This window comes from Pseudomonas batumici, from assembly GCF_000820515.1.
Taxonomy (GTDB): Bacteria; Pseudomonadota; Gammaproteobacteria; order Pseudomonadales; family Pseudomonadaceae; genus Aquipseudomonas; species Aquipseudomonas batumici.
The window spans coordinates 57,672-115,342 of sequence record NZ_JXDG01000037.1; the positions used below are offsets into that span (position 1 = coordinate 57,672).

A 57,671-nucleotide genomic window follows, 5' to 3' on the forward strand; every position below is an offset into this window, starting at 1 on the left:
ATAGGTCAGCAGCTCATCGCCGCAGATCAGGGCCAGCTTGGCGCCGGAAAACAACGCTTCGGACATCGGTCATTCCTCCAGGCGATCAAGGTCGATAAAGATGGGCGTGGCCGGCGCGATACAGCGAAGACTCGCTGAAGTGGTCGCTGGCCAGCACGCGTCCCACCAGGATCAGGGCCGTGCGGCGGAAACCCTTGGCCTCGACCTTGGCCAGGATATCCGCAAGCGTCCCCTGTACCCAGTCCTGGTCGGGCCAGGTGGCGCGATGAATCACCGCGATCGGGCAGTCCGCGCCGTAATGGGGAAGCAGTTCGTCGATGATTCTTGCCAGGTGATTGACCCCCAGGTGAATCGCCATGGTCGCCTGGTGCCGAGCCAGGCTGCCCAGTTCTTCGCTGGCCGGCATCGCGGTTTTGTCGGCGTAGCGGGTGAGGATCACGCTCTGGGAAATATCCGGCAACGTCAGCTCGGCGCCGAGCAAGGCGGCGCAGGCGGCGGTCGCGGTCACGCCGGGGACGATTTCATAGGCAATGCCCAGTTCGCGCAGATGGCGGATCTGTTCGCCGATGGCGCCGTAGAGGGATGGATCACCCGAATGCACCCGTGCCACGTCCTGGCCCAGGGCATCGGCCGCCTTGATCAGGTCGATGATCTGCTCCAGGTGCAGCTCGGCGCTGTTGACCACCTGAGTGGCGCAGTGGCCCTGCAGGACGGCTTCAGGCACCAGGGAACCGGCGTAGATGATCACCGGGCAGCTACGGATCAGGCGCTGGCCCTTGACGGTGATGAGTTCCGGATCGCCGGGGCCGGCGCCGATGAAATAGACGGTCATGACATTCCCTGAATGTGTCTGCACAAGGTTGCACATGAACAACGTTCATGTAACAGGCGGGGATTATCGGGGGTTTTGCCCGGTCCAGGCCAGTGCAAAGGTCGCTTGCGGGTGCTTCTGGCGTGAAATCAGAAGCGTCGCACGACCTTGCCCGAGCTGTTCGGCCAAGGCCAGCGCGGCGCTTTCGGCGACACCATGGCAACCGGTCTGTTCAAAGGCCAAACGGGAGCGATGGCTGAGTCGTGTCTCGTAGGCAGCCAACTCAGCCGCGCTGAAGAATACCAGGGGCAGGTTCAGCCGCTGGGCGAGTTCGAGCAGTCCCGGTTCATCCTTTTTCCCCTCGATGCTCGCTAACCCCTTGATTGCTCCAAGGTCGATCCGCTGGACCCGCAGCGATTGCTCCAGCAAGGCCTGCAAGGTCGCAGCGTCGCACCCGCGCCGACAGCCGAAGCCCACCGCGAGGGTTGCTGCCGCCGGCGTTTTGTTCATGCCGAGTAGTGATCGTCGGTCTGGCGGCGGAACAGCCAGGCACTGATCAGGCCCAGGGCCAGCCAGAACGCGGCATTGGTCAACTGCGAGGCGATCTTGAACTGTGCCGCCAGGGCTTGCGGCGCCTGGCTGGAATGCACCTCCGGCTGCGGTGCGCCGATCACATGGGGCACCACGACAATGGCTACGCCCAGTACCTTGAGTGCCCAATGCTGGCCGAATACCACCAGGGCAATGGCGACCGCCGTGGACGCGGCGGTGCCGACCCACCAGATCTGCCGTTGCAGCAAGTCCGCCGCCGCGGTACCCGGCAGTTCCGGCGGCAAACCCAGGGTCGGCGCCAGGCAGAAGGTCGCGTAACCGGCCAGTCCCCAGAGCAGGCCCTGGGCGGTGCGGTTCGGTGCGCGCAGGGTATAGAGGCCGGCCAGCATCAGGGCGAAACCAACGGCCACCACCAGGTTGCCCCCGGTGGTGGACAGTACACGCTGCCAGCCATCTTCCGGCTCCCAGGCTTCTTCGTCGTGTTCGTGCCCGGCCATGGCGGCGTGCTCGTGTTCGTGAGCCTCGGCTGCCGGTGCTTTCTCATAGGTTTCCGCCTGGAGAATCAACGGCGCGACCCAGAAGCTTTGCAGGAGGGTCAGCAGCAAGGCGGCCAGCAAACCGGTGAACCCTGCCGTTTGCGCAATACGCTTGATCATGGCTGGCGTCTCAATGGCACGGGAAGGCGGAGCTGTGACGGGTATCGTGCGCGGCATTGTGCACGGCGGCGATATGGGAGAAACCGGCGAAATAGACCAGGGCCGCGCCCAATACCAGGGCACCGATGGCGGCGGCGAGGCGTTGGCTCTGGGTGGTGATGGCGGTCGAATGGCGGGCGGTCGTGGTTGACATGGCGCTTCCCTTTGAAATGTCATCAGGCGGAAAGGCGCGAAGAACCTCGGCGCACGGGTGCCCGGAGGTTACAACAGCGCCTGCCCACCGCAGGTTTGTCATTGATTTTTTCTGGGCCGGTCTCCGGGCTTGCGAGGGATTCGGGCAAGGCCCGGACCTTCAAGCGTCGCCTTCCCATGCCGCTGTCGGCACAGTGGATCTGACGCTTCTCTCGCTTACCGTTGCGGGGGCAGCACCGGACTGATCAGGCATGGATACATGCAGACTGACGCACCGGTTTCCCGTTTCACCCTGTGAAGGGCACCCAAAACAAGGCCGATAGGAGAACACGCTGAGCCTGGAGGCGTCAATGCGCCGGCAGGCAGGAAGGTGAAGTTAAAGTGAATTCTAGAATAATAATCCTATAAAAATTAATAAGTTAGATTGTATTTGTGATGTTTTGTCTAAGGTTGTCGATGGAAAATGGCTTGCCGATGGCCTGCATCGGTCAGCCATCAGACCAGACAAGTGCCTGTGCCTGTACAAAAAGATCCGACTGTACAAGAGGATAGGCTAAGGTTGGCTCAACACATCACGGCAGTGCGCTCTGCCAGATTGCCTTCTAAGCTGTGAGAAAAAAGGTGAGGCTTTGAGTCGGACTCACGGCGGACTCCTTGAAAATCAACGACTTTAATAAGCCAGGCCCAGAAATGAATTCTTCGTCTTCGGTGGATGAACAAAGTTTTCGCAAGTTGTTGAGTCGTAATATCAGCCTACCCTTGGGCGTTGGGGTCCTCAGCGCGGTGTTTTTCGTCGCGCTGATCACCTATTTGCTGTCGGTGATCCAGTGGGTCGAGCATACCGACCGGGTCATCAATAACACCAACGAAGCGATGAAGCTCTCGGTCGATCTTGAAACCAGCATGCGCGGTTTCCAGATTACCGGTGATGAGCATTTCCTTGACGCCTATGATGTCTCCAAACCGAAGATCGTTGCCGAACTGCGCGGCTTGCAGGAACTGGTCGCGGATAACCCGCAACAGGTCGATCGCTTCAAGCGCATCGAAGCCTTGCAGGGCGCCTGGGCCGAGTACGCTCAAGCGATGATCAATTTGCAGCGTACCGGCGGCGACTACCGGGCGGTGGTCAAGACGGGGCACGGCAAACGCCTGAACGACGAGATTCGTGGCGAGTTCGAAAGCGCCATCGACATGGAGCAGCAATTGCGTCTCGCGCGTAACGAAGCCGTGAGCCGTACCACGATCTGGAGCATCGTCCTCTACCTCATCTTTGTATTGGGGCTGAGCGCCTTGCTGGCTTTTGTTGGTCGACGTGATTTGTTATCACTTTCAAGTAGTTATGCAAAAAACCTCGAGTCACAGCTCAAGAGTTCGGAGCGCCTGGAGCAGCAAGCCTGGCTGCGCAGTGGCCAGACCGAACTGGCCGAGCAGGTGCTGGGCCAACTGACCCTCCAGCTGCTGGGGCACAATATCCTGCAATTCTGTGCGCAATACCTGGGCAGTGCCGTGGCGGCGTTGTATGTCCGCGAGGAGCAGGGTGCCCTGACCCGCGTGGCCAGCTATGGCTTCTCCCGCGAGCAGGAGAGCCAGGAGCAATCGATCCTTAGCGATGAAGGCCTGGTCGGCCAAGCCGCGGGCCAGAGGCGGCTGATTCGCCTGGACGATGTGCCGGTGGACTACTTCAAGGTCAGTTCGGGGTTGGGCGACGGTTCGCCACGCAGCGTGCTGGTGGTACCGACCCGCAACGACGAGCGGGTCAATGGGGTGATCGAGCTGGGTTTCCTGCGTCCCCTGGACGACCGTGACGTCGAGTTGCTGGAACTGATCGCCGGCAACATCGGCACCTCCATCGAGGCTGCGCGCTACCGCCAGCGCTTGCAGGAGGTCCTGGCCGAGACCCAGCAGCTCAACGAAGAGCTGCAGGTCCAGCAGGAAGAACTGAAGACCGCCAACGAAGAGCTGGAAGAACAGTCCCAGGTGCTCAAGGAGTCTCAGGCCCACCTGGAAACCCAGCAGAGCGAACTCGAACAGACCAACGAACAGTTGGCCGAACAGGCGCAGGCCCTGGCCGAACAGCGCGACGCGGTGGACATCAAGAACAACGAGTTGAACCTGGCCCAGGTACAACTCGAGGAGCGCGCCCAGGAGCTGCAACGGTCGAGCAAGTACAAGTCCGAATTCCTGGCCAACATGTCCCATGAGTTGCGTACGCCGCTCAACAGCTCGTTGATCCTGGCCAAGCTGCTGTCGGAGAACGCCCAGGGCAATCTCAGCGACGAACAGGTCAAGTTCGCCGAATCGATCTATAGCGCCGGCAACGACCTGTTGAACCTGATCAACGATATCCTCGACATCTCCAAGGTCGAGGCCGGCAGGCTGGAGGTGCGTCCGGAAAATGCCAGCGTCGAGCGCCTGGTGGCGGCGCTGCAGGATACGTTCCTGCCCCTGGCCTACGAAAAACAGCTGGGTTTCGAGGTCGAAGTGCGCGCCGACGCCCCGCTGACGCTGTTCACCGACCGTCAGCGACTGGAACAGGTGTTGAAGAACCTGCTGTCCAACGCCATCAAGTTCACCGAGACCGGTCGGGTCAGCCTGAGCGTTTCCCGCCAGCCCGGTGTCGGTATTGCCTTTGCCGTACGCGACTCCGGCATTGGTATCGCCGCCGACCAGCACCAGAGCATTTTCGAAGCGTTTCGCCAGGCGGACGGTACCACCAATCGGCGCTATGGCGGCACCGGGCTGGGACTGTCGATTTCCCGCGATCTGGCGGCGCTGCTCGGCGGTTCCATCAGCGTTGCCAGCCAGCCCGGGCATGGCAGCGTGTTTACCCTGGTGTTGCCGGAGCAGTATGTGGAACACCGGGCCGGCGAGGCCCCGGCGCCGGTGGTGGCGCCCCCAGCGCGGCTGGAACCCCTGGATGAGCCGCGCAACCCGCCGTCGGTGGCCGTGGAAGTGCCGATCCAGCGCTTTGCCGACGACCGTGAAAAAGCACCGTTCAGCACACGCTGTATCCTGGTGATCGAAGATGAGTCGAAATTTGCCCAGATTCTCTACGACCTGGCCCATGAGCTGGGCTACCAGTGCCTGGTGGCCCATGGCGCGGACGAGGGCTGTGCGCTCGCCGCCCAGTTCATCCCCGATGCGATCCTGCTGGACATGCGCCTGCCGGATCACTCCGGCCTGATGGTGTTGCAGCGCCTCAAGGAGCAGGCTCCGACCCGGCACATCCCGGTGCATGTGATTTCCGTGGAGGACCGTATCGAGGCCGCCATGCACATGGGCGCCATGGGCTATGCGGTCAAGCCGACCACCCGCGAAGAGCTCAAGGAGATCTTCTCGCGCCTGGAGGCCAAGCTGACCCAGAAGGTCAAGCGTGTGCTGCTGGTGGAGGACGACGACCTGCAGCGCGACAGCATCGCCCGGCTGATCGGCGACGACGATATCGAGATCACCGCCGTGGGCCTGGCGCAGAACGCCCTGGACCTGCTGCGCGACACCATCTACGACTGCATGATCATCGACCTCAAGTTGCCGGACATGCTCGGTAACGAGCTGCTCAGGCGCATGTCCACCGACGGCATCCGTGCCTTCCCGCCGGTGATCGTCTATACCGGGCGCAACCTGACCCGCGACGAAGAGGCCGAGCTGCACAAATATTCACGCTCGATCATCATCAAGGGCGCCCGCTCGCCGGAGCGCCTGCTCGATGAAGTGACACTCTTCCTGCACAAAGTCGAATCCCAGTTGTCCAACGAGCGGCAACGCATGCTCAAGACCGCCCGCAGCCGCGACAAGGTGTTCGAAGGGCGCAAGATCCTGCTGGTGGACGATGACGTGCGCAACATCTTCGCCCTGACCAGTGCACTGGAGCACAAGGGCGCCATTGTCGAAATCGGTCGCAATGGCCTCGAAGCGATTGAACGACTCAACGAGGTGGAGGACATCGATCTGGTGTTGATGGATGTGATGATGCCGGAGATGGATGGCTATGAAGCCACCCTGGAAATCCGCAAGGACCCGCGCTGGCGCAAGCTGCCGATCATTGCGGTAACGGCCAAGGCCATGAAGGATGACCAGGAGCGCTGCCTGCAGGCCGGTTCCAACGACTACCTGGCCAAACCCATTGACCTGGACCGCCTGTTCTCGTTGATCCGCGTATGGCTACCGAAAATGGAAAGGATCTAGTGGAGCGAAGTAGCGATATAGAGTTGCGGTTGTTGATCGAGGCCATCTACCTCAAGTACAGCTATGATTTTCGCGATTATTCCGGCGCTTCGATCAAGCGCCGGGTCCAGCATGCGCTGACCCAGCTTGATTGCGCGACCATCTCGGCCCTGCAGGAGCGGGTGCTGCACGACCCGGCGGCGTTCCTGCAACTGCTGCAGTTCCTGACCATTCCGGTCAGCGAGATGTTCCGCGATCCCAGCCATTTCCTGGAGATTCGCCGGGAGGTGGTGCCGTTGCTCAGGACCTATCCGTCGATCAAGATCTGGATTGCCGGATGCAGCACCGGGGAGGAGGTGTACTCCATGGCGATCCTGCTGCGTGAAGAGGGGTTGCTGGAGCGCACGATCATCTATGCGACCGATATCAACCCGCATTCGCTGGAAAAGGCCAAGCAAGGCATCTTTACCCTTGACAGCGTGCGCAGCTATGCCGGCAACTACCTGGCGTCCGGCGGCAAGCGGGACCTTGCCGAGTACTACCACTCGGCCTACGGCTACGCGATTTTCGACAAGACCCTACGGGAAAACGTGACCTTTGCCGACCACAGCCTGGCGACGGATAGTGTATTCTCCGAAACACAATTAATTTCGTGTCGTAACGTATTGATCTACTTCAATAAAAAACTTCAGGATCGAGCCTTCGGCTTGTTCCATGAATCGTTGTGCCATCGTGGTTTCCTGGTGCTGGGCAGCAAGGAGACGCTGGACTTTTCATCCTATGGCAAGCGGTTCGAGGCGTTGGTCAAGCAGGAGCGGATCTACCGTAAGTCATGAGCGGCCTGGCATTTGAAATCACCGATCGCAAGCGGGTCGAGGCGGTTGTCGTGGGCGCTTCGGCGGGTGGGGTCGAAGCCCTGCTGAGTCTGTTCGCGGAACTGCCGGCGGGGTTCGGCTTGCCGATCGTGACCGTCCTGCATATGCCGGAAGGGCGCCGCAGCCAGTTGGCCGAAGTCTTTGCGCGGCGCCTGCCGCTGCCGGTGAAAGAGGCGAGCGACAAGGAGAGCATCGTGCCGGGGACCCTGTACTTCGCGGCCCCAGGCTATCACCTGTCGATCGAGCAGGACCGCAGCTTTTCTTTCAGTTGCGAAGAACGAGAGCATTATTCGCGGCCTTCGATCGATTATCTCTTCGAATCGGCGGCGGACACTTATGGGGCGCGCCTGGTGGGCGTACTCTTGACCGGAGCCAATCAGGACGGCGCCCGGGGCCTGGCGCAGATCCAGCGCGAGGGCGGCCTGACCGTGGTGCAGGACCCGCGCGAAGCCCGGGTGGCAACCATGCCCGAAGCCGCGTTGGCGTTGCTCCAACCGGACTATCTCCTTTCCTTGCAGGGCATTGGCCGTTTGCTGGTCGAGCTGGAACGAACCCCATGTTGAGTACTATCCGGGCCAAACTGCTGATCGTCGATGATCTGCCGGAGAATCTGCTGGCGCTGGAAGCGCTGATCAAGGGACGGGACCGTGTGGTCTACAAGGCGCTCTCGGCCGATGAAGCGCTGTCGCTGCTGCTGCAGCACGAATTCGCCATGGCCATACTCGATGTGCAGATGCCGGGCATGGATGGTTTCGAACTGGCCGAGTTGATGCGCAGCACCGAGAGAACCAGGAATATTCCCATCGTCTTCGTCAGTGCCGCCGACCGCGAGCTCAATTACGCCTTCAAGGGCTACGAGAGCGGGGCGGTGGATTTCCTGTACAAACCCCTGGACCCCCATGCGGTGAAGAGCAAGGTCGGCGTTTTCGTCGACCTCTATCGCCAGGGCAAGGCGATGCAAGCGCAAGTCGAGGCCCTGAAACAAAGCCGCCTCGAGCAGGAAGTCCTGCTGCGCAAATTGCAGGCGACCCAGGAAGAGTTGGAGCGCGCGGTGCGCATGCGCGACGATTTCATGTCGATCATGTCCCATGAGGTGCGCACGCCGCTCAACGGCCTGAGTCTGGAAAACCAGTTGCGCAAGATGCACCTGGCCCAGGGCAATGCCGACGCCTTCACCCTGGACAAGATGCGCGCCATGGTCGAGCGGGACGAGCGGCAGATCCAGAGCCTGATTCGCCTGATCGAAGACATGCTCGATGTCTCGCGGATCCGCACCGGCAAGTTGTCGATCCGTCCCGCACGCGTGGACCTGGTGCAACTGGTGACCCGGTTGTTGGAGCGCTTCGCGCCGCAGGTGGCGGCGGCCGGGTCGGTGATCAGCTATTCGGGCGATGCGTCGCTGTCGGGCAACTGGGATGGCTTTCGCATCGAGCAGGTGGTCTCCAATCTGCTGACCAACGCCTTGCGCTACGGTGCCAAGAGTCCGATCGAGGTGCGTGTCTATCGCCACGACGGCGAAGCGCGGATCGAAGTGCGTGACCGGGGCATCGGTATCGGCGAAGATGATCAGGCGCGGATCTTCCAACAGTTCGAGCGGGTTTCCGGCAGTCAGGTCGCCGCGGGACTGGGGCTGGGGTTGTATATTTCCGAGCAGATCGTCGTCGCCCATGGTGGTCGCATCACTGTCGAGAGTACCCTTGGCAAAGGGGCCTTGTTCCGCGTTTGCCTGCCTCTGTAGGAAAAGCCGAGATCAGACGCAACCTCTGGGTGACCTGGCGGTCGTATTGGCAGCAATTTTGATAATAAAGGCTTCCCATGAGTGAAGATGCACAAGACGTGGTACTGATCGTCGAGGACGATGCCTCGATCCTGATGATCCTTTCGGATTATCTCTCCGGCGAAGGGTATCGGGTGTTACGGGCGGAAAACGGCGAGCAGGCGTTCGAAATCCTCGCGACCAAACCCAACCTGGACCTGATGGTCACCGATTTTCGCTTGCCCGGCGGCATTTCCGGGGTGGACATCGCGGAGCCGGCGATCAGGTTGCGTCCGGATCTCAAGGTGATCTTCATCAGTGGTTACCCGGCGGAAATCCGCGAATCCAACAGCCCCATCGCCCACAGCGCGCCGATCCTGGCCAAGCCGTTCGACCTGGATATCCTCCAGGAACAGATCCGCAAGCTGCTGGCCTGACGGCTACAGCCCCTGCTGCAACGCCGGGTCATCCGGATTCTGCTGTTCCAGCTGGGCGAGTAGAATCTGCACGTTCTGCAACTGTCCGGTTTCCTTCCAGTAGCTGATCAGCAGCACACGTGCCTTGCGGTTCGACGGTTGGCGCTGGACGATTTCCTCCAGCTGGCGCTGGGCCGCCTCGACCTGCTGCAAGTCATGCAAGGTGGTGGCGAGCTTGTAGCGGTAATCGGCGTTATCCGGCTCCAGCTCCACCGCCTTGGCCAGCCCCAGCAAGGCGTACTCGGTCTGGCCGTGGTGCGCCAGCCAGACGCCCAGGGCATGTTGCAGGTAGGCCGATTGCGGCTGCACCTGCAACTGCTTGGCCAGCAGCTGCCGGGCCTGGTCCGGCTGGCCGCGCTTGTCCAGCAGTTCGACCTGGGCCACCAGGGCCTTGAGGTTGTCCGGCTCCAGCCGCGAGACATGCTCCAGCGCGGCCTGCGCCTTGTCCAGCAGCCCCTCATGCAGATACAGCCGCGCCAGCTGGAACTGGGCCTCGGCACTTTCCGGCTGGGCGGCCAGGGCCCGCTCGTACTCGTCCACCACCTGTTGCAGCGGGCCGTAGTACAAGCCCTGGTCGTCCGGTGACAAACCGAGCATGGCGTTGGCGGCGGCGAAGCGCACGGATTGCTCGTGGTCTTCGAGCACCGGGCCGAGCAACAGGCTGCGCTGGGCGCCGGGAACCAGGCCGACAATGCTCTGGATCGCCGCTTCGCGGACCATCGGCGCGGGGTTCTGCAAGTCCGCGTCGGCCAGTTTCAGGGCCTGGGGACTGGGGTAGTTGGGCAGCTCCGCGTGCAAGGCGGCCCGGCGCACATCCGACAGGTCGGTCCGTGCCAGCTGCTGGTAGAGCACCCGTGCGGCGCCGGGCAGACCGTTATGGGCCTGCTTGAGCGCCTGGCCGTAATTGATGTGCGGGGCCTGGGGGCTGGCGAGCTTGCCGGGCATCCAGTGCCAGACAAGGCCGAGGGCAAGCAGGAGCAACAGGCTGATAAGCAGGTAGCGGTGGGGCTTCGTCATGCAGGGTCCGTGGGCGGGCGAGCGTTTCCTGAATGCACCAGCTTCGGTCAGCTGCGCTCAGGAGTCAAACCCGCGCCTCAAGTCAGCACATAGTCCACCGGCTCCAGCGCCGGCGGCAGATCGCTGTGCCCCAGGCAGGCGAGGACTTCCCGTTCCACGGTGCGCAGGATGGCGTTGCACGGCAGGTCGTTTTCATCGAAGCCGAACGGGTCTTCCAGATCGTCGCCGATCTCGTCCAGCCCGAGGAAGGTGTAGCCGACGATGGCGGTGAACACCGGCGTCAGCCAGCCCAGCGGCCCGGCCAGGGCGAAGGGCAGGAGGATGCAGAACAGGTAGATGGTGCGGTGCAGCAGCAAGTTGTAGGGGAAGGGCAGCGGCGTGTGCTTGATGCGCTCGCAACTGGCCTGCACCTGGCTGAGGCTGGCCAGCAGCGCCGCGAACACCGTATAGCGCCACTCGCTGATCAGCCCTTGTTCGGCGAGGCTGGAGCAGCGCGCGCCGATCCGTTGCAGCAACTGGTCGGTGACGTTCGGGTGGCCGGCGGTGGGCGCATCCTGTTGCCAGGGCTGGATGGCCTGGCGTTCGTCTTCAAGGCGCAGGCGGGCGATCAGTCCGTGGGCAAAGCCGCAGAGCTCGCGCAGCAGCGCGGTGCGCTGCGGGCCATCGCCCAGCACCTGGCTTTCGCGAATCAGCGAGCGTACGTCGATGATCAGTTGCCCCAGCTGCTTGCGGCCTTCCCACCAGCGGTCATAGCAGGCGTTGTTGCGAAAACTCATGAAGATCGACAGGGACAGGCCGAGCAAGGTGAAGGGCGTGGCGTTGACCTTGGCGAAATAGTCCGGATGCCAGGTTTCCGCCAGCACGATGAGCGAGGCCAGTACGGTCAGCAGCAGGCAGCGCAGGGCAATGCGCTTGGCAATCGAGCCCTTGAGGGAAAACAGGATGGCGATCAGGTTCGGCTTGGAGCGGACAATCATGGCGAGGGTCTTGGGGCTGGGAAAAATGACGGGACTCCACCTTAAGCGCCCGCGCCCCGCGCTGTCCAATCACCCTGGCCGACGAGGTGATCGAAGGGCTCTATGGGGCCGTCAAGCCACAGGTCTCTTGCGCCAGTGTCTGCCGCTGGCGCACGAACTCCGGCATCCGCTCGCCGGGGATCGCCTTGCTGAAGTACCAGCCCTGGATCACCAGCTCCGTGGACGAGTGCAGGGCATCGTACTGTTCCTGGGTTTCCACACCCTCGACAATGATCCCCAGGTTCAGGGTTTCGCACAGCCGCAGCATGCCGTTCAGGACCCGGGCCCCCTCCGGATGGCAGTGCGCGACGACAAAACTGCGATCGATCTTGATGCAGTCGATCTTGAACTGGTGCAGGTAGCTCAGCGCCGAATAACCGGTGCCGAAGTCATCGATATACAGCCGGGCGCCGAAACCGTGCAGGCGCTCGATCAGGCGGTTGATCACCTGGACATCGCCGACCAGGGCGTCTTCGGTCAGCTCGACGGAAATCATTCCGCGGGCCTGGGACAGGATGTCCAGCAAGCGCTCGCCATACTCCGGCACGCTCAGGGTGGCACCGGTCACGTTGATGGTCATCGGCAGCTCGAAGCCGGCTTTGCGCCAGCGCCGATATTGCTCCAGCGCCTGGGCGGCGACCCACAGATCGACATCCGGCATCAGCTTGGCCTGGGCCAGCCACTTGAGAAACTCCCAGGGCGGCTGGGGGTTGCCGTCCTTGTCGCGGGCGCGCATCAGCGCCTCGCAACCGGTGCACAGGCCGGTGGTCTTGGAGACCTGCGGTTGGAACTCCAGGTAGAACTCGTATTCGCTGATCTGGCGGATGCGCTCCAGCTCCCGCGAGCGACGGGCGTCGTTCTTGTACGAGGTCGCCACCGGGTCCAGCTCGAAGAGCCGGCCCTTTTCCTCCAGGCTGCGGAAGGTGGTGTCGAAGGACTTGATATAGACGCCGTCGTCGGCGTCCTGGTGACGGTGCAGGCCTATCACGTAGGGCGCGTAGACCAGGCTGCCGAGACCGAGCAGCAGCAGTTGCAGGACCACCGCGGCCCAGTCGCCGTTGCTGCTCAGGTAGGCGTTGAACAGCACCGGCGAGTTCAGCGGCATACCGGTGACCATCGGTGCGACCCAGCCGGCCTGGACCGCCGCCACCGCCAGCAGCGCGTTGAGCATCGGGGCAATCAGAAAGGGCACGAACAGCCGCGGGTTGAGAATGATCGGCAAGCCGAACAGCAGGATCTCGTTGACGTTGAACAAGGACAGCGGCACGGCGGCCAGGGCCAGCAGGCGTAGCGAGCGGTCACGGGTGAACAGCAGCACGGCGACGATCAGCGACAGCGAGGCACCGGAGCCGCCGATAAAGGCGAAACAGCCCAGCAGGCCGCTGTTGAGGATGTAGCGGTGCGGCTCCCCGGCGGCGAGGTTGAGCTGATTGACGGTCACCGCCTCGTCGAGGACGCTGAATACCGGCTGCATGGCGTGCAGGCCATGGATGCCGAAGAACCACAGGACCGAGTTGCTGGCGCTGATCAGGGCGCCGTAGCGGTAGGGATGGTCCAGCGCTGTCCGGTCGAAGGGCACCTGCATCTGGGCGACCAGGGGCGTCTTCAGCAGCAGCGACAGTACGGTGACCAGCAGGGCGGTGGCGATCAGGCCGGGGATCACCATGTTGATGCTGTCGCGGACATTGAAACCGACCAGGTTTTCCCGCACCAGCCGCGTCCAGGCCTGGCGGTACAACCAGTCCATGATCGGCACGTTGATCAGCGGCGAGGCGATGGCGATGAACAGCACCAGGGTTGCGGCGGCCCGGGGAAAGTCGCTGAGCAGGTAAATGGCGATTTCCACGTGGGCCAGGCACAGGAAGGCCACCGGCACCTGGGGCAGGCGATAGCGGATGGCAAGCATATAGCCGATGGAGGCGGCCACCAGCAGGGGCAGGATGGCGCTGATCTTCTCGTGGAGCCCGGCGAGGAAATTGACCCAGTCGTCGGGCAGCCCCGCCAGGCGGGCGCAGGCCGAGAGCATCAGGAATGCCGTCGACACCAGCAGGCACGGCAACAACCACAACAACCCTTCGCGGATGGCCCGCAACGAGTCGGCACCGGCCAGCGCGGCCAGGCGGTGGGTCAGGAACAACTGGAAGACTGACTGCGACATTGGCCAACCCCTTGTAGACCTTCAGTCCTGTCAGGGCCCATCCGGCCCTCAAGAAGGCGAGCATATCCCGAGATGGCAGAAAAAGGTCAAATTGCCAGCATCCAAAGCCCGAGGCCAAAGGTTCCTCGCCGCACTCTCTCCAGGGCTCATTCGCAAAAAAAATAGCCCCGCGACCAGGCGGGCGCGGGGCTGAAGCGGATTGGAGGGCATCCAACCCCAGGGAGGATGTGAATCAGTTGCTGCTGGCGACTGCCTGCGGCTCGTAGCCGCCACCCAGCGACTTGTAGATCGCCACGATGCCGCGATACAGGTCGGTTTCGGCCTGGGCCTGGCTGTCTTCGGCGGCCAGGCGTTCGCGCTGGGCGTCGAGCAGCACCAGGAAATCGGCGGTGCCTTCGCGGTAGCGGATCGCAGCCAGGTCGGCGGCGGCGCGGCTCGATTCGCTCTGGCGAATCAGCGAGATCAGGCGTTGCTGGCGCTTGCCGTAATCGCTGAAAGCGTTCTGCGATTCCTCCAGGGCCAGCAGCACTTGTTGCTCGTAGTTGGCCAGGGCGCCTTCGGCCTCGGCGTCGGCACCGCGTATCTGGGCCTTGACCCTACCGAGGTTGAACGCCGGCCAGGTGATGCTCGGACCGAGGGACCAGGCATTGGCGGCGGACGAGCCGATCTGCGAACCACGCCCGGCGATAAAGCCGAGGAAGCCGCTCAGACCCACCCGGGGGAACAGGTCGGCCTTGGCCACGCCGATCCGCGCGGTGGCGGCGGCCAGCTTGCGTTCGGCACTGACGATATCCGGACGGCGTTGCAGCAGGTCGCCCGGATCGCCAATGGCCAGGGCCTTGGAAATCGCCGGCAGGTCCTTCGGTCCCAGGTCCACCGACAGCTTGTCCGGACGCTCACCCAGCAAGGTCGCGATACGGTTGCGCTCGCGGGCCTGCTCGGCCTGCAATTGCGGTACCGAGGCCTCGACCGCGGCCAGGCGCGCATCGGCGCGGACCACGTCGAGCTGATCGCCGACACCCACGTCACGCAGGCTTTCGGTGATGCCCTTGGATTCCTGCTGGTTCTTCAGGTTGGCCAGGGCGATCTTTTCCCGCAGTTGCGCGCCGCGTAATTGACCGTAGGCATCCACCAGTTCGGCAATCATGGTGACTTGCAGTTGGTAGAGGTCGGCTTCGGCCGCCTGCTGGTCGGCATCGGCGGCTTCCAGGTTGCGCTGGATACGCCCGAACAGGTCGATTTCCCAAGCCATGTCCAGCCCCAGGTCGTAGCGTTCGCTGTTGACCCGCTGCTCGGTGGTGCCGGGAATCTGGCCCTTGCCGATCTCGCTGCTGGCGCGGCTGGTGATGGTCGGCATTCTGTCGTAGCTGACGTTATCGCGGATCGCCCGCGACGCTTTCAGGTGGGCGAAGGCTACGCGCAACTCACGGTTGCCGGCCAGCGACTGGGTCACCAGCTGATTCAGGGTCGGATCGTCGAACTGCTGCCACCAGGTCCCCTGGAAGCGCGCGCGGTCATAGTTCTTCTGACCGGCGCTGCCATCGGTGGCGGCGGTGATGTTCGCCTTCTCGGTGACCGGGGTCTTGTAGTCCGGGCCCACGGCACAGGCGCTCAGCGCCAGTACCAGCAAGCTCGGCAGAAAGGCCTTCAGACTGCTCATTGTTGCGCCTCCAGCTTGTGCGCCCGGGCGGCTTTGCGAGCGTCACTGCGCTCGACAAAGCGGCGGATCAATACATAGAACACCGGCGTCAGCAGCAGACCGAAGAAGGTCACCCCGAGCATCCCGGAGAACACCGCCACACCCATGGCATGACGCATTTCGGCACCGGCACCGCTGGAGAACACCAGGGGTACCACACCCATGATGAAGGCCACGGACGTCATCAGGATCGGCCGCAGACGCAGGCGGCAGGCTTCCAGCACCGCGCTCAGCGGATCGAGGCCTTCTTCCTGCTTATCCTTGGCGAACTCGACGATCAGGATCGCGTTCTTGCATGCCAGGCCCACCAGTACGATCAGGCCGATCTGGGTGAAGATGTTGTTGTCGCCACCGGAGGCAATCACCCCGGCAATCGCCGACAGCAGGGTCATCGGCACGATCAGGATCACCGCCATCGGCAGGCTCCAGCTTTCATACAGGGCCGCCAGTACCAGGAACGCCAGCAGTACGCAGAGCGGGAACACCAGCAAGGCGGTATTGCCCGAGAGGATCTGCTGATAGGTCAGGTCGGTCCACTCGTAGGTCATGCCGTTGGGCAGTTCGTCCTTGAGCAGCTTCTCGATCGCGGCCTGGGCCTGGCCGGAGCTGTAGCCCGGGGCGGCGGCACCGTTGATCTCGGCGGTGATGAAGCCGTTGTAGTGCATCACGCGGTCCGGTCCCGAGGTATCGCTGACCTTGATGAAGGTTGCCAGCGGGATCATCTCGCCCTTGTTGTTACGCACTTTCAACTGGCCGATCTGGTCGGATTCGAGGCGGAACTGCTGTTCGGCCTGGACGTTGACCTGATAGGTGCGACCGAAGCGGTTGAAGTCGTTGGCATACAGCGAACCCAGGTAGACCTGCAGGGTGTCGAAGATGTCGCTGACAGCCACGCCGTGGGTCTTGGCCTTCTCGCGGTCGATGGCGGCATCGACCTGCGGCACGTTGACGGTATAGCTGGTGAACAACCCGGCCAACTCCGGCACGCTGCGGCTCTTGCCGATGATGTTCATGGTTTCCTTGTACAGCTCGTTGTAACCGAGGTTGCCGCGGTCTTCGATCTGCAGGCGGAACCCGCCGATGGTGCCCAGGCCTTGTACCGGCGGTGGCGGGAAGATCGCCATGTAGGCTTCCTGGATCCCGGCGAACTTGCCGTTCAGGGCGCCGGCGATGGCACCGGCCGATTCACTGGCGGCCTTGCGCTCCTCGAACGGCTTGAGGGTCACGAACACGATGCCGGCATTCGGGCTGTTGGTGAAACCGTTGATCGACAGGCCAGGGAAGGCCACCGCGCTTTCCACGCCGGGCTGTTTCAGAGCCAGGTCGGACATGCGCTTGATCACGTCTTCGGTACGGTCCAGGCTCGCCGCATCCGGCAGTTGGGCAAAGGCCACCAGGTACTGCTTGTCCTGGCCGGGCACGAAGCCGGTCGGGGTGCTGGCGAAACCGAGCCAGGTCAGGGCCATCAGGCCGGCATACAGGACCAGGGCCACGCCGCTGACCCGGATGACGCGGGTCACGGTACCGACATAACCATGGCTGGCGCGATCGAAGAAGCGATTGAACGGACGGAACAACCAGCCGCCCAGCAGCACATCGAGGACCTTGGAGAAACGGTCTTTCGGCGCGTGGTGGTCCTTGAGCAACACCGCCGCCAGGGCCGGGGACAGGGTCAGGGAGTTGAATGCCGAGATCACCGTCGAGATGGCGATGGTCAGGGCGAACTGCTTGTAGAACTGACCGGTCAGGCCGGAGATGAACGCTGCCGGGATAAACACCGCGCAGAGCACCAGCGCCGTGGCAATGATCGGGCCGGTTACTTCACGCATGGCGCGCTTGGTGGCTTCTATCGGGCTGAGTCCCAGGCCGATGTTCCGTTCGACGTTCTCCACCACCACGATGGCGTCGTCCACCACGATACCGATGGCCAATACCAGGCCGAACAGCGACAGGGCGTTGAGCGAGAAACCGAACAGGTGCATGACCGCAAAGGTACCGATCAGCGACACTGGCACGGCCACCAGTGGAATGATCGAGGCACGCCAGGTCTGCAGGAACAGGATCACCACCAGGACCACGAGGATCAGGGCTTCGAACAGGGTGTGGACCACCGCTTCGATGGAGCCGCGGACGAAGATCGTCGGGTCATAGACGATGCTGAAGTCCATGCCTTCGGGGAAGTCCTTCTTCAACTCGGTCATCTTGGCGCGGACTTCGTTGGAGATCTCGATGGCGTTGGAACCCGGACGCTGGAAGATCGGGATCGCCACCGCCGGCTGGTTGTTCAGCAGCGAGCGCAGGGCGTACTGGCTGGAGCCGAGCTCGACCCGGGCGATATCTTTCAGGCGGGTGATCTCGCCGTCGTCGCCGGCGCGAATGACGATGTTCTCGAACTCTTCCTCGGTGACCAGGCGCCCCTGGGCGTTGATCGACAGCTGGAAGCTGGTGGCGTTGGGGGCGGGCGGTGCGCCCAGCTGACCGGCCGCGACCTGGCGGTTCTGCTCGCGAATGGCATTGACCACGTCGGTGGCGGTCAGGTTGCGCGAAGCGGTCTTGTTCGGATCCAGCCATACCCGCAGGGAGTAGTCGCCCATGCCGAACAGTTGCACGTCACCCACGCCGCCCAGGCGCGCCAGTTCGTCCTTGATATTGAGCAAGGCGTAGTTGGACAGGTAGAGCATGTCGTAGCGTTTGTCCGGCGAGGTCAAGTGCACGACCATGGTCAGGTCAGGCGAGGCCTTGTCGACGGTGATACCGATACGGGTCACTTCCACCGGCAGCTTGGGCTCGGTACGGGTCACCCGGTTCTGTACCTGGACCTGCGCGTTATCCAGGTCGGTGCCCAGGGCGAAGGTGATGGTCAGGGTCAGCTTGCCGTCGGCGGTGGATTGCGAGGACATGTACAGCATGTTCTCGACACCGGTGATGGCCTGCTCCAACGGCGCGGCCACGGTTTCGCCGATGACCTTGGGGTTGGCGCCGGGGAAGTTGGCGCGCACGACCACGGTCGGCGGTACCACTTCCGGGTATTCGCTGATGGGCAACTGGAACAGCGAGATGGCGCCCGCGATCAGGATCAGCAGCGACAGTACCGCCGCGAAGATCGGTCTTGAGATGAAGAACTGGGAAAAATTCATCGTGTGTATCCCTTAATCGCGTGGAGTCGCCGCGGCCAGCTTGTTAGCCTGGACCGTTGCACTCTTGGCGGGCGTGACTGGGGGCAGGTTGCTGGCTTCCAGGGCTTGGCGTTGTTGCGCCAGGGCCGCGAGGGTTTCCTTGGAAGCCATCGGGATCACTTCCGGATCCACCGGTGAGCCGGGGCGAACGCGTTGCAGGCCCTTGACAATGATCGTGTCATCCTTGTTCAGGGCCAGTGCGCACGATCCGCAACCCTTCGATTTTCGGACCCAGTTCGACCGCGCGATAGGCGGTCTTCTTGTCGGCGTCCATCACCAGCACGAACTTCTTGCCGAGGTCGGTGCCCACCGCTTCGTCGTTGATCAGCACGGCGGCGTAGGTGCCGCTGCCGACCAGCTTCAGGCGCGCATACAGGCCTGGGGTGAAGCTGCCGTCGTTGTTGTCGAACACCGCGCGACCGCGAATGGTGCCGGTCTTGGGGTTGACCTGGTTGTCGACGAAGTTCATCTGGCCCAGGTGCGGGTTGCCGGTTTCGTTGGACAGGCCGAGGTAGACCGGGGTGGTCTGGCCACGTTTGCCCTGGCGCGCCAGTTGGGTGTACTTGAGGTAGACCCGCTCGTCGGCGTCGAAGTAGGCGTAGACCTTGTCGGTGGAGACCACGCTGGTCAGCGGCGTGACATCGGCGGTGACGATGTTGCCGGCGGTGATTTCGGCACGGCTGACGCGGCCGCTGATCGGTGCGGTGACGCGGGTGAAGCTCAGGTTCAACCGGGCCAGGTCCAACTGCGCCTGGGTGGCGTCGACCGCGGCCTTGGCTTCCTGGGCGGAGCTGCTGCGGGTGTCGGCCAGTTCGGCGGAAATCGCGTTGCTGCTCAGCAGGCGCTTGCCGCGTTCGGCTTCGTTGGCGCTGCGGTTGGCGGTGGCGCGGGCTTGTTGCAGTTGGGCTTCGAGGCGATGGACTTCAGCCTGGTAAGGGCGCGGGTCGATCTGGAACAGCAGGTCGCCTTTCTTGACCAGTGCGCCTTCGGTGAAGGCCACCTGGTCGATCTGGCCGGAGACACGCGGACGGATTTCGACGGTTTCCGGGGCCTCAAGGCGGCCGGTGAACTCGTCCCATTCATTGACCGGTTGCTCGATGACCTTGGCCACGCTGACCTTGGCGGCCGGCATCGCACCGGCTGCCGCCCCCGGCGCTTTACCACAGGCGCTCATCACCACGACTGCCAGGGCAGCCAAAGGAAAGCGCAAAAGTTTAAGTGACTGTTCCATGGGGGCACTCCGCCAATCTATTGAGATGGGCGGATCATGCTGCGGGGGGCGGTTTCAAACGAATCGAATGAAGCGAAGGTAACTATCATTCGGAATGATATCAATCCGACCCCAGCCCTCTAGCATGCACCTTTTATTAGGAGGCTATCTATTCGCGAAATGGCAAATGACTGTTGCCTGGAATGCAAAGGACCGCGCAAAAGGCTCAGGCGCTGAGCAGGGAGCCTGAACGCAGTGGTGCGTGCCCGGCGACAAACGTCAGCTCGGTATCGGTTTGGCTGAAACGCTCGATCACCCGCGCATAGAAAACCCCGCTGATGCGGCTGCAAAGCGTGCTGACCTGGCCGCTGAGGGGGTCGATCACATCGGCCAGCGCGGTGCCTGGCGCGACCCGGCTGCCAAGGGGCGCGCGGTAGGCGACGACCCCCGGGTGTGGCGCATGGAGTATCTCCACCCCGGCCAAAGGCGTCGGTTCACACAAAGGCGACGGCACCTGGACCTCTGCATCGGCGATCACCCCCAGATGCCCGAGGTAGGCCAACAGGGCATCCGCATCGTGCGTCGCCAACTCATGGCTGACATCGTACAGGCCACGCAACTCCAAAGTGGCGGAGAAGGTCGCCAGCGGAATCGGCAGATTGGGGAAACGCTGTTGCAGCTTGTACCAGATGGCCGTGAAGCACTCGTCGAAACTGTGGGTCCTGGCGTCGGGGCCACCCTGCTCGAGGGCATGCAGAACGGCATGGGCACCGGTAAAACCGGCCAGTACTCGCGCCTGCTCCAGCTGTTCGCTGTGTACATAGAGATGCACCATGGCCTCACTGTCGCAGTGCACATCGAGCACGTAGTCGGCAGCACTGGCCAGGCGCATCAGTGTCAGTCGCAAGGCGTCCAGCTCGGTGCGCGGGTGCTGGGCTTCGAGGCGCTCCTGAAGGCAGCGCCGGATCAGCGCGACGTTGGCCGCCGGATCGTTGCCCAGGGCAGGGGCCACCTGTTCGCAGACGAGTTCGGCAAGGTCCAGGTAGTTTCGGTTGAAGTTCTCACGGCTGGACAGATCGAAGCGCCCCAGCTGGCGCCCGAATACATAATTGCCCAGACCGATGGGGTTGGCGATCGGCACCAGTACCACCTCGCCCGTCAGGCGGCCAGCGGCTTCCAGCGCCAGCAGGGCGTTTTTCAGATGATGCAGGACCAGCATGCCGGGATGCTCATCAGCATGCAGACCCGCCTGCAGGTAGACCTTTTTACCTTGTCCCGGGCGCCCGAAATGCAGGCTGATGACTTCACGCTGCGCGCCAAGGGTTTGCGTTAGTAGCGCATGTCGATGTTCTTGCATGGGAATCTCCAAAGCAGATATGTCAGCTAATCTTTACTTAAGATTACAGCGCCTTGACCGCCGTGAGTCCGACGCCCGGTTAAGCTAGTCTCGACAGCGCCGAGTGCGCATCGAGGTGATCATGAAAAACAAAATACGAGCCGTCGATCCTCTATTTCCCTTTTTTACTGCTGAGCGCTGGGCCGAAGAAACGCCCATCGACATCCAGGACGCCTTGCAGGACCAGTTACGCAGCTACCTGGGACGCGGGTTTACCACGGTATTGCTGGGCAGCGGCGGGCAGTCGGGTTCGCTTCGCTACTCCTTGCAGATCTATCACGACAAGAGCGGCCAACACCTTGAACTTCACGGTGCCTTCGATCGGCAGTGCGTGCAGGACATCTTCAAGGTTGCGCAGTTGATGAAGACGCGGTTTCAGTCTCCTGCCCAGGGAGACACCAAGGTGCGGCTGCTCGAAGTGCCCAGGACCGAGGCGCCGGATCCTTTGCGCTATCCGCGGCAAGCGTGACCTTGCGTCTTCTCCGAGCTCCATGGCCCCATCTGGCGCAAGGTGGGGCCTGACGCTGTGAGCGTGTGTCGTCCGGGAATGACGGCGATTGATTTCAGAGGCTGTCCGGATCGCCACAGAACATCTGGATCCGCGAACGCAGCCAGCGCTCGCCCGGGTCGTTGTCCTGGGAGCCGCGCCAGGCCATGTGCAGTTCGAAGGTCTGGGTCTCCAGTGGCGGATCCTCGGCCCGTACCCCACCGGCCGCCGTCAACGCATCGGCGGTGTAGTCCGGCACGGTGGCAATGATATCGGTGCCGGCGATCAGGGTGCTCAGGCCGTTGAACTGCGGCACCGCGAGCACGACATGGCGCTTGCGTCCCAGCTTCTCCAGTTCGGTATCGATAAAACCACTCAGGTCGCCGGCGAAGGACACCAGCGCATGGGGGCGCGCGCAGAAATCATCCAGCGACATCGGGCCGGGCATGCTGTCGGCCCGCAGCAATTTGGGTGAACTGCGCCGCAGGACCTTGCGCTTGGCGTTGGCGGGCAGGTCGCTGGTGTAGCACACGCCAATGGAAATCTCGCCGGAGCTCAGCTTGGCCGGGATCAGCAGATAGTTGACGCGGCGGACCACCAGCACAATGCCGGGCGCCTCGGCCCGCAGGCGCTTGAGCAACTGCGGCAGCAAGGCGAACTCGACGTCATCGGACAGGCCGATGCGGAACACCGAGGTACTGGTCGCCGGGTCGAACTCCGAGGCGCGGCTGACCGCGGTGGAAATCGAGTCCAGGGCCGGGGAGAGCAGGGCGAAGATTTCCACGGCCCGGGCCGAAGGCTCCATGCTGCGGCCGGTACGCACGAACAACGGGTCATCGAACAGGCTGCGCAGGCGCGACAACGCCGCGCTGATCGCCGGCTGGCCGAGGAACAGCTTCTCCGCGGCCCGGGTGACGCTTCGTTCATGCATCAGGGTTTCGAACACGATCAGCAGGTTCAGATCGACGCGACGCAAGTCGTTACGGTTCATCGGGTTCGCTTCACAAGACGTTCACTGACGAGGAAGGTGAATCTTACGGGCAAAGGTGGTTGATTCGCACGGAAAATTGAACTGTGTACAATGGCCGCCAATCAATGACAGGCATGTCGACTATTAATAGCCACTGATGGTCTTGCGAGAAGAGCCCGGCTAGAGTTCGAGGCATTAGAGGTTCATTTGACGAGGTTTGCGATGTCGCGCACGATCCGTTTTCACAAGTTTGGTCCGGCCGAGGTGCTCAAGTGCGAAGAGCATACGGCCTCGCTGCCCGCGCCGGGCGAAGTGCAGGTGCGCGTCGAGGCCATTGGCATCAGTTGGCACGACGTGCTCTGGCGTCAGAACCTGGCTTCGTCCCAGGCCCGTCTGCCGGCCGGCATCGGCCATGAAATGGCCGGTGTGGTCACCGTGGTGGGCGAGGGTGTCGAGGACCTGGCCGTCGGCGACAAGGTCGCCAGCTTCCCAGCCCAGAGCGCCAACGATTATCCGGTCTATGGCGAACTGATCGTCCTGCCACGTTCGGCCCTGACCCGTTATCCGGATGTATTGACGCCGGTCCAGGCCAGCGTGCACTACACGCCGCTGTTGGTGGCCTATTTCGCCTATGTGGACCTGGCACGGCTCAAGCCGGGGCAGTTCGCCCTGGTCACCGATGCCAGCCACTGTGCCGGGCCGTCCTTCGTGCAACTGGGCAAGGCCCTGGGTGCCAGGGTCATTGCCGCCACCAAGATTCCGGAAGAGCGCGAGTACCTGTTGGGCCTGGGCGCCGAGAAAGTGATTGTCACCGAGGAGCAGGACCTGCTGATGCAGGTCAACAAGTACACCGACGGGCGCGGCGTCGACATGGTCTTCGACGGCCTCGGCGGTCCGCAGATGTCGATGCTCGGCGACGTCCTGGCGCCGCGCGGCAGCCTGGTGCTCTACGGCCTGCAGGGCGGCAACCAGACACCGTTCCCGGCGTGCGCGGCGTTCCAGAAGAACATCCAGTTCTTCGTGCACTGTATCGGCAACTTCACCGGCAAGCCGGAACTGGGCATCCTCCAGGACCAGGCGGCGCTGCAAAGGGCCTTGCGCGACATCAACCAGTTGACGGCCGATCGCGTGTTGCCGCCGCTGGAAATTCGCACCTTTGCCTTCGACGACTTTGTCGAGGCCCATCGATACATGGACGGCTGCCCTTGTCGCGGGCGGGTGGCGCTGCAAGTCGAGCCCAGCTGAACCGACTCCGTTGGTCTGAGTCCACACAACCCCGTATCGTCCCGCGATACGGGGTTTTTTATTGGTCCCCAGAAACATGGTTTAACAACTTTTCCGGATTTTTCCGTACGCCGGAACATGTCATCAACTGAACCGGTTTTTCGCCGGATTCTGTATCTGTTAATCGCCGGGCAAGTGCTGATAATTGAACGGTCACTTACCGCTCAAGGAATGAGTTATGGTTCAGTATCATCCGCTTTATCGGAGTCCTGCTGTTCTTCGAAGTTTCAGCTTGGGCCCGCCTGGAGCCACTGCGTGGAATATCTTGTTTTCAGGGAAACGGGTGAAGACAGGTTTTTTATGTCGTTAATCGCTTGCGGGTAGTTATTAGTTGTAGGTCGCCGTAAGAATATTCCTAGGATGTTTTTATTGGCACGCAGACTCCCAACGCTAACTGGCAATCAGTGACGTCGGTCATGCTCGAAAGCTCTTGCCGTGGGTGTTTCAGACCTGTGCAATACTTCGGGTGTTGCCTGTCCGCATTCAGGGTTATATCGGGTAGGTGATCTTCCGCCTGACCCGGCAACTGCCGGTAATGACGAGCGCTGTTTGCCCGACACTGAACTCAATCCAGGTGTATAAAGGCTATGAGCTCCATTCATGAGCAGGCAATGAATTATGTTTACCAGCAGGTGTTGCAGCGTCTGATGAGTTACTTCACGCGCGCTGAACGTATTGCCCTGCAGTTGTTGATTCAACGCCTGATCGTAGCGGCGGGCGGTATCGAGCGTATTGGTGAATTCAAAGTCATGGTGGCCCACGGTGGCGGCAAGGACAGCAGTTATACACTGGCGTTCCTGCGGGCGGCGCAACTCAGTATTGCCGGACGTTCACCGGCCACGTTCAGCCTGCGCGTCGCCACCTTGCGTCATCCCGGGGTGACCGCCAGGGTCATGCACAATATCCATCGCAGCTACAGTGCCCTGTTCGTCTACGACGATCCCCGGGTCGAGCTGTTGATGGTGGACAACAAGCATGTCCGTCCCTTCAATCATCGCCTGCCGATGTCCGAACTCAATCGTGATCTCAACCGCCGCAACCTGCTCATGAGCGGCCACCTGACGGCGGGCGACGGGCGAGCGACATTCTGCAACGGTTGCTATCTGTCCATGGCCGACTTCTACGAACGCTCCAGTGCCTGGGACAAAGGCGTCGATGCCCTGGTCAGCGGCGATTCGCCCCGGGAGCAGAAGCAGTACATGACCTGGCTGTTGCGGGCGACCGAGAAGCCGGAGCGGGCAGGGCGGGCGCTGGAGTTCGACGAGGCGGTGAAAGCCTGCCACGACCTGAGCCAGGATTACTCCCGCGAGTTGTATGGCGAGGCCCTGGTGGAGCCCGAGGGCCCGGCCATCAGTCGCTCCAGCCGGACCTCGGCGCCCATGTTGGTGAGTGTCTACGACCTGGTCGGCCGTGATCTGGAGGAGCGCTGGCCGCTGTTGACGGAGTTTCTTGGCTTCCAGTTCGATGACCTGGCCTTTCACTTCAGCGAGTCCGATTGTGCCAATCCCTTGCTGATGGCGCATATGCGCGGTTTGCAGGCGCAGTACGTCAGGGGCTTGAGCTACGAGGCCGGTATTGGCGAGTACCTGCAATTGGCCGAAACCCTGATGCGTCGCAAGCGTATGCCGGCACGGCTGGTGGAGCACGCCATGGCCGCCTATGACAGCAGCGAGAAGGTGCTGGATCGACGAGCACTGGCCAGTGCCTACGCGCAAGAGGCCTTTGGCCTGAGCGAAGCCCAGCTGACCTGTTTGTTGTTCGCCCCCTTTGTCAACCGCGGCAACGGGCTCGAGCCATTCCTGCGCAGTTGCCATCCCGGCATGCTCGTGGCCCTGCCGGATCTGCACAAGGCACTGGCGGGGCAAGTCGTGCCCGAGCAGATCTGGCAATGGCTGAACGAAGTCAGCGGCCTGACACCGGCGTTGCTGGGCGATCTCTACACCAAGGCCCAGGTGGATTTCTCCGGCGTCAATTCGCTGATTGCCCGGGTCCGCGCCAGCGATCCGGACAAGCACCGCATCGACATCGTCAATCCCGACAACGGTGAGGTGTTCAAAGAAGTCTTGTCGGGACGTTAAAAAGGATTGGTATTGATAGTTTCAGACACTCCCAAACCCGGCGCGGATTCGTCCGCGCCCCAGGACGCGCCTCAACCGTCACCCGACAAGGGACGCAAACACTCGGACTTTGCCTACCAGGCGGTCTATCGTTATCTGGTCAGCCTGATCAGCGAGATCGAGACCGATGCCCGGGTCAAGCTGCCGTCCTTGCGCCAGCTGGCCGAACGCCTGGATGTGTCGATCTCGACCATCCAGTACGCCTATTCCCTGCTGGAAAAGGAGGGGCGGGTGTACTCGCTCGCCAAGTCGGGCTATTACGCGCTGCCGGTCTCCGGCGTTTCGTTCGTCAGTGGCAGCGCCGATGTGCTGGAGCGCCTGTATGTGCATTCGCGGCGCCCCGGTACATTGGTGCTGAGCAGTGATGAACCGGCGCTGCTGCTGTCGCTGGACAATCCGCTGCTGTTGCTCGAACGCGAACTGGTGCGCCAATACCCGCGCCAGCAGGCCCCGCAGTTCCAACCCTTCGGCGAACTGGAGTTGCGTACCGCCCTGGCGGTGCGCTACACCACCTCGGCCCAGCGCTATTGGCATGCCGACGATGTCTACATCGGTGCGGACCTGCGCAGCGTGCTGGAAACCCTGATGGCCGCGCTGAGCCTCAAGCATGCCACGGTGCTGGTGGAGTCACCCTGCGACTGGGTGATCCTGCGCCTGCTGCAGGCCGGCGGCGTCAACATCGTCGAACTGCCGCTGCTGGACGACGGTGGCTTTGACCTGGTGGCACTGGAGCACTTGCTGCAGACCCAGCCGGTCAAGCTGCTGCTGATGTCTTCGGGGCTCAGCGTGCCCCGTGGCAGCCTGATGCCCCTCGCGCAGCGCCAGCACCTGGCCCGGTTGCTGGAGCGTTTCGGCATCTGGCTGCTGGAAAACGACAGCCATGGCGAGTGCGCCTTCGAGCCTGGCGGCCCGCGCATGCGGGATCTGGTGGACCCGGATCGCCTGGTGGTGTTCGCCAGCTTCGAGCGGATCATGGGGGCCGAGGCGCCTTTCGGCTACCTGCTGTCCCGGCACCTGGGGGCGGAGTTGCAGCGGCATTTCCTGCTGCGTTCATTCCGCATGTCGCCGACCCGCCAGAAGGCCATCGCCCGGCTCTACAGCAGCGGCCGGATCGATCAGCACCTGGCGACCTTGCGCCGTTTGTTGCAGGAGCGCATGACGCACATGATCGGGCTGCTGGGCGAGCGTCTTTGCGACAGCCTGGCCTTCGTACCGCCCCAGGGCGGGGCGACGGTATGGGCACAGGCGAGCCGGCCGGTGGACATGCGCAAGGTGTTCGAGCGATTGCTGGAGCGCAAGATCGTCGTCGCCCCCGGCGAGTTGTTCAGCCTGCATGGCCTGCATCAACAGCACCTGCGGCTATGCAGCACCTCCCATCGTCACCTGGACCAGGCCCTGGGCGTCCTGGCCGATGCCCTGCGCCTGGAACAGCTCGACTGAGCCGCCCTTGGTCCGTTTGTATTTGCCAGCGGCGGGATGGCCTGTTATCTGTATGCATAACCAGCATTGGATAACCGTGGTCCTTCCCGCCCGTGACAACCCAGCCCCTCGACGATCCGTTCTACTACCTGAACAACTTCCAGCAAGTGCTCGACTGGCTGGCCCAGCGTTATGCCGACCTGCTGGACGAGCAGGAGCACGCCTTCATCCGCGATTTTGCCGGTTTGCCCAAGGCCTCCCGGGCCTTGCTGGTGAGGATGGTGATGCGCAAGGGCGAGCACTTTCGGGCCGGCAAGCTGAGCTATGACGAAATCGGCGAGCCCGGGCAGGCGGTGCAGCCGTTGCTGGCGCTGGGCTGGGTGCGCGATGACGCGCCGCTGAACCTGGCGCAGCTTTTTGCGCTCCTGCAAAAGGCCGAGCTGGTGCAGGCCTTCAAGGCGGACCTCGTTCAACCCAGGGCCAACAAACCCGAACTCTATGCGCAACTGGCCGCGCGCTTCGACGAGACCCGCTCGTTTGCCCAGTGGTGCCCGGCCATTCCCGATCAGCTCTACAGCCTGCAGGTGATGCCCTTGTGCGACCGTCTGCGGCTGATGTTCTTCGGCAACCTGTATCAGGACTGGTCTGAATTCGTGCTGGCTGACCTGGGTATCTTTACCTATGAAAAGGTCGAGTTCTGCGCGTCGTCCCGCGGTCTGCGCAACCGCGCCGACCTGGACGGCTACCTGCATCTGCACAGGGCTCGCGAAGCCCTCGATGCCGGAGACGATCCGGGCCTGATACGCGAACACGTCAACCAGCTGGACACCGACAACCCCTGGCTGGAACGGCGCAGAGACAAACTGCTGTTCCAGCTCGGGCAACAGAGCGAGCGCCTGCAGGACTGGCCCGGTGCGCTGGCGATCTATAGCGGTTGCGCCTACCCGGCCGCGCGCCTGCGTCAGATCCGCGTGCTTGAACGCCTGGGCGAGTTCCAGCAGGCCATGGACCTGGCGTTGCAGGCTCAGGACGCACCGCGCAGCGCCGAAGAACAGCAACATCTGTTGCGCATCCTGCCCCGATTGCGGCGTAGGCTCGGACTGCCGGCCATCGCGCCGACGGCAGCGCTGGAGGTGCCCCGGCTGGACCTGGTGCTGGTCAATGACCCGGCCCTGTCCGTCGAGGAAGGGGTCGCCCGGCACCTGCACGAGCCGCAGGCCCCGGTGCACTACGTGGAAAACACCCTGGTCAACTCGCTGTTCGGCCTGCTGTGCTGGCCGGCGATCTTCGCGCCGCTGCCGGGGGCGTTTTTCCACCCATTCCAGAGCGGCCCGGCGGACCTGCACGACGAAGACTTCCACGCCCGGCGCGCGGCACTGTTCGCCGAGTGCCTGGGACAACTGGAGGACGGCCGTTACCAGGACAGTATTCGCGCCACCTTTGCCGCCAAATGGGGGCTGCAATCGCCCTTTGTGTTCTGGAATATCCTGACCCCGGAGTTGCTGGAGCAGGCCCTCGACTGCCTGCCCGCCGAGCATCTGAAGCACTGGTTCGAACGCCTGCTGCTGGACATCCGCGCCAACCGCGCCGGCATGCCCGACCTGATCCAGTTCCGGCCGGCCGACAAGAGCTACCGGATGATCGAAGTCAAAGGCCCCGGTGACCGCTTGCAGGACAACCAGTTGCGCTGGCTGGAGTTCTGCCGCCAGCACCAGATGCCGATTGCCGTCTGTTACGTGCAGTGGGTAGCGGAGGACCTTTGACTTACCGCGTCGCCGTGCGCGCCCTGTGTGAATTCACCGCCAAGGTCGGCGACCTGGACCTGCGCTTCACGCCATCGCCCAGCGCCCAGGAGGGCATGCTCGGCCATCGCACCGTGGCCTCGCGTCGCGGTGCGGGTTATCAAGCGGAACTGCCGGTGGAGGGGCATTACCGCCAGCTCAAGGTCCAGGGCAGGGCGGATGGCTATGACCCGGGGCAGAACCTGCTCGAAGAGATCAAGACCTACCGTGGCGACCTCGCCACGCAGCCGGCCAATCACCGCCAACTGCACTGGGCCCAGGCGAGGATCTACGCCTGGCTGGTCTGCCAGCAGTTGCAACTGGGGCAAATGAACCTGGCCCTGGTGTACTTCGATATTGTCAGCGAACAGGAAACCGTGCTCCGGGAAACCTGGAGCGCCACGGATCTCGAGGCGTTCTTTGCGCAGCAGTGCGAACGTTTCCTGCATTGGGCCGAGCAGGAGGCCGACCATCGCCAGGCCCGCGACCAGGCGGCCCGGGGCCTGGCCTTTCCCCATGAAGCCTTTCGCCCGGGGCAACGGGTGCTGGCCGAGACGGTGTACAAGGCCGTGAGCACCGGGCGTTGCCTGATGGCCCAGGCGCCGACCGGGATTGGCAAGACCCTCGGCACGCTGTTCCCGATGCTCAAGGCCCTGGCCCCGCAGCAACTGGACAAGGTGTTCTTCCTCACCGCCAAGACCCCGGGCCGGCAGTTGGCGCTGGATGCGGCGCAAGTCCTCTACCAGCGCTCCCCGGAGCTGCCGCTGCGGGTGCTGGAACTGGTCGCCCGGGACAAGGCCTGCGAGCACCCGGACAAGGCCTGTCACGGCGAATCTTGCCCCTTGGCCCGGGGGTTTTATGATCGATTGCCCGCTGCGAGGCAGGCCGCGGTCGGCGTGCCGTTGCTCAACCAGCAGGCACTGCGGGCCATCGCCCTGGACCATGGCATCTGCCCCTATTACCTGAGCCAGGAAATGGCCCGTTGGAGCGATTGCGTGGTGGCCGACTACAACTATTACTTCGACTTCAGCGCACTGTTGTTCGGGCTGGCCCAGGCCAACCAGTGGCGGGTGGCGACGCTGGTGGACGAAGCCCACAACCTGGTGGAGCGCGGGCGCCAGATGTATAGCGCCAGCCTGGACCAGCAGGTCATGAACAGTGTCCGGCGCAGCATCCCCGAGGCCTTGAAAAAGTCGTTCCAGCGCCTGAACCGTGAGTGGAATGCCCTGCACAAGGAGCAGGTCAGCCCTTACCAGGCCTATGCTCAGGTTCCCACCAAGCTGCTGAACGCCATCGGCTTGTGCGTATCGTCGATCGGCGACTACCTCAATGAGCAGACGCAAGGCGTCGATGGCGAGCTCCAGGGGTTCTACTTCGAGCTTCTGCAGTTTTCCCGGGTGGGGGAATTGTTCGACGAGCATTATCTGTTCGACATCAGCTTGCGTGAGACCGGCCGGCGCCGCAGTTCGCAGTTGTGCCTGCGCAATGTGGTGCCGGCCGGCTTCCTGCGTCCGCGGCTGACGGCGGCCCGCAGTAGCGTGCTGTTTTCCGCGACCCTGAGTCCCCGACACTACTACGCCGACCTGCTGGGTCTGCCGGCGGACACCGCGTGGATCGATGTCGAGTCGCCGTTCAAGCGCGAGCAACTGGACCTGCGAATTATCAGCCGGATTTCCACCCGTTACGTGCACCGCCAGGCCTCGTTGGCGCCCATCGTCGCGTTGATGGCCGAACAGTTCGCAGCGCGCCCCGGTAACTACCTGGCGTTCTTCAGCAGCTTCGACTATTTGCAGCAGGTGGCGCAGTTGCTGGCCGACACTCACCCGCACATCCCGCTCTGGCAGCAGTCGCGGCGCATGGAAGAAAGCCAGCGCCAGGCCTTTCTCGAACAGTTCACCGAGCACAGCCAGTGCATTGGCTTCGCGGTCCTGGGCGGGGCCTTTGGCGAGGGCATCGATTTGCCCGGCCAGCGGCTGATCGGTGCGTTCATTGCGACCCTGGGGTTGCCGCAACTGAACCCGGTCAATGAGCAGATCAAGCAACGCATGGCGGCACTGTTCGGCGCGGGGTACGACTACACCTACCTGTATCCGGGGGTGCAGAAAGTCGTGCAGGCGGCGGGAAGGGTGATCCGTAGCCAGCAGGATCACGGCGTGGTGCTGTTGATCGATGATCGCTTCGCCGAGGCCAGGGTGCGGCAGTTATTGCCGCGTTGGTGGCAGGCCTGATATCTAAGTAATGACTTAATAGGATTAAGTCCTATGTTATCCGGGAGAATCGTCATGCGTAGCACTCAACAGTTCAGCATCACTCTGCCTAACCAGATGGCCGACGTGGTGAAAGCCAAGGTGGCTGCCGGTGAATATGCCACTGAAAGCGAAGTGATTCGTGATGGCCTGCGGGCACTGCTGGCCCGTGATCGTGCCTTGGAAAGCTGGCTCGTTGGCCAAGTAGCCCCGGCTTACGATGCCTTGAAAGCTGACCCCTCGCGAGCACTGAGCATCGATCAGGTGCGTGCCCGGCTGTCGGCAGAGCACCAGGATGCCACTGTAAAATCGTAATGGCGTACACCGTCGGGTTTGCACCGGAAGCCTTGGAACAGCTGGCTGCGCTCTATCGCTACATCTAAAACAATAACCTACAGCGAAAATATCCTAAATTTCCTTCATCTCGGCGTAATCGCAAGAGAGCCCGCTGCTAGCCTAAGAAAGTCTTAGCCCCCGATTTTTTTGAATTCTGTGGGCTCCCCCAAATGGCTGGTCGAGGGGGCCGCGAGCGCGATTTTTTGCCAGGCGCGTAAACCCGTGAGGGTGTAGGTGTCGAAGATCTTGCGGAACCAGATCGTGTACTTGTCCGGTTCGGCGGCAATGCGCCCCGGGATGTCGGACAGCGGCAACCAGGCCCAGGCCAGGGCTTCCTCGGGGTTGGCAACGGGCTGGGTGTCGCTCGTACCGACGAACAGATGATCGAACTCGTGCTCGATCAGATCGTTCGAGACCTGTTCTCGATAGAGCAGGGACGCCACCTTCGTCAGTGGGCAAGTCAGTCCCATTTCTTCGAACAGGCGCCGTTGGGCGGCGGTATGGATCTGTTCGCCCAGGCGCGGATGGCCACAACAGGTGTTGGTCCATAGGCCTTGCGAATGGTATTTGCCGAGGGCACGTTGTTGCAGCAGCAAACGACCTTGCCCGTCGAAGATGAAGATCGAAAACGCCCGATGTCGCAGGCCTTGTTGATGAATGAGCAGCTTTTGCGCACTGCCGGTTTCGTTATCGTTCTCATCCACCAGAATAAGGGTTTCCTCCATGACTCGGACTCCTGGATGTCTTTGTCACTGCAGGACTGCAGACCAGAATACGTGGGGCGAACTCAGGTTTTCTTGAGTGCTATCAATAGACACTAGATTGTGTTTGGCCAACCGCAAGGAGGGGCGAATATCTGCTCTGGTCGCTCGTCGACTGATAGGTTCCGGGCAGGCCGTTCGGTGGCGCCTGGGCTTGGTACGCTGGCCCCCCGGAGTCAATCGCTCACGCTCAGGAGTAAGGTCTGACGAAAGGGATTTTGTAAGACATTGAATCGTTGCCTTTCCTACAGAGCCTGTCGGTTGTATCTTCCCGCAAATAGCCCCTAAAGTTGCCCTTCGCGAACAACATCTTCGCGAACGACCTTGGCCGGTCGAATATGGGGCGTAAGCGCGTCCAAACACGTTGCAGAGGTTTCTTGGTCTGTGACTCAGTGTTATGGCAGCTGTACGTGGGACACCTTCGGGTGTGCCGGTTATCCCATGTCCGGTCGGCCAACCCGCGTGCAGTTGCCACCCTTTTCGCTTGGCCGCGAGCGGAGGTAACTTCAAACTTATGGGAGTTACAAGGATGCCTACTCAAATTCCACCTCGTTTTACCCCGCTTGATACCCACGATGCCGTCAATCCGGTGCTGTATATCCGACACGATGCCCCCCTCGAAGACCTGGCGATTTGCGCGGCTCATCGTTTTACGGTGGTTCGCGACTTGATGGACACGTTGTCCACGCTTGGACTCAAAAACATTGATGATTGCGATTTGTTGCGAGTGAGCCGCGGTAGTCATCTATTGATGCGTGAGGGCTGTGCGCTATTGGAGATTATTCAAGTGCAGGCAGCACGGATGAGAAGTCAATAGGCAGCGTTTTTCATTGTTACACGGCGTTTGGGGCTGCTCCCTCACTTGGGATGTCCGGGTGAGGGAACTCCTCTACACGCTTTTCAAAACGTCCAAAATGCAACGCCAAGGTCGGTAACACCAGTAGATTGAGTGCGGTTGAGGTCACTAACCCGCCCAGGATAACAATAGCCATAGGCCCTTCGATTTCATTGCCGGCAGCACCACTGGCAAGCGCCAAAGGTAGCAGCCCGAGCGCGGTCACCACGGCAGTCATCAGGATCGGTACCAGTCGCTCGGCGGCGCCCCGTCGGGCCGCTTCCGGCCCCCATGTCATGCCTTCTTCATTCACCAGGTTCGAGTAATGTGAGATGAGCATGATGGAGTTGCGCAGTGTTATACCAAACAGGGTGACAAACCCGACAAGCGAACCCAATGACAAGTTTCCACCGCACACCAACACGGTCAATACGCCACCTACCAGGGCAAAGGGTAGGTTCACCAAGACCAGAACCAACGCGCGCATGCTTTTGAGGGCGAGGAACAACAGCAGCATGATCCCAATGATGGCAGCCGCTGTGTAAACCAGTAAGTCCTGTTGCGATTGCGCACGAGCTTGTTCCTCTCCCGCAAACAAGACGTAGGTTCCCTTGGGTAGCGTGACCTCCTGGTTAATCAGCCTTTGAGCCTCCTGAACGTAGTCACTCACCGCCCGGCCATGTACAGCGGTCGAGACGGTTTGCAGGCGTTGGCCACCGCTGTGCATGATTTGGTAGCGGCTGGTGGTTTGGGTGATCAGAGCCAGCTGATCAAGAGGCACCGTTGTTCCGGTTCTATTACGCAGCAGCAGTGAACCGACCGTCGCGATGCCGTGGTGGGCCGTGGGCGTCAATGAGACGGTGACGTCATAAGTCTGGTTCCCCTGATAGATCTGGCTGGCGGTCACTCCGTCATAAGCCACTTGAAGCGCCTCCATCACATCAACCGGCTCGAACCCCCAATGGGTCAATTGCTCAGGCCGCAGCCTGATGGTCAATTGCGGCACATGCTGGGCGGACTCGACTCTCAGGCCGATGGTGCCCGGAATTCGACCGATCACCTGGGCGATTTCCTGGGCTTTGCTGTCCAACACATCCAGGTCAGGGCCAAAGACATTGATAACGACCGGAGCGGTGATGCCGGAGATGCTTTCGTCCACCCGTTCAGTCAGGAATGTGTTCACCGACGTCGTCAGCCCCGGGAAGCTGGCCAGTACTTGCTGAATACGCGCCACAGCCTGGGTTTCCTCAGCGGCGGACACGCTATTCAAATCCACTTCGAACTCACTGACGTGCACACCGGTCGGGTCGACCACTTCACTGGCTCGCCCTGCGCGTTGCGCTACCAGCCGCACGCCGGGGACTGTGCTCAGCTCTTGCGCCACACGGTTACCCACACGCATGGACTCGCTCAAAGAGGCGCCGGGGGCTAAAGCCATATGGATGAGGTAATGTCCCTCCTTCAACTCGGGTATGAAGTTGCCGCCAAAAAACGGCAGCGCACTGGCTGCCACGGTGCAGAGAATGACGATCATCCAGATGAGCGGGCGAGAGTGCGACTCGATGTTGGCGAGTAATTTCAGGTAGCCAGCCTTCAGTCGCCGGACCCATTTTGGCTCGTCCGATTGAAGCGGCTTGGTGGTCAACAACATGAACGCCAGCGCCGGCGTGACCGTCAGGGCCACCACCAGGGAGGCCAAAATTGCCAGGATGTAGGCGAGCCCCAAGGGCGCGAACAGTTTCCCGGCGATCCCTGACAGTGCCAGTACGGGCAGGAAAATCAGCGCAACAACCAGGGTGGCATACACCACTGCACTGCGGACTTCGAATGAGGCGCGCAATACCACCAAGGCCGGTGATACGGGATGTTCCAGCATTTGATTCTGGCGCAGCCGACGGAAGATGTTCTCCACGTCGACCACGGCATCGTCCACAACTTCTCCCAAGGCAATGGCCAGGCCGCCCAAGGTCATGGTGTTGAGACTCACACCGAAGTGATGGAGCACGATCACCGCCGTCAACAAGGACAGCGGAATGGCTGTAGCCGAGATGATTGCAGTGCGGATATTGAGCAAGAACAGAAACAGCACCAGGACAACCAACACACCGCCCAATAGCAGTGCCGTCTGCAAGTGACTCATCGCGGTTTCAATAAATTTGGCGGGTCGGAAGAGGTCTGGATGCAGACGCACCTGTTCCGCGTCGAGCGCAGGTTTCAAACTGTCCAGGGCGCTTTCCACATGACTGGAGACGCTCATCATATCGGCGCCGTATTGGCTTTCCACCATCAGCGACACCGCAGGCTTACCCTCGATGGCTGCCGCGCCCACTGCGGGAGCGGGCCCGTAGGTCACCATGGCGACATCCCCCAGGCGTACGGCGGTTCCATTCTGATAGTTGAGCACCGTTTGCGCCAACTGCGCGGGTGTAACGGTTTGGCCCTCGGTATTCAAGACGATGCGCTGGTTGGCGGTTTCCAGAAAGCCCGCGCCTCTAACGCCCGTTGCGCGCTGGGCAGCGCTCAACACGTCTTGAAGAGAGAAACCGTATTGCACCAGTTTTTTGGGGTCCGCCTGAATCTGAAACTGTTTCAGATCACCGCCGAATACGATGACGTCCGCCACACCGGGCACGCGTAACAATTGCGGTTTGATCGTCCACTCCGCCAGTGTGCGCATCTCCATCAGCGAGCGGGTGTCAGAGGTGATACCTGCGACCAAGGCGACGCTGGTAGATGACGTTAATGGCAAGAGCGCTGGCGTTTTGATCCCGTGCGGGAGAATACCGGTGAGCGTACTGAGTCGCTCCGCAGCCAGTTGTCTGGCTCGGTAAATATCGGCCCCATCCTTGAAGGTCAGCGTCACCATGGACAGTCCTGGTAACGATTTGGATCGCATGCTCGCCAGTCCCAGGGTGCCACCCATGGCATTTTCGACCGGCTGGGTGATCAGCATTTCAACCTGTTCGGACGATAACCCAGGGGCTTCGGTTTGAATCACCGCCAGCGGTGGCGCGAACTCGGGGAAAACATCTTGCCGGGCCTGAGTCAGGGTGTAGATGCCATAACCTGCCAGCAGACAAGCGAGGGCGATAACGACCCCTCGGAAGCGTACAGCGAAGCGGATAATTGAATTCAACATGGTGTATTCGCTGCCGTCTGGTTAGTCGTCACATTCGGGGTCTTTACAAGACGATGCGGTGATGGGTGGACGCTGCTCTTCGGATAACAGCAGTTGCGCACCGCGTACCACGACACGATCACCGGACTCAAACCCCGCACTGACCAGGTATCCGTTGTCGTAAGGGGTTTGGTCTGCGACAGGACGGCGGGTAAACCGGTCTTTGGCAATTTGCACATACGTCCACGGCTGCCCAGCAAACCAGAGGATGGCGGCCTCAGGTATCAAGAGACGGGGGCGGGTGGATGTGGGCAACGGCAAATAGGCAACCACTTTGCTACCGATTGGCAGGATCGCCGCCGCTCGGTAAAGGTATGCACGGCCTTCGGTCGAAGCGTCGACTTGAGGCGAGACTGAAATGAGCTGAGCCGTTTCCCGATGATGTTCGCTGGACTCAACCGCAATCAGTTCAGGAGCGGCCACATCAACGCCGAGGGGGAGAACAATGCGCAAAAGCATGTCCTCACGGCTCAACAGCCTGTGCAACAGCGCGGCGTCCGGCGCTCCGAGCATGCCGGCCAAGGGCGCACCAAACTGTTGCAGCGCACTATTGCGTATCGACTGTATGTTGGCGCTCGCTGCCTGTAGCTTGGTCTTGTCTGTATTCCATGTGACTTGCGAAGCTTGCAGCACCTTCATGGATACGCTCTGGTTCGCCTTGAACAGTGCGAGGTTGCGTTCATATTCCTGGCCCGAGGCCGAAGCGGCAGACTGTGCCGCCGCTGAGTCCGCTTGAGCCATGGCGTAACGAGTGCTCAGATCGTTGAGTCCTTGCACATCAAGCACACTGCCGTAAGCAAGATGTTCCACTGGGTGGCTGGACGCCGTGATCGGCTCACTCTGGATACCACTGATTGTCTGGGTCGTTTCATCCAGCGTGACGATGGTCAAACCGCCTTCGGTAGTGACCCGTGTCGGAGGCGGCGCGATCGGAGTTGCAGGCACGACCGTCATGGCTTGATAAGAGAAAAAACCTAAAGCGCCTAATCCGATGGTCGCTACCACCGCCAGGGCGACCAGTGAGGTTTTACTACGAAAGGGTGTATTCATTTTCGAATGACCGCCTCGGTTGACTGGGCGTGCAATGGGATTCCATCGAGCGGCTGCTGGATGGCATTTTCAAGTTGACTGATGGTTTGCTGGACTTGAACCACTGCATCCACGTGGGTCATTGCATCGATATTCACCGCACGGCGTGACCGCGATAGCGCCAATCGGTCTATTGCGCCTATCTCAAAGGAGCGTTGGTCAGCTTCAAAAGCAGCTGTTCGGGTCGCCCCCTGGGTGTCGATGAGTGCAAGGTTTTCCGTGGCCAGGCGATAGTGTTGCAGCGCGCTGTCTGTCTGATTGATCGCTTGGTCTTGAAGTGCTTCGACGTGAATGGCGGCTTCCTTGCGGCGCGCTTCGGCCTCCGCGATAGGCCCTTCATTGCGGTTGAACAGGGGGAGGGTGATGCCTGCCGGTGTAACGCTGTACTTGTTCACCCCTTGGTCAAACGAGTACCCCAGCCCGAGCGACAGGTTCGGATACTGTCGTGCAACTTCCAGTTGGAGAGCCGCTTGGCTCGCTTCGTACTCGGCGAGGGCGCCCAGAATGTCAGTGCGATTCAGGACGGTCTGACGACGGGCGGTGCTATCAGGGATCTGAGGAGTCAGCCTCTCGAAGTCGCTCAGATCTAGCTTGATGGGTTCAAGAGCCTTGAGAGGAATCCCAATGGTCTGAGCGATCAGTGCTTTGGTGTCCAGCATCAGTTTTTCGCTATTAGCCAAGTCGCTACGATCACGCTCCAGAATGATCTGCTCCTGGTTCAACTCGAACGTCGAGGCCGACCCCAACGAAAGCTGCTTCTCCAGCATAGTGACAAGGTTCTGCTGGATGTCGACCTGGCGCTCGATAATCGCGTGGTGCTGGCTGGCAGCGTAAAGATCAAGCAGGGCGCTACGAAGACGACTTCTGATCTGCCAGGCGGTTTGACCGATATTGAGTCGGGCAGCGTCTGAGAGTTGTTGTGCTTGGGCCACTCGATACCCACGTTTCCCGGCAGTCTCAATCGGGATGTCGAGGGCCAATCCGTACGTCCACGGTTTTATGGGCTGATCGGCGTACTGCAGTGGCAACGACAAGGACGGATTGGGTCGTTGGTTCGCCGTTTCTGTTGCCGCCTCACCGCTGGCAAACTTGGCACGCACTGCATCCAGCTCAGGGCTGTAGTAGTAGGCCGCCAGGGTTAAGGTACTCAGATTCCATAGAGGGGTTGTGTTGGCGCGGTGTGCCGTGATGAAGCGTTGAAGCGCCGGGTTAGTCAGAGACCGCTCTTCATAGGCCGCCATCATTTTCAGAGGCGCCAGTGGTTGTGGTTGATAACTCGCACAGCCGCTGAGCAGCACTACCACAGTGATAAAACACTGTTTATGCATTCGCATTTTCTTTGAGCGCAAAGTGTTGGCGTACGCAGAGCCTCGCAAATCCGGCATTGCCTCTCCTCCTACCGGTGAGTGTTGCGTCGAGCGACGGGAGGAAAAACTCGTTGATACAGGCGCTCAAGAACGTCGAGCAAATGCTCGCCAAGATGTCTCCAACTCAACACCTGCGGTACCAGCCACGCGCTTATCAACGAGACCAGCAGCGACCCGGCAATATCGAATGGGAAATGCACACCTAAATAGACACGGGCCCAGCCGACCAAGGTGGCCAGCAGTAGAATCAGTACGCCAAGCCTGCTCAGCGATGCCAGCATCAGAGCAAGGGCCAACGTGAACATCACAGTGGCATGATCGCTGGGGAAAGAGGACTCCGGGGCGTGCTCCATGAAGTTTTGTCCTAGCCCCAACATGAAGGGGCGCGGATGGAACCAAAGGCTACTGATCAGCAGGTTGCACCCAAGCGCGAACACGATACTCAGCGTCGCGGTTACCGCCGCGGCTCGGTGGTGGCGTGTGCCTCGTAGCCACAATCCGATCAGCAATAGCGGCGTGCCTATGATGAGCCACTGCGCCAGGAACGTCGCAAATAGCCGCATTTCCACCGAGGAGTGCACGCTGGCGTTGATAGCGAAAAACAGAGTGTGATTGAGCTCTTCCATGGGGAGACCCGTTCAGGAGACGAGGAGGCACCACGTTGTGATCACGGTGCGAGTGATAGGCACCATAGTGGTTGCTTCCTTAAGTCCACCTTAAGGGGGATGCTGGCAGTCTTATCGTCCTTATGATGTGAGGAGAGGGATCAGGCGATGCGAATATTACTGGCAGAGGATGATCCGATGATCGGTAGCGGCTTACAAAAAGGCTTGCGCCAGGAAGGATACACGGTGGATTGGGTGACGGACGGCAAGGCGGCCGTGCACGCTTTGGAAACCACCCCTTATGCGTTGCTGCTGCTCGACCTGGGACTGCCGCGTCAGGAAGGAATGGATGTGCTCAAGGTCCTGCGTCAGCACGACGAGAGCTTGCCGGTGATCATCATCACCGCCCGCGACTCGCTACCAGACCGGGTTGCCGGCCTTGATCACGGCGCTGACGATTACCTGGTTAAACCGTTTGCCATCGAGGAACTGCTTGCACGCATCCGCGCCGTCAGCCGCCGGCAATCCGGGCGTGTGCAGACCGAACTTAGGGGAGGGCCGTTGCGACTTGATCCGATACGCCACCTGCTGTGGTTGCGCAATGAACCTGTCAGCCTATCGGCCAGGGAATATGCATTGCTGTACGAACTGATGAAGGAGCCGGATGCGGTGATCTCCCGCGAGCAGCTAGAGGATCGCCTATATGGTTGGGGTGATGAAGTGGGTAGCAATGCCGTGGAAGTTCATATCCATAATCTGCGTAAAAAGCTCGGGGCCGAGGTCATCCGTACGGTTCGAGGTGTCGGTTATCACATTGGAGAAGACGCATGAGTTCGCTCCGTCGGCGTCTGCTGCTATGGCTGTTGCCAGCCACTTTCCTGGCCGGACTGCTGGCAAGTATCGGCACCTATTGGGGGGCTGTCCTTGAACTGGATGATCTGCTCAACGACCACATGCGTTACCTCGCCGAACACATCAATGTGGATCCAGGAGAGCGTGTTGTACTGACGGATACAGGCAAGAAACCCAATCCACTCAGTGATGATAATGCTGACGAAGTGCTGCTTCAGGTTTGGAGCGCAGGCGTCCTGAGCTTTACGACTGACTCAGGGCTCACGCTTCCACCACCACGGCAAACTGGCCTGAGTGATGTTCAGGTCGGAGATCAAATCTGGCACACCTTTGTCAGCCAGCGCGGCGACAAGCTTATCCGGGTGGCTCAAGCGCAAAATAAACGCTGGGAAGAACTCGCCGGTTTAGCCGTGCACCTGCTGTGGCCAGTAATGTCGCTGATTCCCTTGCTGGCCCTGTTCTTATGGTTTGGTATCAGCTACGGGCTGAAACCATTGCGAACAGTGGCGACAGAACTGTCGGAGCGCAACGTGAATAGCCTGCAGCCTATTGCTTCGAAAGAACTGCCTGGCGAAGTCAAACCTTTGGTCGATGCGCTCAACGATCTTCTAGAACGCTTGGCAAATGCCTTCACGATGCAAAAGGACTTCATCGCTGATGCGGCGCACGAGCTACGTACTCCAGTCGCAGCGCTCAGCATTCAAGTGGAACTGGCACAGCGGGCCACTCTCGATGAAGACCGTCGGATATCGCTGTCCGAGGTACAGGCGGGCGTCACACGTCTTACTCACCTGACACAACAGTTGTTGACCTTGGCTCGTTTGGAACCTGACGCTCAATCGCCAATCATGCAGGGCGTCGACTTATCCGATCTGTGCAAGTCGGTGATCAGTGATCAGGTTCGTAGGGCCGAAGTTTCAGGCATTGATCTCGGGCTGGCCGAGCATGCGGCATCGAGCATTTGGGGGGATCCCGAAACGCTGCGTATCTTGCTCAATAATCTGGTGGACAACGCCATTCGTTATGCGGGTGCCCAGTCAAAGATTGACTTGGCAGTGCGCGAGACCGACCAAGGGTTTGTGCTTGAGGTCTGCGACAACGGCCCAGGAATCAGTGCAGCGGACCGCGAGCGGGTGCTGGAGCGATTCTATCGAGGCAATAATCAAACCGGGTCTGGCAGCGGACTGGGGCTTTCAATTGTTAAAACGATTGCAGAGCAGCACGGAGCCAAAGTAGTACTTGATACTCCATCAAATGGCGCTGGGCTGCGGGTACAGATCATTTTCCTTTCCAAATCGGAAAACTGACAAACGTTTCACGATATCCCTACCCGCTCAGAAAGCTCGCGTTCAGCTTCCCGGGCGCACCCTCGATAGCAGACTAACCTTCAATACACAGGGTGATGTCCGTTGCCGGTGCAGAAGCGGGCCCCCCGGGGAGCGATGAGTGAAACGCAGCAGGATTGCGCTGGTCATCGTGGTGCTCGTGCTCCTGGCGGGTGGCTGGGCGCTCTATCACGGCTTGAGCAAACCCAAGGCCAAGCCACCCTCCCTGGGCGATCCCGTGACCGCCGTCGCCGTCAAACTGATGGATGTGCCGGTGTATATCGATGCCCTGGGCACGGTGACGCCGACCCGCAGCGTGACCGTGGTCAGCCAGGTTTCCGGGATCCTGGCTTCGGTAGAGTTCAAGGAGGGGCAGCGGGTCAGCAAGGGCCAGGTGGTGGCGCGAATCGACGACCGGGCGCTCAAGGCCCAACTGGCGCAGGCCAAGGGCGTGCTGGCCCACGACCAGGCGGTGCTGGTCAATGCCCAGCGCGACCTGGCGCGTTTTCGCCAACTGATCAAGGTCGGCTCGGTCAGCCAACAGACCCTCGATACCCAGGCTGCCACGGTGCAAGAGCAACTGGGGACGGTGGCGGCGGATGACGGTGCGGTGCAGAACCTGCAGGTACTGGTGAGTTACTGCACCATCGCCTCGCCGGTGGAGGGCATCGTCGGCCTGCGCCTGGTGGATCCCGGCAATTTCGTCGCCGCGGGCAGCACCACCGGCATCGCGGTGATCACCCAGATGAACCCGGCCACGGTGGTGTTCGCGGTGCCGGAGGATGATCTGGGCGCCATCGACCAGGCCATGGCCAAGGGACCGGTGGATGTCCTGGCCTACGATCGCAACAAACACAACCTGCTGGCCAGCGGGACCTTGCTGGCCCTGGACAACCAGGTCGATACCACCACCGGCACGGTAAGGGTCAAGGGGCAATTCAACGACGCCGGCAACGCACTGTTCCCCAATCAGTTCGTCAATGCCCGGCTCAAGGCCGACACCTTGCAGCAGGTCGCCGTGGTGCCGACCCTGGCGATCCAACATGGTAGCAAGGGCGATTTCGTCTTTGTGGTGCAAGGCAGCAAGGCCAGCCTGCGGCCGATCAAGAGCGGGCCGGCCAGCGGCGACCTGACGGCGGTGCTGGAGAATGGAGTAAAAGTCGGGGAGCAGGTGATTACCGAAGGCGCCGACAAGCTGGACGACGGCTCCCCGGTCAAGGTGGTCAGCCAGTGAGGTTTTGCCCATGAACATCTCACGGCCCTTCATCGAACGCCCCATCGCCACCACACTGCTGATGATCGCCGTGCTCCTGCTGGGGCTGCTCGGCTATCACCTGCTGTCGGTTTCGGCCCTGCCGGAAGTCGATTACCCGACCATCCAGGTCTTCACTCAGTACCCCGGGGCCAGCCCGGAGGTGATCAGTTCCTCGATCACCGCGCCGCTGGAACGCCAGTTCGGCGAAATGCCCGGGCTCAAGTCGATGGGCTCCACCAGCTCCGATGGCGCCTCGGTCATCACCCTGCAATTCGACCTGGCGCTGTCGCTGGATATCGCCGAACAGGAAGTGCAGGCCTCGATCAATGCCGCCGGGACCTTCCTGCCGGCCAACCTGCCGTATCCACCGGTCTACAGCAAGGTCAACCCGGCCGATGCACCGGTACTGACGCTGTCGCTGACCTCCGATGTGTTGCCGCTGACCAAAATCGAGGACCTGGCCGATACCCGCCTGGCGCAGAAGATCTCGCAGATTTCCGGAGTAGGGCTGGTGACCCTCAGCGGCGGCCAGCGCCCGGCGGTCAGGGTCGAGGCCAATACCTCGGCGCTCAATAGCCTCGGCCTGTCCCTGGAAGACCTGCGCAGTTCCCTGGGCACCGCCAACGTCAACCAGGCCAAGGGCAATATCGACGGCAAGTTCCAGGCGTTTTCCATCGGTGCCAACGATCAATTGCAATCGGCCGACGAGTACCGCGACCTGGTGATCGGCTACAAGAACGGTGCGCCGATCCGTCTCGCGCAGATCGCGAGTTCCGTCCAGGGCGCGGAAAATCCCCGGCAGGCGGCCTGGACCAACGACACGCCGTCGATCGTGCTGAATATCCAGCGCCAACCGGGGGCGAACGTGATCCAGGTGGTCGACCGGGTCCAGCAGCTGCTGCCCAAGCTGCGCGCCAGCCTGCCGGGGACCCTCAAGGTCAGCGTGCTGACCGACCGCACCCAGACCATTCGCGCCTCGGTCACCGACGTCCAGTACGAACTGACGGTCGCGGTGCTGCTGGTGGTGCTGGTGATCTTCCTGTTCCTGCGCACGGTACCGGCCACGTTGATTCCGGCCGTCACCGTGCCCCTGACCCTGATCGGTACCCTGGCGGTGGCCTACACGCTGGGGTTTTCCCTGAACAACCTGACGCTGATGGCCTTGACCATTGCCATCGGCTTCGTGGTCGACGATGCCATCGTCATGATCGAAAACATCACCCGCTACCTGGAGGCGGGGGATACGCCGTTGCAGGCGGCGCTCAAGGGCTCGGCACAGATCGGCTTCACCATCGTCTCGCTGTCGGTGGCGCTGATCGCGGTGATGATCCCGCTGTTGTTCATGGGCGATGTGGTCGGGCGGCTGTTTCGCGAATTCGCCATGACGGTGGCGGTGACCATCGTGATCTCGGCGGTGATTTCCCTGACCCTGACACCGATGATGTGCGCGCGCATGCTGCACAAGCATGCCGGGGAACGCCGCCCGGACTTTTTCGACCGGATCAACCGCTACTACGTGCGTGGCCTGGACTGGGTCCTGCTGCACCGCCCCCTGACACTGATATCCGTGGTGTTCACCGCGTTGCTGACCCTGTTCATCATCATGGTCATGCCCAAGGGGTTTTTTCCCGAGCAGGACACCGGGCTGATCCAGGGCATTTCCCAGGGTTCACCCAGCGTGTCGTTCCAGCAGATGGAGCGGCAACAGCAGAAGCTCGCCGCCAGAATCCTCAAGGATCCGGCGGTGGCCAGCCTGTCGTCCTTCGTCGGTATCGACCAGACCAACCCGACCATCAACCAGGGCAACCTGCTGATCAACCTCAAGGAGCACGGCCAGCGTGACAATGCGGCGGCGGTGATTCGCCGGCTGTCGGATGCCAATGCCGATGATTCCGGGGTGCGCCTGTACCTGCACAGCGTGCAGGACCTGACCCTGGACGCGACGGTGGCCACCACCAGCTACCGCCTCGGCTTGCAGGCCACCGATCCGCAGGTCCTGGAACAGTGGACGGGCAAACTGCTGGCGGCCATCGCCAAGGACCCGCTGTTCAGCGACGTGCAAAGCCAGGCGATGCAGTTCGGTAATCAGATCCGCATCAACATCGACCGCGCCACGGCTTCCCGCCTGGGGGTGACGCCCCAGGCCATCGATAACGTGCTGTACGACGCCTTTGGCCAGCGCCAGGTTTCGACCCTCTACACCCAGCTCAACCAGTACCACGTGGTGATGGCCAGCGACCGGCCACCGCGTAACCTCGCCGACCTGCTGACCGGGCTCTATGTCACCACCAGCAGCGGCGTCGTGACGTCCCTGGCGAGCATGGCCACCCAGCAGGTGATTCGCACGCCCATCACCATCAACCGGCTGGGCCAGTTCCCCTATGCGGACATCTCCTTCAACCTGGCCCCCGGCCAGACGCTGGGGGCGGCAGTCGCGCGCCTGAATCAGATTGAGAAGGACATCGGCCTGCCACTGACGGTACAGGCCAACCTGGAAGGCGCCGCCGCAACCTTCCAGTCTTCGCTGTCGAACCAGGTGTTCCTGGTGGCGGCGGCGATTGTCGTGGTCTACCTGATGCTGGGCATTCTCTACGAGAGCTTCGTGCACCCGGTGACCATCCTCTCGACCTTGCTCTCGGCGGCCCTGGGGGCCTTGCTGGCGTTGCGGGTCACCGGGACCCAGTTCGACATCATCGGCCTGATCGGCATCGTGCTGCTGATCGGTATTGTCATGAAGAACGGCATCATGATGGTCGACTTCGCCCTGGAATCGCAGCGCAAGGATGGGCTGGACCCGGTGGCGGCCATTCGCAAGGCGGCGGAGCTGCGTTTCCGGCCGATCCTGATGACCTCCATGGCCTCGCTGTTCGGCGCGGTGCCGCTGGCGCTGGGCACCGGCATCGGTTCGGAGCTGCGCCATCCGCTGGGCATCGCGATCATCGGCGGGCTGTTGCTCAGCCAGTTGCTGACGCTGTTTTCCACGCCGGTGATCTTCCTGGCGATGAATCAGCTGGAGCGGCGCTTCAGTCCGCCTCAAGCCGAGACCGGGGGCTGAGCCCATGAACATCAGCGCGCCCTTTATCCAGCGCCCGATTGCCACCACCTTGCTGGCGGTCGGCCTGGCGCTGTTCGGTTGGCTGGCGTTCCTGCTGCTGCCAGTGGCGCCGTTGCCGCAAGTGGATTTCCCGACCATCAGCGTACGGGCCTCGCTGCCAGGCGCCGATCCGGAAACCGTGGCCTCTTCGGTGGCGACGCCCCTGGAACGGCATTTCGGACAGATCGCCGGGGTGACCCAGATGACCTCGTCGAGCAGCCTGGGCTCGACCCGCATCAACCTGCAATTCGACCTGAACCGCAATATCGACGGCGCGGCCCGCGACGTCCAGGCGGCCATCAACGCTGCCCGCAACAGCCTGCCCAACGATCTGTCGGGGAATCCGACCTACCGCAAGGTCAACCCGGCCGATTCGCCGATCATGGTCATCAGCCTGACATCCGACAGTGCCACGCGGGGCCAGATGTATGACGTGGCCTCGACCTTGCTGGAGCAGAAACTGCTGCAAACCCGTGGGGTCGGCGATGTCACCGTCGGCGGTGGTGCGCTGCCGGCGGTGCGCGTCGAGCTCAACCCGGACCGGCTCAACCATTACGGGGTCAGCCTGGAGCAAGTGCGCGGAGCGATCGCCGCGTCGAACGCCAACCTGCCCAAGGGCGCGCTGTCCATCGGCGATCGCGCCTACGGTATCGGCGCCAACGACATGCTGTTCAAGCCCGAGGACTACGCGCCGCTGGTGGTCAGGCAACGCAACGGCGACGTGGTGCATATCGCCGACCTGGGTTATGTCAGCGAGGCTGTCGAGGACCTGCGCAACTTCGGCCTGGCCAACAGCCGGCCGGCGGTGCTGCTGGTGCTATTCAAGCAGCCGGGGGCCAACGTCATCGAGACGGTGGATGCGGTCAAGGCGTCGTTGCCGTTCCTGCAAAGCTCGATCCCGGCCTCGATCAGGCTCAATGTCCTGCTGGACCGCACCACCACCATCCGCGCGTCGCTGCATGATGTGGAGGTCAGCCTGCTGGCATCGATCTTCCTGGTGACCCTGGTGACCTACGGTTTCTTCCGCGACTGGCGCAGCACCCTGGTGCCGGCCATCGTCGTGCCGCTGTCGCTGCTCGGCACCTTTGGCGCCATGTATTTCCTGGGCTACAGCCTGAACAACCTGTCGCTGATGGCGCTGACCATTTCCACCGGGTTCGTGGTGGACGATGCGATCGTGGTCGTGGAAAACATCATGCGCCACCTGGAGCGCGGCGAAACCCGGCTGCGAGCGTCGCTGGACGGGGCTCGGGAAGTCGGTTTCACGGTATTGAGCATCAGTGTGTCGCTGATCGCGGTATTCATCCCCTTGCTGATGATGGGCGGCATCGTCGGGCGGCTGTTCCGCGAGTTTTCCATCACGTTGTCGGTGGCGATCCTGATTTCGATGCTGGTGTCCCTGACCGTGACGCCGATGCTGTCCAGCATCCTGTTGCGTCCGAGCCAGGCGACGGACTCGGCTCACGAGTACCCGGACTCGGGCTTCCATCGGTTCTATGACCGGACCCTGGGCTGGGTCGTCGAGCATTCGGCCTTGATGGGCCTGTTGACCCTGCTGGTCATCGTGCTCGCCGGGGGGCTCTATGTACTGGTGCCCAAGGGGTTCTTTCCCCAGGAGGACACCGGACGGTTGCAGGGCAGCATCATTGCGCCGCAGAGCATTTCCTATGCCGCGATGCAGTCGGCGTTCAGCGAGATCAACCAGACCGTGTCGAAGAACCCGAATGTCGAAACCGTCGGTGGTTTTATCGGCGGCGGCGGGGGCGGCGGCGCGATCAACAGCGGCCAGATGTTCATCACGCTCAAGCCGGTCGGTGCCCGCAAGGACAGCGCCGAGCAGGTGATCGCCCAGGTGCGCAAGGCCCTGGGCGAGCTGCCGGGGACCCGCTTGTACCTGCAATCGGCCCAGGACATCACCGTCGGCGGCAGGCAGAGCGGGGCGCAGTACCAATACACCCTGACCGCCGACGACCAGGGCACCCTGGATGAATGGGTGCCCAAGGTCGTCGCCGTGCTGCACACCTTGGCGCAACTGACCGACGTCAACACCGACCAGCAGGACAACAGCCTGTTGGCGAACATCGGCATCAACCGCGATACCGCGGCCCGCCTGGGGGTCAATGTCGGCAACATCGACCAGACCCTCTACGACGCCTTCGGCCAGCGCCAGGTCTCGACCATCTACAAGTCGGCCAACCAGTATCACGTGGTGATGGAAGTGGCGCCGCCATACTGGACCGATCCGTCGGCCCTCAAGTCGATCTATGTCCCGACCGGGCCGGTGAGCTCCAACCAGACGATAGGCGCCTCGGCACTACCGGCGAAGAGCCCGACGCTGGTGCCACTGTCGGCGCTGTCGGATACCGGTATCCAGCGTACGGCGATTTCCATTGCCCACCAGGGCACCTTTCCGGCGGTGACGGCCTCGTTCAACCTCGCTCCCGGCGTCTCCATCGGCCAGGCCACGGTCCTGGTGGACAACGCCGTGGCCCAGTTGCGCATGCCGGCCAGCGTGGTCGGGCAGTTCGCCGGCACGGCCCAGGTGTTCCAGGAGTCGGTGGCCAACGAACCGCTGCTGATCGTCGCGGCCCTGCTGTCGGTGTATATCGTGCTGGGCATGCTCTACGAGAACCTGACGCACCCGCTGACCATTCTCTCGACCTTGCCGTCGGCCGGTGTCGGCGCACTGATCGCCTTGCTGCTGACCGGCACCGAACTGTCGATCATCGCCCTGGTGGGGGTGATCCTGCTGATCGGGATCGTGAAGAAGAACGCGATCATGATGATCGATTTCGCCATTACCGAGCGGGTCCAGCACGGGCGCAGTGCCCGGGAGGCGATTCACCGGGCCTGCCTGATCCGCTTCCGGCCGATCATGATGACCACCCTGGCGGCCACCCTCGGGGCCTTGCCGCTGGTCCTGGGCAGTGGCTACGGTTCGGAGTTGCGCCGGCCGCTGGGGATTTCCATTATCGGCGGGTTGCTGCTCAGCCAATTGCTGACGCTGTACACCACGCCGGTCATCTATCTGTGGCTGGACAACGCTTCCGAGCGGCTGCGCCAGCGCGGCAAGGAGTCTTGAATCATGATGAAAGGTCAACGCGGGCCGTGGCTGGTCCTGCTGTTCAGCCTGGGCATGAGTGGCTGCATGGTCGGGCCGGATTACCGGAGGCCGACCATCGAACTGCCGCAGGGCTTCAAGGAAGGCGCGCAATGGCAGCGCGCGGTCGCCAATCCCCAGGGCGCGCTGGACAGCCGGTGGTGGCTGGACTACCACGACCCGGTCCTCAACGAGTTGATGACCCGTGCGGCCCAGGCCAACCAGTCGATTGTCGCCGCCGAGGCGGCTTACCGGCTGGCGCAGGCGCAAGTCGCCGCCAGTCGGGCGGGGCTCTGGCCGACGGTGTCCGCCGGGTTGTCCGGCTCCCGTGGGGTGGTTGGCAGCAGTTCCACTGGCAGTGCCACCAGCAGCTCTACCAGCAGCTCCACCAGCAGTGCGTCGGGCACCTCCAGTAAATCGGTCGAACAAACGGTCAGCGCCACCCTCAGCGCCAGTTGGGAACCAGACCTGTGGGGCCTGGTCCGGCGTGGCATCGAATCGAGCCAGGCCACGGCCCACGCCTCCGATGCGCTGTTGGCCGGGGTACGCCTGTCTATCGGCGGCAGTGTCGCCAGCAACTACTTCGGCATTCGCCAATTGGATATCGATATCCGCTTGCTCGAGCAGCAACAGCGCATCAATCAGCAACTGCTGGACATGACCCAGACCGAATACACCCAGGGCACCGCTTCCAACGACCAACTGCTGGTGGCCCAGGACCAACTGACCAGCGTGGTCGCCGCCCTGCAGACCTCGCAGCGCTCGCGCGAACAATTCGAGCATGCCCTGGCGGTGCTGGTGGGCGTGGCACCGGCGCAATTCAGCCTGGCGCCCGTCGACAGCTTTGCCTTCAACGTCCCGGCCACCCCCTTGAGCCTGCCATCGGGACTGTTGCAACGGCGCCCGGACGTGGTGGCCGCCGAGCGTGCAGTGGCGGCGGCCAATGCGAAAATCGGTGTCGCCGAAGCGGCGTTCTATCCCAATCTCGACCTGACGGCCCAGGTCGGTTACCGCAGCAGTGCCCTGGGCGGCCTGTTCTCGGTGCCGAACCGGATCTGGAGCGTCGGCCCGGCGCTGGCCGAAACCCTGTTCGACGCTGGCGCCCGCAAGGCTGCGGTCAGCGAGGCCGAAGCCAACTACGACCAGCAAGTCGCCAACTATCGCGGTACGGTGCTCGGCGCCTTGCAAAACGTGGAAGACAACCTCTCGGCGCTCAATCACCTGCAGGCCCAGGTCCAGGCCTTCCAGCAGATCCATCAGCGCAACCAGCAACTGTTCGGCAGCCAGCAGGCCCAGCAGAAAGCCGGGACGGTCAGCCTGCAGGCGGTGTTGACCCAGCAGCTGGTCCTGTTGCAGACCGAGCAGAACCTGCGCGATAGCCAGGGGCAGCTGACCCAGGGCAGCGTGGCCCTGGTCCAGAGCCTGGGCGGCGGATGGCACGCAACCGGGGACAGCACGGCGCAGCCAGCGCCTGCCAAGTGAGGTAATATCGCTCCCGCGCAAGACGTTCACCCGTGCCCGACAAAGGATTGTATGCCCGCCACTGTCTTCTCCTGCCGATGGTTTGCGCTCTGTGCGCTGCTCCTGCTTGGCGGCTGCCAACCCGATCAGCCGGCGCCACCCCTCGACCAGCAACTCTATATCTGGCAACGCCAATGGCGACCGGCCCACGAGCAGGCCCTGTCCGCGAGCCGGGCGGATTTCTCGACCTTGCGGGTCCTGGCGCTTCAGGCCCAGCCCAAGGCCGGGTGGAGCCGGGCGCGGGTTGATCTGGCGCAGCTCAAGGCCGACGGGCGACCGGTGATTGCAGTGATTCGTCTCGATGGCCAGCTTCCGGCCCTGGACCTGGACAGGGCGCGTGCGCAGATCTCACAGCTGCTCGCCGACTGGCGGGCGGGCGGTGTGATGCCGACGGGGGTGGAAATTGACCATGACAGCGGCAGCGCACGCCTGTCGGGCTATACCGATTTCCTGATCAAGCTGCGCGGCCTGTTGCCGCCTTCGTTGAAACTGAGCATCACCGCTTTGCCCGCCTGGCTCGACAGCCCGCAGTTGCCGGCCTTGTTGCAGGCGGTCGACAGCAGCGTGTTGCAGGTCCATGCCGTGAGCAACCCCAGGCTGGGGCTGTTCAATCCCGGGCAGCCCAGGGACTGGGCCGAGCGTTGGGGCCGGGTCAGCGACAAGGCGTTTTATCTGGCGCTGCCGGCCTATGGCATCGCCGTGTTGCCGGACGATGGCGGTGCGCCGGTGGTCGAGAGCGAAGTCGCGCTGAACCGTGGCGGCGAGCGCCGCGAGCTGTTGGCCGATCCGCAGCAACTGGCGACGCTGGCCCGGCAACTGCGGGCCAAGCCGCCCGCGCACCTGGCCGGGCTGATCTGGTTCCGTCTGCCGCTGCCTGGTGATCGCCGGGCCTGGAGCCTGAGCACCTTGAGCGCGGTGGCCCGTGGCGAAGCGCTCGCGAGTCAATGGCAGGTTCAACTGTCGGCCCGCGATGGCCTCTACGACATACGCCTGGATAACCTCGGCAACCTCGACCGGCCGCTACCGGCACGGGTGGAGCTCAACGCCGAGCAATGTGATGGCGTCGACGGGCTCAGTGGCTATACCTTGCGGCAAACCCCGAAGCAGCTCATTTTTACCCGCCAGTCCAGTGCGCGCATCGCCGCTGGTGGCCAACGTGCGCTCGGCTGGGCGCGCTGTACCCGGATCGATCAAGGAGCTTGGAATGTCTACCCGTAACTGGCCTCGGCACTTGCTGTGCCTGTCCCTCAGCCTGCCGCTCGGATCGGCGCTGGCCTGCGGTCCGGACTTTCCGCTGCGCCTGCTGGAGGACCGCGCCCAGTCCCTGGCCGACTTGCCGGAAACCAACTTCCAGTTCGAGGTCAATCGCCTTGGCGAAGCCGTTGCCGGCCTGAAACCGGCGACCGAGGCCACCTTGACGCCGTATTGGGACAGCGACGACAACACCAAGCCCTATCGCGAGCAACGCGACAAGGTGGAGGCCAGCGAGCTGCCGGAAAACCTGCGGGCCGAGGTGGCGCGCCTGCGCAACCTGGCAGACCCGCAACAGGTCGAGACCGAGGGCGCGAGCCTGCCGGCCGAGCTGCGGCTGTACATCGCCGGTGCCGTGGCCTTCCAGTCCGGTGACGCGCAACGGGCCGTGGACTATTTCCGCCAGGTCCTGGCCTTGCCGGCCGACCAGCGCAAGCTGCGCAGCACCTGGGCCGCGTATTCCCTGGGACGGGCCCTGGTCGCCCTCAGTGCCCAGGCCGAAGCAGGTGTCGATACCCCGGCCGATAGCGCCGCTCCGGTCGTCACCAGCCCTGAGCTGCAAGCCCAGGCCCGGCTCGCGTTCCAGCAGACGCGGGCGTTGAGCGCGGGGGATTTCAGCGATCCGCTGGAGCTGGGGATCGCCAGCCTCGGCGAGGAAGCCCGGTTGGCCAGGTTCGATAATGACTGGAACCGCGCCATCGCGCTGTACGCCAGCCAGAGCCGGCTGGGTTCCAACAGCGGCTATACCTCGCTCAAGCAGGTCGCCGGGGAGCTGGCGAGGTTGCCGGATGACGAGCTGGGCGCCTTGCTCAAGGAGAAAAACGTCCAGGCGCTGTTGACCGCCTATGTGTTGAGCCGGGTCGGCGGGTTCTTCGATGAGCAGCCGGAGGCAGACCAGCGCCTGTCCAGGATGGTGTTGGCCAGCGTCGCCGGCAGCCTGGACAACGCCGATCGCCTGGCCGCGCTGAGCTACCAGAAGGGTGACTACGCGGGGGCCAAGGCCTTTGTCGGACATGCCGGCGACGGCGGCCTGGCGTGGTGGGTGCGGGCCAAACTGGCGTTGCGCGACGGCGACAAGGTCCAGGCCGCTGCTGCCTATGCCAAGGCGGCCAAGGCGTTTCCCAAGGACGAAGTCTGGGGTCCGCGGCGGGCGCCGGACTGGAGCTTCGAGAGCATCCAGCCCGGCTGCCGGGTCCAGGGTGAAAGCGCGATCCTGGCGCTGGACCGTGGCGACTACCTGCAAGCCTTCGACCAGCTCTACCGCAGCCAGGACATCTACTGGCTGGATGCCGCGACAGTGGCCGAGCGGGTGCTGACGCTCGACGAGCTGAAAACCTATGTCGATGCCCACGTACCCGCGCCGCCGGCGGCAAAACCCGAGGACAAGGACAACTATGTGCGGCGTCCGGTGGCCGCACAGCTGCGCGAACTGCTCGGCCGTCGATTGCTGCGCGAGGGGCGCTACGATGAAGCGCCGAAGTACTTCGACAGCCCCGAATTGCAGGCCACGGCACGGGACTATGGCCGCGACCGCCAGCAGGCCGTGTCGCGCTGGACCGCCACCGGGCGCGCCGAGTCGCTGTTTGCCGCCGCCACCCTGGCGCGCAAGTCGGGCATGGAAATCCTCGGCTACGAGATGGCGCCGGATTACCGCGCCCTGGACGGTTACTACAGCCTGGGTGCAGCGGAGCTGAAGCCGGGACCGTTTCTCGAAACCGCCGAAGTCCAGCGGCAACAGGCCAGCGTGGCCAAGCCCGACCGGCGTTATCACTATCGTTGGGTGGCGGCGGACCTGGCCAACCAGGCGGCTGACCAGTTGCCCCACAGCAGCCAGGCTTTCGCCGCCGTGCTGTGCAAGGCGGCGAACTGGGTCGCCGGCAGCGATGAAGAAATCCAGTATTACCAGCGTTATGTCGAGCAAGGTCCGTACGTGAGCTGGGCGGCGAATTTCGGCCGGCAATGCCAGGCGCCGGACTTCGACCAGGCCAACAGGCGTTACCTGACCCAGCCGCTCAACAGCGTGCGTTCGGCATTGCGGCCTTACAAGGTGGCGTTGGTCGTGGGAGGGCTGGCGCTATTCGGCGGGTTGGCGGCACTGTGGGTTCGTCGCCGCAAGGCGAAGCTTTGAGGCAAGTTGGGCCAGGGCGTGCTATTGCTTAGGGATACATCGCCTTGATCCTTTCATGAGGTGGGGGGCGCTGGAGCTTCATGTCCTGCCCACAGAACCAAGAGGTGACGATATGCCAGTCAAGCACGATTTGCTCGCGGACCTGAAGTTGAACAAAGAGGAGCTGGCGCAGCACAGGAGCAAGGATCCCAGGCTCCATCAACTGCTTGATCAGTACGATAACGTCGACAAGGAAGTGCTGGCGGCGGAGTCGGCCCTGGCGGCGGATGGTCCATTGAGAACACTGAAGGAGCGGCGGCTGAAAGTGAAGAAACAGATCGTCGAGCGTCTCAGGGGGCTTTGACTAAACAGCTTCCTCCCTTGTAGATTCCGGCTTGCCGGCGATGAGGCCCTTGAGCCTTGCGGCGTTCTTCCTACGCCATCGCCAGCAAGCCGGCTCCCACACGTCCGAGTTCCACCTCAAGCGACCACCATGCCCGAAACCCTGCGACTTCTTGCCCGTCATTCCCTCATCGCCGGCCTGCTGCTCGGCAGCCTCGCCGGACAGGCCGCCTGGGCGGCGCCGATCAAGCCCAAGGTCATGCTCATCACCATGTTCGCGCCCGAAGCCCAGGCCTGGATCGAGCGCCTGGCCCTCAAGCGCGAAATCCCGCTGCCGGGCCTCAGCGCCGAATACCCGAACATTCGCTGCAATGACCAGGACACCTGCCTGCTGGTGACCGGCATGGGCCAGACCAATGCCACGGCCTCGACCCTGGCCCTGGCGTTGTCGCCGCAGTTCGACCTGCGCCAGTCGTATTTCCTGATTGCCGGGATTGCCGGGATCAACCCGCATCAAGGCACTATCGGCACGGCGGCCTGGGCTCATTACCTGGTGGAATTCGGCACCCAATGGGAGCTGGATTCGCGGGATGCGCCGAAAGACTGGCCCACCGGCTACATCGGCATCAACACTCGCGGGCCGAACGAAAAGCCACCGCTGGACTACAAGACCGAAGTGTTCGAGCTCAATCCCCGGTTGCAGGCCAAGGCCTTTGCCTTGTCCCGTCAGGTGACCTTGAGCGAGAGCAAGGAGTCCGCCGCCTGGCGCGTCAAATACCCTTATGCGCCGGCCAACCAGCCGCCGGTGGTGACCCGCTGCGACACCCTGGCGGGCAATACCTGGTTTTCCGGGACGCGCCTGAGTGAACGGGCCGAAGCCTGGACCCGCCTGCTGACGGACAACAAGGGCGTCTACTGCACCACCCAGCAGGAAGACAACTCCACCTATGAAGCCTTGCTCCGGGCGAGCAAGGCCGGGCGAGTGGACATCAACCGCCTGGCGGTGGTGCGGGCCGGCTCGGATTTCGACCGGCCTTATCCGGGCTACAGTGAAGTCGACAACCTGCTCAAGTACGCCGACCAGGGCGGTTTTGTCCCGGCCCTGGAAAACCTGTACCGGGCGGGTAACCCGTTGGTGCAGGCGATTCTCGGCGACTGGAAGGCGTGGGAGCAGGGCGTTCCCGAGCACTGAGTGGTTCGGTGGGGCGCACCGCCGGTGATAAGCTGGGCGCCCCATCGATCGCCCGGAGAATCCCGACATGCTCAAACCCCTGGCCCTGGCCTTGCTGCTGGCCTGCACGGCGTCGGCAGCAGAGGCCGAACTGCTCGCCGATATGCCGCTGACCTACCAGGAGCAGGCCAGTGCCGATACCCGCGACCAGCCGTTGGTGATCTTCCTGCATGGCTACGGCAGCAACGAGGACGATCTGTTCGGGATCAAGGACGACCTGCCGGCCAACTACACCGTGCTTTCGGTGCGTGGACGCCTGGAGCTGGACCTGGGCGCCTACCAGTGGTTCCACAAGAAGAGCGGGGCGGCGCAGTACGACGGCGACAGCGACGACCTGCGCCAGAGCGCCGAAGCCATCACCGACTTTGTCACCCGGGTCACCGAGAAATACCACACCCAGCCCGACAAGGTGTTCCTGGTGGGATTCAGCCAGGGGGCGATGATGACCTATGAAGTCGCGCTACGGCATCCCGAGGTCCTGCGCGGGATCGCTGCCCTGAGTGGCCGTGTGCTGCCGGAGCTGCGTTCGGAACTCAAGGACGGGTCGAAGTACGCCAAGCTGCAGGTCTTTATCGGCCATGGCACGGCTGACCCGCAGGTGCCTTATGCCGGTGCGACCGAGGCATTGGGCGTGTTGAAGGGGGTGTCCATCGCGCCGCAGTTTCATTCCTATCCCGGCGTCGGCCACACCATCAGCGCGACGGAAGTCGCCGACCTGAAAAACTGGATTAGTGCCTCGTTGCAGCGCTGACAGCCTGCTGCGAATCCTGTAGGTACCGTCTTGACCCTTGCAGTGTCTGCGCGGACGCTATCGCCAGCAAGCCGGCTCCTACAGGGGGCCACGTTCCGGCTCCCTGTTGGTGATGTGTTACCCAGATTGGAGCTTCACTGCGCGCTTTTGTAGCACTCCGCCGTTACATCATCCCCTCCTGAACACATCTGTTTCCGGCAAAAAGCCTATTTCCATCAATCCCTTGGATGCCTTTCCAAGGGACTGGCACGACTTATGCTTTTTTGTATCCATGGATAATTGGATACAAAAAGACAAAGGTGCTTCCCCATGCAATTCGTCCCCGCTTACGCTGAACGTCAGCCCCAGACGGCCGAGGAAGAGGCTTATACCTTTGTGCTGGAAGCGATCTGTTGCGGTCGCTACCGCAAAGGCGACCGGTTGATTGCCGAGGACATCGCCAGCGAGATCGGCATGAGTCGCATGCCGGTGCGTGAAGCCTTTCGCCGCCTGGACGCGCAAGGCCTGGTGACCCTGAGACCCAATCGCGGGGCCATTGTCAGCGGCCTGGAGTTCGACGAGCTGCAGGAAGTCTTCGATATGCGCAGCGCCCTCGAAGGCCTGGCGATCCGCGTGGCCGTGCCGAGGATCGACGAGCGCCAGCTCGCGGCCCTGGAGCGCATGCTCGACGCGATGGATGACTACCGCGAGGAAAGCGCCGAGTGGGTCAGCCGGCACCGGGCCTTCCATGAATACCTGTGCAGCCTCAGTGGCCGGCCGCGGCTGGTGAAGCAGATATCGGCCCTGTATTCGCTGATCGAGGCGCCCATGCGCCTGTGGCTGCAACACAGCGAAAAGCCCTTGAGCGCACGGGAGGAGCACGCGGTGATCCTTGACGCGATTCGTTCGGGTGATGCCGAGCGGGCCGAAGCCGTGGTGCGCCAACACATCGAGGGCACGGTGCCCGCGCTGATCAGCTTTCTGCAAGCGGAAAAATAGAATCGGACTCGAGTCCGGCCGTGTTTTGACTTTGAGTACTGCCCCCGTTACTGACGAACTGGAGTGTCTGGTCATGCATAAACGCCGTGTGTTGCTTGCCGCTGTATCCCTGGGGCTTCTGGTTCAGGGGGCGATTGCGGCGCCCCAGGTGCCGGAACGCTTGCAGAAGGTCGAGAAACTGACCTATTGCTCGGGCATGGATTCACCCCCGCTGGTGTCGTTCGACGAGGCCCAG

43 protein-coding genes, 1 pseudogene and 1 riboswitch (2 of these 45 cut by a window edge) are annotated in these 57,671 nt (G+C 62.3%); of the genes and pseudogenes, 26 read left to right on the forward strand and 18 right to left on the reverse strand.

Annotated elements, in window-relative coordinates; translation table 11 throughout:
- The 5 genes from UCMB321_RS14215 to UCMB321_RS14235 form a co-directional block, all read right to left on the reverse strand.
- Positions 1-66, reverse strand: partial view of an NUDIX hydrolase gene (locus UCMB321_RS14215; protein ID WP_040067785.1) — the start only. 381 nt of this gene lie to the left of the window's left edge; 66 of the gene's 447 nt are visible here — the first part of the coding sequence; it begins with the start codon at positions 64-66; its stop codon lies beyond the left edge, outside the window.
- A gap of 19 nt (positions 67-85) precedes the next feature.
- Positions 86-832, reverse strand: coding sequence for a precorrin-4 C(11)-methyltransferase (gene cobM, locus UCMB321_RS14220; RefSeq protein WP_040067787.1), 747 nt, complete (start codon positions 830-832; stop codon positions 86-88).
- Between the two features lie 63 nt (positions 833-895).
- Positions 896-1,321 carry a cobalamin biosynthesis protein gene (locus tag UCMB321_RS14225; protein ID WP_040067790.1) on the reverse strand — a complete coding sequence of 142 codons (426 nt, stop codon included), beginning with the start codon at positions 1,319-1,321 and terminating at the stop codon, positions 896-898.
- Positions 1,318-2,019, reverse strand: coding sequence for a CbtA family protein (locus UCMB321_RS14230; protein ID WP_040067792.1), 702 nt, complete (start codon positions 2,017-2,019; stop codon positions 1,318-1,320). The genes UCMB321_RS14225 and UCMB321_RS14230 overlap by 4 nt, the downstream gene beginning before the upstream one ends.
- Positions 2,020-2,029: 10 nt before the next feature.
- Positions 2,030-2,212: a CbtB domain-containing protein gene (locus UCMB321_RS14235; RefSeq protein ID WP_040067795.1), complete on the reverse strand. Its 183-nt coding sequence runs from the start codon at positions 2,210-2,212 to the stop codon at positions 2,030-2,032.
- Between the two features lie 97 nt (positions 2,213-2,309).
- Positions 2,310-2,535, reverse strand: a riboswitch (cobalamin riboswitch).
- A 366-nt stretch (positions 2,536-2,901) separates the two neighbouring features.
- Here UCMB321_RS14235 and UCMB321_RS14240 point away from each other — a divergent pair.
- The 5 genes from UCMB321_RS14240 (at position 2,902) to UCMB321_RS14260 (ending at position 9,443) form a co-directional block, all read left to right on the forward strand.
- Positions 2,902-6,396 (forward strand): response regulator, encoded by a 3,495-nt coding sequence (locus tag UCMB321_RS14240; RefSeq protein WP_040067797.1) that lies wholly within the window; start codon positions 2,902-2,904, stop codon positions 6,394-6,396.
- On the forward strand, positions 6,369-7,211 hold the full coding sequence (locus tag UCMB321_RS14245; protein WP_209437173.1) for a CheR family methyltransferase: 843 nt from the start codon (positions 6,369-6,371) through the stop codon (positions 7,209-7,211). Before UCMB321_RS14240 ends, UCMB321_RS14245 begins: the two co-directional genes overlap by 28 nt.
- Positions 7,208-7,813, forward strand: a complete 606-nt coding sequence (locus UCMB321_RS14250) for a chemotaxis protein CheB (RefSeq protein ID WP_052451202.1) — start codon at positions 7,208-7,210, stop codon at positions 7,811-7,813. The genes UCMB321_RS14245 and UCMB321_RS14250 overlap by 4 nt, the downstream gene beginning before the upstream one ends.
- On the forward strand, positions 7,807-8,988 hold the full coding sequence (locus UCMB321_RS14255; protein ID WP_040067802.1) for a hybrid sensor histidine kinase/response regulator: 1,182 nt from the start codon (positions 7,807-7,809) through the stop codon (positions 8,986-8,988). The genes UCMB321_RS14250 and UCMB321_RS14255 overlap by 7 nt, the downstream gene beginning before the upstream one ends.
- Positions 8,989-9,065: 77 nt before the next feature.
- On the forward strand, positions 9,066-9,443 hold the full coding sequence (locus UCMB321_RS14260; protein WP_040067804.1) for a response regulator: 378 nt from the start codon (positions 9,066-9,068) through the stop codon (positions 9,441-9,443).
- Between the two features lie 3 nt (positions 9,444-9,446).
- On the opposite strand, the gene UCMB321_RS14265 is transcribed toward UCMB321_RS14260, so the two are convergent.
- From UCMB321_RS14265 to UCMB321_RS14295, 7 genes and pseudogenes are all read right to left on the reverse strand, one after another.
- Complete coding sequence (locus UCMB321_RS14265; RefSeq protein ID WP_040067806.1) at positions 9,447-10,499, reverse strand: HEAT repeat domain-containing protein; 1,053 nt, start codon at positions 10,497-10,499, stop codon at positions 9,447-9,449.
- Between the two features lie 77 nt (positions 10,500-10,576).
- Entirely contained in the window at positions 10,577-11,476 is a 900-nt protein-coding gene (locus UCMB321_RS14270) for a bestrophin family protein (protein ID WP_040067809.1), read from the reverse strand.
- Between the two features lie 100 nt (positions 11,477-11,576).
- Positions 11,577-13,673, reverse strand: a complete 2,097-nt coding sequence (locus UCMB321_RS14275) for an EAL domain-containing protein (RefSeq protein ID WP_040067812.1) — start codon at positions 13,671-13,673, stop codon at positions 11,577-11,579.
- Between the two features lie 232 nt (positions 13,674-13,905).
- Positions 13,906-15,333: an efflux transporter outer membrane subunit gene (locus UCMB321_RS14280; protein WP_040067814.1), complete on the reverse strand. Its 1,428-nt coding sequence runs from the start codon at positions 15,331-15,333 to the stop codon at positions 13,906-13,908.
- Positions 15,330-18,509 carry an efflux RND transporter permease subunit gene (locus UCMB321_RS14285; RefSeq protein WP_040067817.1) on the reverse strand — a complete coding sequence of 1,060 codons (3,180 nt, stop codon included), beginning with the start codon at positions 18,507-18,509 and terminating at the stop codon, positions 15,330-15,332. The genes UCMB321_RS14280 and UCMB321_RS14285 overlap by 4 nt, the downstream gene beginning before the upstream one ends.
- 12 nt (positions 18,510-18,521) lie before the next feature.
- Positions 18,522-19,779 (reverse strand): annotated as a pseudogene (gene mexE / locus UCMB321_RS14290) (multidrug efflux RND transporter periplasmic adaptor subunit MexE).
- 205 nt (positions 19,780-19,984) lie between these two features.
- A complete protein-coding gene (locus tag UCMB321_RS14295) occupies positions 19,985-21,115 on the reverse strand; it encodes a succinylglutamate desuccinylase/aspartoacylase family protein (protein ID WP_040067819.1) in 1,131 nt (376 codons plus the stop codon).
- A 121-nt stretch (positions 21,116-21,236) separates the two neighbouring features.
- On the opposite strand from UCMB321_RS14295, the gene UCMB321_RS29505 reads away from it, so the two are divergent.
- A complete protein-coding gene (locus UCMB321_RS29505; RefSeq protein WP_052451206.1) occupies positions 21,237-21,623 on the forward strand; it encodes a hypothetical protein in 387 nt (128 codons plus the stop codon).
- A 94-nt stretch (positions 21,624-21,717) separates the two neighbouring features.
- Here the strand turns inward: UCMB321_RS29505 and UCMB321_RS14305 are convergent, their stop codons facing one another.
- Entirely contained in the window at positions 21,718-22,632 is a 915-nt protein-coding gene (locus tag UCMB321_RS14305; RefSeq protein ID WP_040067820.1) for a LysR family transcriptional regulator, read from the reverse strand.
- A 201-nt stretch (positions 22,633-22,833) separates the two neighbouring features.
- On the opposite strand from UCMB321_RS14305, the gene UCMB321_RS14310 reads away from it, so the two are divergent.
- The 6 genes from UCMB321_RS14310 to UCMB321_RS14335 all read left to right on the forward strand — a co-directional run bounded on the left by UCMB321_RS14310 (position 22,834) and on the right by UCMB321_RS14335 (position 31,773).
- Positions 22,834-23,856, forward strand: a complete 1,023-nt coding sequence (locus UCMB321_RS14310) for a zinc-dependent alcohol dehydrogenase family protein (protein ID WP_040067822.1) — start codon at positions 22,834-22,836, stop codon at positions 23,854-23,856.
- 626 nt (positions 23,857-24,482) lie between these two features.
- Entirely contained in the window at positions 24,483-25,973 is a 1,491-nt protein-coding gene (locus UCMB321_RS14315; RefSeq protein ID WP_040067825.1) for a hypothetical protein, read from the forward strand.
- A gap of 12 nt (positions 25,974-25,985) precedes the next feature.
- The gene (locus UCMB321_RS14320) at positions 25,986-27,452 is read left to right on the forward strand and encodes an aminotransferase-like domain-containing protein (RefSeq protein ID WP_040067828.1); all 1,467 of its coding nucleotides are present in this window, start codon (positions 25,986-25,988) and stop codon (positions 27,450-27,452) included.
- Positions 27,453-27,544: 92 nt separating this feature from the next.
- The gene (locus UCMB321_RS14325; protein ID WP_040067831.1) at positions 27,545-29,194 is read left to right on the forward strand and encodes a VRR-NUC domain-containing protein; all 1,650 of its coding nucleotides are present in this window, start codon (positions 27,545-27,547) and stop codon (positions 29,192-29,194) included.
- Entirely contained in the window at positions 29,191-31,440 is a 2,250-nt protein-coding gene (locus UCMB321_RS14330; RefSeq protein WP_040067833.1) for an ATP-dependent DNA helicase, read from the forward strand. The genes UCMB321_RS14325 and UCMB321_RS14330 overlap by 4 nt, the downstream gene beginning before the upstream one ends.
- A 54-nt stretch (positions 31,441-31,494) precedes the next feature.
- Positions 31,495-31,773 carry a ribbon-helix-helix domain-containing protein gene (locus tag UCMB321_RS14335; RefSeq protein WP_040067836.1) on the forward strand — a complete coding sequence of 93 codons (279 nt, stop codon included), beginning with the start codon at positions 31,495-31,497 and terminating at the stop codon, positions 31,771-31,773.
- A gap of 152 nt (positions 31,774-31,925) precedes the next feature.
- Here the strand turns inward: UCMB321_RS14335 and idi are convergent, their stop codons facing one another.
- The gene (gene idi / locus UCMB321_RS14340) at positions 31,926-32,519 is read right to left on the reverse strand and encodes an isopentenyl-diphosphate Delta-isomerase (protein ID WP_052451209.1); all 594 of its coding nucleotides are present in this window, start codon (positions 32,517-32,519) and stop codon (positions 31,926-31,928) included.
- A 565-nt stretch (positions 32,520-33,084) separates the two neighbouring features.
- Between idi and UCMB321_RS30090 the strand changes: the two genes are divergently transcribed.
- Positions 33,085-33,372, forward strand: a complete 288-nt coding sequence (locus UCMB321_RS30090; protein ID WP_084615027.1) for a hypothetical protein — start codon at positions 33,085-33,087, stop codon at positions 33,370-33,372.
- Positions 33,373-33,388: 16 nt separating this feature from the next.
- Here UCMB321_RS30090 and UCMB321_RS14345 read toward each other — a convergent pair whose 3' ends face one another.
- From UCMB321_RS14345 to UCMB321_RS14360, 4 genes are all read right to left on the reverse strand, one after another.
- Complete coding sequence (locus UCMB321_RS14345; protein ID WP_040067838.1) at positions 33,389-36,529, reverse strand: efflux RND transporter permease subunit; 3,141 nt, start codon at positions 36,527-36,529, stop codon at positions 33,389-33,391.
- 21 nt (positions 36,530-36,550) lie between these two features.
- Positions 36,551-37,618 (reverse strand): efflux RND transporter periplasmic adaptor subunit, encoded by a 1,068-nt coding sequence (locus UCMB321_RS14350; RefSeq protein ID WP_052451211.1) that lies wholly within the window; start codon positions 37,616-37,618, stop codon positions 36,551-36,553.
- On the reverse strand, positions 37,615-38,985 hold the full coding sequence (locus UCMB321_RS14355) for a TolC family protein (RefSeq protein WP_052451213.1): 1,371 nt from the start codon (positions 38,983-38,985) through the stop codon (positions 37,615-37,617). The genes UCMB321_RS14350 and UCMB321_RS14355 overlap by 4 nt, the downstream gene beginning before the upstream one ends.
- Positions 38,986-39,053: 68 nt before the next feature.
- Positions 39,054-39,650: an undecaprenyl-diphosphatase gene (locus UCMB321_RS14360; protein WP_040067841.1), complete on the reverse strand. Its 597-nt coding sequence runs from the start codon at positions 39,648-39,650 to the stop codon at positions 39,054-39,056.
- 147 nt (positions 39,651-39,797) lie between these two features.
- On the opposite strand from UCMB321_RS14360, the gene UCMB321_RS14365 reads away from it, so the two are divergent.
- The 13 genes from UCMB321_RS14365 to UCMB321_RS14425 form a co-directional block, all read left to right on the forward strand.
- Entirely contained in the window at positions 39,798-40,460 is a 663-nt protein-coding gene (locus UCMB321_RS14365) for a response regulator (RefSeq protein ID WP_040067842.1), read from the forward strand.
- Positions 40,457-41,788, forward strand: a complete 1,332-nt coding sequence (locus UCMB321_RS14370) for an ATP-binding protein (protein ID WP_040067844.1) — start codon at positions 40,457-40,459, stop codon at positions 41,786-41,788. The genes UCMB321_RS14365 and UCMB321_RS14370 overlap by 4 nt, the downstream gene beginning before the upstream one ends.
- 184 nt (positions 41,789-41,972) lie before the next feature.
- Entirely contained in the window at positions 41,973-43,040 is a 1,068-nt protein-coding gene (locus tag UCMB321_RS14375; RefSeq protein ID WP_425338569.1) for an efflux RND transporter periplasmic adaptor subunit, read from the forward strand.
- 10 nt (positions 43,041-43,050) lie between these two features.
- Positions 43,051-46,116: an efflux RND transporter permease subunit gene (locus UCMB321_RS14380; protein ID WP_040067850.1), complete on the forward strand. Its 3,066-nt coding sequence runs from the start codon at positions 43,051-43,053 to the stop codon at positions 46,114-46,116.
- Between the two features lie 4 nt (positions 46,117-46,120).
- Positions 46,121-49,237 carry an efflux RND transporter permease subunit gene (locus UCMB321_RS14385; RefSeq protein WP_040067851.1) on the forward strand — a complete coding sequence of 1,039 codons (3,117 nt, stop codon included), beginning with the start codon at positions 46,121-46,123 and terminating at the stop codon, positions 49,235-49,237.
- A gap of 3 nt (positions 49,238-49,240) precedes the next feature.
- Positions 49,241-50,737 carry an efflux transporter outer membrane subunit gene (locus UCMB321_RS14390; RefSeq protein WP_245220797.1) on the forward strand — a complete coding sequence of 499 codons (1,497 nt, stop codon included), beginning with the start codon at positions 49,241-49,243 and terminating at the stop codon, positions 50,735-50,737.
- A gap of 51 nt (positions 50,738-50,788) precedes the next feature.
- Positions 50,789-51,994 carry a DUF3142 domain-containing protein gene (locus UCMB321_RS14395; RefSeq protein WP_040067852.1) on the forward strand — a complete coding sequence of 402 codons (1,206 nt, stop codon included), beginning with the start codon at positions 50,789-50,791 and terminating at the stop codon, positions 51,992-51,994.
- A complete protein-coding gene (locus UCMB321_RS14400; RefSeq protein WP_040067854.1) occupies positions 51,981-54,155 on the forward strand; it encodes a hypothetical protein in 2,175 nt (724 codons plus the stop codon). The genes UCMB321_RS14395 and UCMB321_RS14400 overlap by 14 nt, the downstream gene beginning before the upstream one ends.
- A 112-nt stretch (positions 54,156-54,267) precedes the next feature.
- Positions 54,268-54,498 (forward strand): hypothetical protein, encoded by a 231-nt coding sequence (locus UCMB321_RS14405; protein WP_040067856.1) that lies wholly within the window; start codon positions 54,268-54,270, stop codon positions 54,496-54,498.
- Positions 54,499-54,627: 129 nt separating this feature from the next.
- Positions 54,628-55,668 carry a purine-nucleoside phosphorylase gene (locus tag UCMB321_RS14410; protein WP_425338567.1) on the forward strand — a complete coding sequence of 347 codons (1,041 nt, stop codon included), beginning with the start codon at positions 54,628-54,630 and terminating at the stop codon, positions 55,666-55,668.
- A 67-nt stretch (positions 55,669-55,735) separates the two neighbouring features.
- The gene (locus UCMB321_RS14415) at positions 55,736-56,458 is read left to right on the forward strand and encodes an alpha/beta hydrolase (RefSeq protein WP_040067859.1); all 723 of its coding nucleotides are present in this window, start codon (positions 55,736-55,738) and stop codon (positions 56,456-56,458) included.
- Between the two features lie 309 nt (positions 56,459-56,767).
- On the forward strand, positions 56,768-57,436 hold the full coding sequence (locus tag UCMB321_RS14420; RefSeq protein WP_040067861.1) for a GntR family transcriptional regulator: 669 nt from the start codon (positions 56,768-56,770) through the stop codon (positions 57,434-57,436).
- Positions 57,437-57,509: 73 nt separating this feature from the next.
- A protein-coding gene (locus tag UCMB321_RS14425; protein ID WP_040067864.1) for an ABC transporter substrate-binding protein crosses the window boundary here: on the forward strand, positions 57,510-57,671 show its start. Its footprint extends 645 nt past the window's final position; only the first 162 of its 807 coding nucleotides appear in the window; its start codon is at positions 57,510-57,512; its stop codon lies beyond the right edge, outside the window.

Excerpts from the sequence above, each read along its gene's own strand:
- cobM (WP_040067787.1), bottom strand. The coding sequence starts at position 832 with ATGACCGTCTATTTCATCGGCGCCGGCCCCGGCGATCCGGAACTCATC.
- UCMB321_RS14225 (WP_040067790.1), bottom strand. The coding sequence starts at position 1,321 with ATGAACAAAACGCCGGCGGCAGCAACCCTCGCGGTGGGCTTCGGCTGT.
- UCMB321_RS14230 (WP_040067792.1), bottom strand. The coding sequence starts at position 2,019 with ATGATCAAGCGTATTGCGCAAACGGCAGGGTTCACCGGTTTGCTGGCC.
- UCMB321_RS14235 (WP_040067795.1), bottom strand. The coding sequence starts at position 2,212 with ATGTCAACCACGACCGCCCGCCATTCGACCGCCATCACCACCCAGAGC.
- UCMB321_RS14240 (WP_040067797.1), top strand. The coding sequence starts at position 2,902 with ATGAATTCTTCGTCTTCGGTGGATGAACAAAGTTTTCGCAAGTTGTTG.
- UCMB321_RS14245 (WP_209437173.1), top strand. The coding sequence starts at position 6,369 with ATGGCTACCGAAAATGGAAAGGATCTAGTGGAGCGAAGTAGCGATATA.
- UCMB321_RS14250 (WP_052451202.1), top strand. The coding sequence starts at position 7,208 with ATGAGCGGCCTGGCATTTGAAATCACCGATCGCAAGCGGGTCGAGGCG.
- UCMB321_RS14255 (WP_040067802.1), top strand. The coding sequence starts at position 7,807 with ATGTTGAGTACTATCCGGGCCAAACTGCTGATCGTCGATGATCTGCCG.
- UCMB321_RS14260 (WP_040067804.1), top strand. The coding sequence starts at position 9,066 with ATGAGTGAAGATGCACAAGACGTGGTACTGATCGTCGAGGACGATGCC.
- UCMB321_RS14265 (WP_040067806.1), bottom strand. The coding sequence starts at position 10,499 with ATGACGAAGCCCCACCGCTACCTGCTTATCAGCCTGTTGCTCCTGCTT.
- UCMB321_RS14270 (WP_040067809.1), bottom strand. The coding sequence starts at position 11,476 with ATGATTGTCCGCTCCAAGCCGAACCTGATCGCCATCCTGTTTTCCCTC.
- UCMB321_RS14275 (WP_040067812.1), bottom strand. The coding sequence starts at position 13,673 with ATGTCGCAGTCAGTCTTCCAGTTGTTCCTGACCCACCGCCTGGCCGCG.
- UCMB321_RS14280 (WP_040067814.1), bottom strand. The coding sequence starts at position 15,333 with ATGAGCAGTCTGAAGGCCTTTCTGCCGAGCTTGCTGGTACTGGCGCTG.
- UCMB321_RS14285 (WP_040067817.1), bottom strand. The coding sequence starts at position 18,509 with ATGAATTTTTCCCAGTTCTTCATCTCAAGACCGATCTTCGCGGCGGTA.
- UCMB321_RS14295 (WP_040067819.1), bottom strand. The coding sequence starts at position 21,115 with ATGCAAGAACATCGACATGCGCTACTAACGCAAACCCTTGGCGCGCAG.
- UCMB321_RS29505 (WP_052451206.1), top strand. The coding sequence starts at position 21,237 with ATGAAAAACAAAATACGAGCCGTCGATCCTCTATTTCCCTTTTTTACT.
- UCMB321_RS14305 (WP_040067820.1), bottom strand. The coding sequence starts at position 22,632 with ATGAACCGTAACGACTTGCGTCGCGTCGATCTGAACCTGCTGATCGTG.
- UCMB321_RS14310 (WP_040067822.1), top strand. The coding sequence starts at position 22,834 with ATGTCGCGCACGATCCGTTTTCACAAGTTTGGTCCGGCCGAGGTGCTC.
- UCMB321_RS14315 (WP_040067825.1), top strand. The coding sequence starts at position 24,483 with ATGAGCTCCATTCATGAGCAGGCAATGAATTATGTTTACCAGCAGGTG.
- UCMB321_RS14335 (WP_040067836.1), top strand. The coding sequence starts at position 31,495 with ATGCGTAGCACTCAACAGTTCAGCATCACTCTGCCTAACCAGATGGCC.
- idi (WP_052451209.1), bottom strand. The coding sequence starts at position 32,519 with ATGGAGGAAACCCTTATTCTGGTGGATGAGAACGATAACGAAACCGGC.
- UCMB321_RS30090 (WP_084615027.1), top strand. The coding sequence starts at position 33,085 with ATGCCTACTCAAATTCCACCTCGTTTTACCCCGCTTGATACCCACGAT.
- UCMB321_RS14345 (WP_040067838.1), bottom strand. The coding sequence starts at position 36,529 with ATGTTGAATTCAATTATCCGCTTCGCTGTACGCTTCCGAGGGGTCGTT.
- UCMB321_RS14350 (WP_052451211.1), bottom strand. The coding sequence starts at position 37,618 with ATGAATACACCCTTTCGTAGTAAAACCTCACTGGTCGCCCTGGCGGTG.
- UCMB321_RS14355 (WP_052451213.1), bottom strand. The coding sequence starts at position 38,985 with ATGCATAAACAGTGTTTTATCACTGTGGTAGTGCTGCTCAGCGGCTGT.
- UCMB321_RS14360 (WP_040067841.1), bottom strand. The coding sequence starts at position 39,650 with ATGGAAGAGCTCAATCACACTCTGTTTTTCGCTATCAACGCCAGCGTG.
- UCMB321_RS14365 (WP_040067842.1), top strand. The coding sequence starts at position 39,798 with ATGCGAATATTACTGGCAGAGGATGATCCGATGATCGGTAGCGGCTTA.
- UCMB321_RS14370 (WP_040067844.1), top strand. The coding sequence starts at position 40,457 with ATGAGTTCGCTCCGTCGGCGTCTGCTGCTATGGCTGTTGCCAGCCACT.
- UCMB321_RS14380 (WP_040067850.1), top strand. The coding sequence starts at position 43,051 with ATGAACATCTCACGGCCCTTCATCGAACGCCCCATCGCCACCACACTG.
- UCMB321_RS14385 (WP_040067851.1), top strand. The coding sequence starts at position 46,121 with ATGAACATCAGCGCGCCCTTTATCCAGCGCCCGATTGCCACCACCTTG.
- UCMB321_RS14390 (WP_245220797.1), top strand. The coding sequence starts at position 49,241 with ATGATGAAAGGTCAACGCGGGCCGTGGCTGGTCCTGCTGTTCAGCCTG.
- UCMB321_RS14395 (WP_040067852.1), top strand. The coding sequence starts at position 50,789 with ATGCCCGCCACTGTCTTCTCCTGCCGATGGTTTGCGCTCTGTGCGCTG.
- UCMB321_RS14400 (WP_040067854.1), top strand. The coding sequence starts at position 51,981 with ATGTCTACCCGTAACTGGCCTCGGCACTTGCTGTGCCTGTCCCTCAGC.
- UCMB321_RS14405 (WP_040067856.1), top strand. The coding sequence starts at position 54,268 with ATGCCAGTCAAGCACGATTTGCTCGCGGACCTGAAGTTGAACAAAGAG.
- UCMB321_RS14410 (WP_425338567.1), top strand. The coding sequence starts at position 54,628 with ATGCCCGAAACCCTGCGACTTCTTGCCCGTCATTCCCTCATCGCCGGC.
- UCMB321_RS14415 (WP_040067859.1), top strand. The coding sequence starts at position 55,736 with ATGCTCAAACCCCTGGCCCTGGCCTTGCTGCTGGCCTGCACGGCGTCG.
- UCMB321_RS14420 (WP_040067861.1), top strand. The coding sequence starts at position 56,768 with ATGCAATTCGTCCCCGCTTACGCTGAACGTCAGCCCCAGACGGCCGAG.